This is a genomic window from Bartonella mastomydis (assembly GCF_900185775.1).
Taxonomy (GTDB): domain Bacteria; phylum Pseudomonadota; class Alphaproteobacteria; order Rhizobiales; family Rhizobiaceae; genus Bartonella; species Bartonella elizabethae.
In genome coordinates this window covers 462,437-520,107 of sequence record NZ_LT883138.1, presented here as the reverse complement: position 1 = coordinate 520,107, position 57,671 = coordinate 462,437, and the positions used below count along the sequence as shown (strand labels likewise).

General features: G+C 37.6%; 44 protein-coding genes and 2 pseudogenes (2 of these 46 running past the window's edge). 12 read left to right on the top strand and 34 right to left on the bottom strand.

Annotation, left to right across the window (positions count from 1 at the left end; genetic code table 11):
- The 13 genes from lpdA to tpiA all read right to left on the bottom strand — a co-directional run.
- Positions 1 to 483 carry the 5' portion of a dihydrolipoyl dehydrogenase gene (lpdA, locus tag FJG96_RS05350; protein ID WP_139413078.1) on the bottom strand. It extends 978 nt beyond the left edge of the window, so 483 of the gene's 1,461 nt are visible here — the first part of the coding sequence; it begins with the start codon at positions 481 to 483; its stop codon lies beyond the left edge, outside the window.
- A gap of 215 nt (positions 484 to 698) precedes the next feature.
- A complete protein-coding gene (locus FJG96_RS05345; protein ID WP_139413077.1) occupies positions 699 to 2,042 on the bottom strand; it encodes a pyruvate dehydrogenase complex dihydrolipoamide acetyltransferase in 1,344 nt (447 codons plus the stop codon).
- 14 nt (positions 2,043 to 2,056) lie between these two features.
- Positions 2,057 to 3,421, bottom strand: coding sequence for a pyruvate dehydrogenase complex E1 component subunit beta (locus FJG96_RS05340; protein ID WP_139413076.1), 1,365 nt, complete (start codon positions 3,419 to 3,421; stop codon positions 2,057 to 2,059).
- Positions 3,422 to 3,437: 16 nt separating this feature from the next.
- Positions 3,438 to 4,478: a pyruvate dehydrogenase (acetyl-transferring) E1 component subunit alpha gene (gene pdhA, locus FJG96_RS05335; protein WP_139413075.1), complete on the bottom strand. Its 1,041-nt coding sequence runs from the start codon at positions 4,476 to 4,478 to the stop codon at positions 3,438 to 3,440.
- A 135-nt stretch (positions 4,479 to 4,613) separates the two neighbouring features.
- The gene (locus FJG96_RS05330) at positions 4,614 to 4,925 is read right to left on the bottom strand and encodes an FtsB family cell division protein (RefSeq protein ID WP_139413074.1); all 312 of its coding nucleotides are present in this window, start codon (positions 4,923 to 4,925) and stop codon (positions 4,614 to 4,616) included.
- 187 nt (positions 4,926 to 5,112) lie between these two features.
- Positions 5,113 to 5,553 carry a TM2 domain-containing protein gene (locus tag FJG96_RS05325; RefSeq protein WP_139413073.1) on the bottom strand — a complete coding sequence of 147 codons (441 nt, stop codon included), beginning with the start codon at positions 5,551 to 5,553 and terminating at the stop codon, positions 5,113 to 5,115.
- Positions 5,554 to 5,937: 384 nt separating this feature from the next.
- A complete protein-coding gene (locus tag FJG96_RS05320; RefSeq protein ID WP_139413072.1) occupies positions 5,938 to 6,348 on the bottom strand; it encodes a TM2 domain-containing protein in 411 nt (136 codons plus the stop codon).
- A 360-nt stretch (positions 6,349 to 6,708) separates the two neighbouring features.
- The gene (locus tag FJG96_RS05315; protein ID WP_139413071.1) at positions 6,709 to 7,116 is read right to left on the bottom strand and encodes a TM2 domain-containing protein; all 408 of its coding nucleotides are present in this window, start codon (positions 7,114 to 7,116) and stop codon (positions 6,709 to 6,711) included.
- 114 nt (positions 7,117 to 7,230) lie between these two features.
- On the bottom strand, positions 7,231 to 8,499 hold the full coding sequence (gene eno / locus FJG96_RS05310; RefSeq protein ID WP_139413070.1) for a phosphopyruvate hydratase: 1,269 nt from the start codon (positions 8,497 to 8,499) through the stop codon (positions 7,231 to 7,233).
- Positions 8,500 to 8,570: 71 nt separating this feature from the next.
- Entirely contained in the window at positions 8,571 to 9,407 is an 837-nt protein-coding gene (kdsA, locus tag FJG96_RS05305) for a 3-deoxy-8-phosphooctulonate synthase (protein ID WP_139413069.1), read from the bottom strand.
- Positions 9,408 to 9,434: 27 nt separating this feature from the next.
- Positions 9,435 to 11,063 carry a CTP synthase gene (locus FJG96_RS05300; RefSeq protein WP_139413068.1) on the bottom strand — a complete coding sequence of 543 codons (1,629 nt, stop codon included), beginning with the start codon at positions 11,061 to 11,063 and terminating at the stop codon, positions 9,435 to 9,437.
- 139 nt (positions 11,064 to 11,202) lie between these two features.
- Positions 11,203 to 11,655, bottom strand: a complete 453-nt coding sequence (gene secG / locus FJG96_RS05295) for a preprotein translocase subunit SecG (RefSeq protein WP_139413067.1) — start codon at positions 11,653 to 11,655, stop codon at positions 11,203 to 11,205.
- Positions 11,656 to 11,737: 82 nt separating this feature from the next.
- Complete coding sequence (gene tpiA, locus FJG96_RS05290) at positions 11,738 to 12,502, bottom strand: triose-phosphate isomerase (RefSeq protein ID WP_139413066.1); 765 nt, start codon at positions 12,500 to 12,502, stop codon at positions 11,738 to 11,740.
- A 154-nt stretch (positions 12,503 to 12,656) separates the two neighbouring features.
- Between tpiA and FJG96_RS05285 the strand changes: the two genes are divergently transcribed.
- Positions 12,657 to 14,546: a peptidyl-prolyl cis-trans isomerase gene (locus tag FJG96_RS05285; RefSeq protein WP_139413065.1), complete on the top strand. Its 1,890-nt coding sequence runs from the start codon at positions 12,657 to 12,659 to the stop codon at positions 14,544 to 14,546.
- A gap of 1,142 nt (positions 14,547 to 15,688) precedes the next feature.
- Here FJG96_RS05285 and FJG96_RS05280 read toward each other — a convergent pair.
- The 3 genes from FJG96_RS05280 to yajC form a co-directional block, all read right to left on the bottom strand.
- On the bottom strand, positions 15,689 to 16,549 hold the full coding sequence (locus tag FJG96_RS05280; RefSeq protein ID WP_139413064.1) for a phytoene/squalene synthase family protein: 861 nt from the start codon (positions 16,547 to 16,549) through the stop codon (positions 15,689 to 15,691).
- 855 nt (positions 16,550 to 17,404) lie between these two features.
- Positions 17,405 to 17,791 carry an Mth938-like domain-containing protein gene (locus FJG96_RS05275; protein WP_139413063.1) on the bottom strand — a complete coding sequence of 129 codons (387 nt, stop codon included), beginning with the start codon at positions 17,789 to 17,791 and terminating at the stop codon, positions 17,405 to 17,407.
- Positions 17,792 to 18,232: 441 nt separating this feature from the next.
- On the bottom strand, positions 18,233 to 18,694 hold the full coding sequence (yajC, locus tag FJG96_RS05270; protein ID WP_139413062.1) for a preprotein translocase subunit YajC: 462 nt from the start codon (positions 18,692 to 18,694) through the stop codon (positions 18,233 to 18,235).
- 710 nt (positions 18,695 to 19,404) lie between these two features.
- On the opposite strand from yajC, the pseudogene FJG96_RS09315 reads away from it, so the two are divergent.
- Positions 19,405 to 19,534: pseudogene (locus FJG96_RS09315) on the top strand (antA/AntB antirepressor family protein); the annotation flags it as partial.
- An 88-nt stretch (positions 19,535 to 19,622) separates the two neighbouring features.
- On the opposite strand, the gene FJG96_RS05260 reads toward FJG96_RS09315, so the two are convergent.
- The 6 genes from FJG96_RS05260 to tatA all read right to left on the bottom strand — a co-directional run bounded on the left by FJG96_RS05260 (position 19,623) and on the right by tatA (position 24,671).
- A complete protein-coding gene (locus tag FJG96_RS05260) occupies positions 19,623 to 20,771 on the bottom strand; it encodes a M23 family metallopeptidase (protein ID WP_139413061.1) in 1,149 nt (382 codons plus the stop codon).
- A 162-nt stretch (positions 20,772 to 20,933) separates the two neighbouring features.
- Positions 20,934 to 21,593: a protein-L-isoaspartate(D-aspartate) O-methyltransferase gene (locus FJG96_RS05255; protein WP_139413060.1), complete on the bottom strand. Its 660-nt coding sequence runs from the start codon at positions 21,591 to 21,593 to the stop codon at positions 20,934 to 20,936.
- 132 nt (positions 21,594 to 21,725) lie between these two features.
- Positions 21,726 to 23,003, bottom strand: a complete 1,278-nt coding sequence (serS, locus tag FJG96_RS05250) for a serine--tRNA ligase (protein WP_139413059.1) — start codon at positions 23,001 to 23,003, stop codon at positions 21,726 to 21,728.
- 77 nt (positions 23,004 to 23,080) lie between these two features.
- Positions 23,081 to 23,863, bottom strand: a complete 783-nt coding sequence (gene tatC, locus FJG96_RS05245; RefSeq protein ID WP_139413058.1) for a twin-arginine translocase subunit TatC — start codon at positions 23,861 to 23,863, stop codon at positions 23,081 to 23,083.
- Complete coding sequence (locus FJG96_RS05240; RefSeq protein WP_139413057.1) at positions 23,860 to 24,288, bottom strand: twin-arginine translocase TatA/TatE family subunit; 429 nt, start codon at positions 24,286 to 24,288, stop codon at positions 23,860 to 23,862. Before FJG96_RS05240 ends, tatC begins: the two co-directional genes overlap by 4 nt.
- A 71-nt stretch (positions 24,289 to 24,359) precedes the next feature.
- The gene (tatA, locus tag FJG96_RS05235; RefSeq protein ID WP_139413056.1) at positions 24,360 to 24,671 is read right to left on the bottom strand and encodes a twin-arginine translocase TatA/TatE family subunit; all 312 of its coding nucleotides are present in this window, start codon (positions 24,669 to 24,671) and stop codon (positions 24,360 to 24,362) included.
- A gap of 682 nt (positions 24,672 to 25,353) precedes the next feature.
- Between tatA and FJG96_RS05230 the strand changes: the two genes are divergently transcribed.
- The 3 genes from FJG96_RS05230 (at position 25,354) to pgsA (ending at position 29,462) form a co-directional block, all read left to right on the top strand.
- Positions 25,354 to 26,214 (top strand): 23S rRNA (adenine(2030)-N(6))-methyltransferase RlmJ, encoded by an 861-nt coding sequence (locus tag FJG96_RS05230; protein ID WP_139413055.1) that lies wholly within the window; start codon positions 25,354 to 25,356, stop codon positions 26,212 to 26,214.
- Between the two features lie 607 nt (positions 26,215 to 26,821).
- Positions 26,822 to 28,807, top strand: coding sequence for an excinuclease ABC subunit UvrC (gene uvrC, locus FJG96_RS05225; protein ID WP_139413054.1), 1,986 nt, complete (start codon positions 26,822 to 26,824; stop codon positions 28,805 to 28,807).
- 73 nt (positions 28,808 to 28,880) lie between these two features.
- Entirely contained in the window at positions 28,881 to 29,462 is a 582-nt protein-coding gene (gene pgsA / locus FJG96_RS05220) for a CDP-diacylglycerol--glycerol-3-phosphate 3-phosphatidyltransferase (protein ID WP_139413053.1), read from the top strand.
- A gap of 317 nt (positions 29,463 to 29,779) precedes the next feature.
- On the opposite strand, the gene ndk is transcribed toward pgsA, so the two are convergent.
- The 4 genes from ndk to bafA (FJG96_RS05195) all read right to left on the bottom strand — a co-directional run bounded on the left by ndk (position 29,780) and on the right by bafA (FJG96_RS05195) (position 42,454).
- Entirely contained in the window at positions 29,780 to 30,202 is a 423-nt protein-coding gene (gene ndk / locus FJG96_RS05215; protein ID WP_139413052.1) for a nucleoside-diphosphate kinase, read from the bottom strand.
- Positions 30,203 to 30,596: 394 nt separating this feature from the next.
- Positions 30,597 to 33,188, bottom strand: a complete 2,592-nt coding sequence (bafA, locus tag FJG96_RS05210; RefSeq protein ID WP_139413051.1) for a BafA family autotransporter — start codon at positions 33,186 to 33,188, stop codon at positions 30,597 to 30,599.
- A gap of 820 nt (positions 33,189 to 34,008) precedes the next feature.
- A complete protein-coding gene (gene bafA / locus FJG96_RS05200) occupies positions 34,009 to 36,570 on the bottom strand; it encodes a BafA family autotransporter (RefSeq protein WP_139413050.1) in 2,562 nt (853 codons plus the stop codon).
- A gap of 349 nt (positions 36,571 to 36,919) precedes the next feature.
- Positions 36,920 to 42,454, bottom strand: coding sequence for a BafA family autotransporter (gene bafA / locus FJG96_RS05195; protein ID WP_139413049.1), 5,535 nt, complete (start codon positions 42,452 to 42,454; stop codon positions 36,920 to 36,922).
- 571 nt (positions 42,455 to 43,025) lie between these two features.
- Here bafA (FJG96_RS05195) and FJG96_RS05190 point away from each other — a divergent pair.
- Entirely contained in the window at positions 43,026 to 44,315 is a 1,290-nt protein-coding gene (locus FJG96_RS05190; RefSeq protein ID WP_139413048.1) for an MFS transporter, read from the top strand.
- On the opposite strand, the gene FJG96_RS05185 is transcribed toward FJG96_RS05190, so the two are convergent.
- The 3 genes from FJG96_RS05185 to FJG96_RS05175 are packed head-to-tail and all read right to left on the bottom strand — an operon-like array spanning position 44,312 to position 45,190.
- Positions 44,312 to 44,575 (bottom strand): hypothetical protein, encoded by a 264-nt coding sequence (locus FJG96_RS05185; protein ID WP_139413623.1) that lies wholly within the window; start codon positions 44,573 to 44,575, stop codon positions 44,312 to 44,314. The genes FJG96_RS05190 and FJG96_RS05185 overlap by 4 nt on opposite strands.
- Positions 44,565 to 44,744, bottom strand: a complete 180-nt coding sequence (locus FJG96_RS05180; protein WP_139413047.1) for a hypothetical protein — start codon at positions 44,742 to 44,744, stop codon at positions 44,565 to 44,567. Before FJG96_RS05180 ends, FJG96_RS05185 begins: the two co-directional genes overlap by 11 nt.
- Entirely contained in the window at positions 44,744 to 45,190 is a 447-nt protein-coding gene (locus tag FJG96_RS05175) for a DNA polymerase III subunit chi (protein ID WP_139413046.1), read from the bottom strand. Before FJG96_RS05175 ends, FJG96_RS05180 begins: the two co-directional genes overlap by 1 nt.
- Before the next feature lie 398 nt (positions 45,191 to 45,588).
- Here FJG96_RS05175 and lptF point away from each other — a divergent pair, with 398 nt between their 5' ends.
- The 6 genes from lptF to rsmA all read left to right on the top strand — a co-directional run bounded on the left by lptF (position 45,589) and on the right by rsmA (position 53,123).
- Positions 45,589 to 46,779: an LPS export ABC transporter permease LptF gene (lptF, locus tag FJG96_RS05170; protein WP_139413045.1), complete on the top strand. Its 1,191-nt coding sequence runs from the start codon at positions 45,589 to 45,591 to the stop codon at positions 46,777 to 46,779.
- Positions 46,776 to 47,867 carry an LPS export ABC transporter permease LptG gene (gene lptG / locus FJG96_RS05165; RefSeq protein WP_139413044.1) on the top strand — a complete coding sequence of 364 codons (1,092 nt, stop codon included), beginning with the start codon at positions 46,776 to 46,778 and terminating at the stop codon, positions 47,865 to 47,867. The genes lptF and lptG overlap by 4 nt, the downstream gene beginning before the upstream one ends.
- Positions 47,868 to 50,222, top strand: a complete 2,355-nt coding sequence (locus tag FJG96_RS05160; RefSeq protein WP_139413043.1) for an LPS-assembly protein LptD — start codon at positions 47,868 to 47,870, stop codon at positions 50,220 to 50,222.
- A 116-nt stretch (positions 50,223 to 50,338) separates the two neighbouring features.
- On the top strand, positions 50,339 to 51,289 hold the full coding sequence (locus tag FJG96_RS05155) for a SurA N-terminal domain-containing protein (RefSeq protein WP_139413042.1): 951 nt from the start codon (positions 50,339 to 50,341) through the stop codon (positions 51,287 to 51,289).
- A complete protein-coding gene (pdxA, locus tag FJG96_RS05150; RefSeq protein WP_139413041.1) occupies positions 51,289 to 52,302 on the top strand; it encodes a 4-hydroxythreonine-4-phosphate dehydrogenase PdxA in 1,014 nt (337 codons plus the stop codon). Before FJG96_RS05155 ends, pdxA begins: the two co-directional genes overlap by 1 nt.
- Positions 52,293 to 53,123 (top strand): 16S rRNA (adenine(1518)-N(6)/adenine(1519)-N(6))-dimethyltransferase RsmA, encoded by an 831-nt coding sequence (gene rsmA / locus FJG96_RS05145; protein ID WP_139413040.1) that lies wholly within the window; start codon positions 52,293 to 52,295, stop codon positions 53,121 to 53,123. The genes pdxA and rsmA overlap by 10 nt, the downstream gene beginning before the upstream one ends.
- Before the next feature lie 32 nt (positions 53,124 to 53,155).
- Here rsmA and gmk read toward each other — a convergent pair whose 3' ends face one another.
- The 5 genes and pseudogenes from gmk to fabG form a co-directional block, all read right to left on the bottom strand.
- Positions 53,156 to 53,821 carry a guanylate kinase gene (gmk, locus tag FJG96_RS05140; RefSeq protein WP_139413039.1) on the bottom strand — a complete coding sequence of 222 codons (666 nt, stop codon included), beginning with the start codon at positions 53,819 to 53,821 and terminating at the stop codon, positions 53,156 to 53,158.
- Between the two features lie 298 nt (positions 53,822 to 54,119).
- Positions 54,120 to 55,229: pseudogene (gene mltG / locus FJG96_RS05135) on the bottom strand (endolytic transglycosylase MltG).
- Between the two features lie 96 nt (positions 55,230 to 55,325).
- On the bottom strand, positions 55,326 to 56,588 hold the full coding sequence (gene fabF / locus FJG96_RS05130; RefSeq protein ID WP_139413037.1) for a beta-ketoacyl-ACP synthase II: 1,263 nt from the start codon (positions 56,586 to 56,588) through the stop codon (positions 55,326 to 55,328).
- Between the two features lie 100 nt (positions 56,589 to 56,688).
- The gene (locus FJG96_RS05125) at positions 56,689 to 56,925 is read right to left on the bottom strand and encodes an acyl carrier protein (RefSeq protein ID WP_004860281.1); all 237 of its coding nucleotides are present in this window, start codon (positions 56,923 to 56,925) and stop codon (positions 56,689 to 56,691) included.
- Between the two features lie 261 nt (positions 56,926 to 57,186).
- A protein-coding gene (fabG, locus tag FJG96_RS05120; protein WP_139413036.1) for a 3-oxoacyl-[acyl-carrier-protein] reductase crosses the window boundary here: on the bottom strand, positions 57,187 to 57,671 show its 3' portion. The gene runs 253 nt beyond the window's last position; 485 of the gene's 738 nt are visible here — the last part of the coding sequence; the start codon falls outside the window, past its right edge — the gene reads right to left on this strand; its stop codon occupies positions 57,187 to 57,189.

The window sequence follows — 57,671 nt, the reverse complement described above, 5'->3', positions numbered from 1 at the left end:
AATGATATGCTTTGCTTGATAAGTCCCCTTCCCTAATGTTCCTTTAGGAATTGGATTTTGCGGTTGCATAACCGGTTTGGAGGATGAAGAAACTATAATTTCCGCAGGTTGGTTTGCCTTCGCTTCTTTCGTAAGCTTTGCTTCACCCCAAATAATGTCAATCTTGTTTTTTTTCATTAAAAAACCAACACCAGCATTTAAACGAGCTGAAACGCCGCGTGAACGTGTCACAACATCTTTGATATTTGCTTCAATTGAACCATTAATTTTGAGTCCATACTCTTTCGCATGTTCAGCAAAATGTTTCATTTCTGCCGAACGTAAAAGAGCCTTTGTTGGAATACACCCCCAATTTAAACAAATCCCTCCCAAGTGTTCACGCTCAACAATTGCAGTCTTAAAGCCACATTGTGCTGCACGAATTGCGGTTACATATCCGCCTGGACCTGATCCAATTACAATTACATCATAAAGATTTGTCACAGTCATTCCTCCATGGATATATATAAAATGGATATGCACTTTTGAACTTAAGATTGAAAATCAACATCATAAAATCGGCTTATGTTTTTTATTCTACGCTTCACATCAATGCTTTATCCAAACCAGAAACAGCAATAGCATTGCTCTTCAAACTTTTTAAATTTGCTTCCACTCTCTTAACATACCCTTTCATAATTTACGTAAAGAGCGGTCATTCAAACCAACATTGCTAATGGATTTTCAATTATCTTCTTAAAGGTCCGCGCAAGCTCTGCCGCTAAAGCACCATCGACAGCGCGATGATCAACAGAAAGTGTAACCGACATAACTGTCGCAACAGCTAATGCACCATTTTTAACAACAGCGCGTTGCTCTCCTGCACCAATCGCAAAAATCGTCGCATGGGGTGGATTAAGGATCGCAGAAAAACTTTTCACACCATACATCCCCATATTTGATACAGCTGTTGTTCCCCCTTGATATTCTTCCATTTTCAATTTGCGCTCACGCGCACGCTTTGCAAAATCCTTCATCTCTTTGGAAATAAGCGATAACGGCTTTTCCTCTGCATGGCGAATAATCGGCGTAATTAATCCATTGGGAATAGAAACAGCAACCCCAACATCACAATGTTTATGATGAAGCATTCCACCTTCAAGCCAAGAGACATTCGCATCAGGAACCGCTTTCAAAGAAAGTGCAACCGCTTTGATCACCATATCATTAACAGAAAGCTTATAAGTAGGCTTAGCTTCTTCCAGTGTCTTAACCATTGGTGCTGCAGCATTCAATTGTGTCCGCAACGCTAATAGCGCATCAAGTTCACAATCTACGGTCACATAGAAATGTGGAACTTTTTGCTTTGATTCCACCAAACGTGTGGCGATCGTTTTACGCATATTATCATGGGGTGTGAAGAGATATTCATTCTCTTTGAAGAGTTGCAATATCTGTTTGTCAGAATCACCTGCTGCAATCAGCTCGCCGATTGATGACGAATAAGAAGCTTGAGAGATATCCCCGCTCATAGCTTTTTCTACATCGCGCTTGATAATACGTCCATGGGGACCACTTCCAGAAATAAGGGATAAGTCAAGACCCGCCTGAGAAGCTAACCGCCGCGCTAAGGGAGAGGCAAAAAGACGAGCTCCCTCTTTATCTTGCTGTATTAATTGCTGAGCGGATGATTCATGAGACATTTTTATCCCCTTTGTGTCCGTCTGCTTCAAAGAATCTGCTTGTTTTTCGCCCTCTGATTCTTGTTTTATAGAAGAAGAAGTCTCTTCTGCAACTTTTGCAGCTTCAGCTAAGTCTTCACCCTCTTCTGCTAAAACAACAATCAAAGAATTCACTTTAACACCTTGTGTTCCGGCAGAAACAACAATTTTAGCAACTGTCCCCTCATCGACGGCCTCGACCTCCATCGTCGCTTTATCCGTCTCAATTTCAGCAATAACATCCCCAGAGGAAACCTTATCGCCTTCCTTAATATTCCATTTTGTTAAATTTCCCTCTTCCATCGTAGGGGAAAGCGCTGGCATTGTAATTTTAATGGGCATTGTGCTTTCCTCCGTTATGCTCTGTATGTCACAGCCTTAACGGCCTCAATAATTTCAGCAGTATCAGGCAAAGCCAACTTCTCAAGATTAGCCGCATAAGGCATTGGAACATCTTTGCCGGAAATCGTCGCAATTGGTGCATCAAGATAATCAAAAGCCTGTTGCATAACACGCGTTGCTATTTCAGTTCCTACAGATGACTGAGGAAAACCCTCTTCAATTGTTACCAAACGGCCCGTCTTTTTAACGGAAGAAAGAATTGTCGGAAGATCCATCGGACGAATGGTTCGTAAATCAATTAACTCAACGTCAATACCAAGTTTTTCAATTTCTGGTAATGCTTGAACAGCGTAATGCATACCAATCCCACAGGCAACAATCGTCACATCTTGTCCAGACTTATGAAGTCGTGCCCGCCCAATAGGCAAAATAAAATCATCAAGTTGAGGGACCTCAAATTGATGCCCGTACAAAATTTCATTTTCAAGGAAAATAACAGGGTTATCATCACGAATAGCCGCTTTTAGCAAACCTTTTGCATCTGCAGCACTATAAGGCATGACAACTTTCAACCCTGGAATATGACTATACCAAGCAGCATAACATTGAGAATGTTGAGCACCAACACGAGCAGCCGCGCCATTGGGACCACGGAAAACCATAGGAGCCGTCATTTGTCCACCAGACATATAACGTGTTTTTGCTGCTGAGTTAATAATTTGATCCATTGCCTGCATGGCAAAATTAAATGTCATAAACTCGACAATGGGACGTAGCCCTCCAAAAGCAGCTCCAACAGCCAGTCCAGCAAAACCATGTTCTGTAATTGGCGTATCAATAACGCGCCGTTCCCCGAATTCTTCCAACAAACCTTGGCTAACCTTATAGGCTCCTTGATATTGCGCAACTTCTTCCCCCATGAGAAAAACCTTTTCATCACGCCGCATTTCTTCCGCCAAAGCCTGATTAAGCGCTTCACGAACTGTCATTGTCACCATTTCTGTTCCCGCTGGAATATCAAAATCAGGAGGCGGTGCAAAAGTAAGAGATTGCGGAACTGATGAAGGAAGAGAAGGAGAGGATACTTCAGTTTTTTGTGCTGTATTAGTAGGATGCGAAATATCTTCAGCACGCTCACCTTCTTCTAACAAAACTGCAATAACACTATTAACCTTTACACCCTCAGAACCTTCAGACACAAAAATTTTTCCAAGCGTGCCTTCATCAACAGCCTCTACTTCCATTGTCGCTTTATCCGTTTCAATTTCAGCAATAACATCGCCAGAGCTAACCTTATCACCTTCTTTCTTGAGCCATTTAGACAGTTTACCTTCTTCCATGGTTGGTGAAAGCGCCGGCATCAAAATATCAATAGACATACTTGCTTCCCTCGCATCAAACTAAAATATCCGTATAGAGCTCAGAAGCATCTGGCTCTTGATCACTTTGTGCAAAATCTGCCGCATCAGCAACAATTGTACGGACTTCTTTCTCAATAGACTTTAAATCATCTTCACTCGCCCAATTTTGTTTAAGAATCCGACTTTTTACTTGATCAATCGGATCGTGTTCCTCTTTTATTTTTTGAACTTCTTCTTTAGAGCGATATTTTGCTGGATCAGACATGGAATGACCACGATAGCGATAGGTCTGCATATCAAGAATGATGGGCCCTTTCCCCGAACGTGCCCAAGAAACTGCTTCATCAGCAGCTCCTTTTACGGAGCGAACATCCATACCATCAACAACAATACCTGGAATTTCAAAAGAAAGACCGCGGCGAGAAAAATCAGTTTCTGCAGATGCCCGTGAAACGGATGTTCCCATAGCATACTGATTGTTTTCAATAATATAAACAACGGGCAACTTCCAAAGTGAAGCCATATTAAAACTTTCGTAAACCTGCCCCTGATTTGCAGCGCCATCACCAAAATAAACCAATGTCACATTATCTTTACCAAGATATTGATTCGAAAATGCCAAACCTGAACCTATGGGAACCTGCGCACCAACAATACCATGGCCACCATAAAAATTCTTTTCTTTAGAGAACATATGCATCGAGCCACCTTTGCCTTTGGAAAATCCCCCTTGGCGTCCCGTTAATTCTGCCATGACGCCCCGCGGACTCATCCCAACAGCTAACATATGGCCATGATCACGGTAAGATGTAATAACTTGATCACCTTCTTTTGTTGCCTTTAATGTTCCAATAACAACAGCTTCCTGTCCAATATAAAGATGACAAAATCCCCCAATAAGCCCCATACCATAAAGTTGTCCTGCTTTTTCTTCAAAACGGCGAATTAAAAGCATTTCACGATAGGCATCAAGTTCTTCCTCTTTTGTAAAATCTGCTATTGGTGCTTTCTTTGTGGTGCTTGATAATGCAGTGCGCGCCACCGACGCAGAATTTTTTTTAAGTCGTTCTGCCATATTAAACTCCCTTTTATGATTATTTAGGAATAACCTTTACGAACAAAAGTTACAAGCCTTATCAATCGGCTTAAACAATATCATTGCTGATTGTCGTTTAAATTAAGCGATTTTTCATTTACCTTTGGTATCATTTTAAGGCATTAAGATTGTTAATTCATTTGGCTTAGAAAAATTTAAATTCTTTCGGACATATTCATCCAACATATCCTTTTCAATATGCCCATTGCGTAAAAGAGAAATACGCTTTTCAATGAACTCACGCTCAGCTTCTATTTTATGAAGCTCCTTTTCTAATTCGCTAATCTGCTGATTAACTTCACTGCGTGAATATAATCCATACTCACCATGATAAATATGGTAACTGAAATAGCTTAAAACGCCCACCGTCATAAGAGGTAGTACAAAACGCACTTTGATTGATCGACGTTTCTGCTTTGTCCACATAAAATAGCACAGTCTCTACAGCAAAAATTTCTTCATATTCTGCCTAACTATGCACGATTTTGATTAACACCTCATTACTCAATCTACACACGCAAACAATTTGTTATCACCAATTTATCCCCCCCTTGAACACAATCAAAGTAAGCTGAATGACTCACTTTTTATATGTCAAATATTGGATATCTCACTAATTTGTGATTTTATGCCCATCTTTGTCCTTAAAATTTCCTGTTAAAATGACTATAAAATCAATCAATACCCAAGGTGTAACTATTAAAAAAAGCCCTAGAAGCCCTACAAAAAATGGTATAGTTATCCAACTTATTATATTTATAAGAAGCAGTGCGATGCCCGTTCCAACTTTGCCCACCATAAAACGATGAATTCCTAGTCCACCTAGAAAAAAACAAACGACCGCTAACGTCACTTTTGATTGTTGTGACTGACCTTCAGTCAAGACAGGGAAAATAGATTTAACGGTATCCCCTTCACACACAAAATCAACAACATCACCAACCTTCGGCGGCTTTTTTCCTGACCAATCCCAATTCGCAAACTGATAGCGCTTACCATCAGCCCCTGAAATGAAATAATCTCCTTGATCCTCACCGATAATCTTACCTTTCATCTTCACCACCTATAAAATTGCTATTCATAAAGAAGTTTTTCTTCTAATATGATAATATGTTAGATAAACCTCACCGCATGAGTACGATCTGCACTCACCGTGATATATGACAATTTAAAAAGCTTAAAATCCCCCAACAACTTAAAATTCCCGCAATTATAAGTGGCAATACAAAGCACGCTGTTCGATTTGCACTTTTACTTTTTTCATATGAAATAGTACAGTATTTTTCAATAGTTTTATTTAAATATTTATCATTTTCTTTAATATTTCACATTTAAAGACATAGATTAAAATAATTTACATTATGAAATTTAATATATTAAAAACATTAAAAGTAAAGAAAGTCCCTCACTCTTTACATTTTATATTATTCTAAAATTTCTACCAATTTATAATTTTATCCCCATTTTCATCCCTAAAGTATCCGGATAAAATAACTATAAAATCAATAAATGCCCATGGTATAGTGATCAACAGTCCTATACCTGTTATAGTCATGAGAAACATCACAATACCCGTTCCAACTTTACCTGCCATAAAGCGATGAATCCCCAACCATCCAAAAAACCAACAAACAAGTGCTATCGCCAATCTTGATTTTTCTGACTGAGATTCACTCAAAAGAGGGAAAACAGATTTAACAACATCATCTTCATATACAAAATCAACAGTATCCCCTACCTTTGGTGTTTTTTTCCCTAACCAATTCCAACTCGCAAATTGATAACGCTTACCATCAGCCCCTGAAACGAAATAATCTTCTTGATTTTGACCAATAATCTTACCCTTCATCTTTGATCACCTATAAAGCTGCTCCTCATGTGTTATTCATAAAGAGATTATTTCTAATTTGATAATATATCGATTAACCTCACGGCGTAAATAAAATTTGTAGCAACCGTAATAAACGTGAAATTAAAATCGTTCAGAGCCCCCCAATAACCTAACGCTTTCTGCTGCTATGAGCAGTAATACAAAACACACCTTAGTTGTTTTACCCATATAAAATAGCACAGTCTTTATTCAATACTTTATTTAACTGTGCATATTTTTCTTAATATCTCACATTAAAGAGCTAGAGTAAAATGATTCGGTATGATGAACTTAATATGTTTATAAAAATAAAAAGCGACCTCAATTATCTGCTCTTTATTATAGATCTGTAATCTGATTCCCATTTTTATCCGTAAATTTTCCAGCAAGAATGAGTATGAAATCAACAATTGCCCAAATACCAGTAATCATCAATCCAACAACCGATAAAGATAAAACAAGCATTAACACACCCGTCCGAACTCTCCCAACCATAAAACGATGGACACCAAAAATACCTGCACACCAACAAAGGAGTGCAAACATTATCCTTGAGTTCTCTGTACCTGATCTCAACAATGGAAAAACAGAACTGACTACACCTCCTTCACAGACGAAATCAACGGTATCACCAATCCTCGGTGATTTCTTTCCCAACCAATCCCAAGTCGCAAACTGATAACGCTTACCATCATCACCCGAAACGAGATACGTTCCTTGATCTTGACTAATAATTATACCTCTCATCTTAATCCCTATAAATTTAAATGCCTATAAAATAATTGCTCTATGCCTTTGATAAGACAGCTCAATTTCATAATCTAAATGATCTTATACTTTCATATTTTGTGCTCACAACAATCAACGATATACATCACCAGCATAACGGGCTTGGCCCCCTAGTATTTCTTCAATACGAATAAGTTGATTGTATTTTGCTAATCTATCCGAACGTGCAAGAGAACCTGTTTTAATTTGTCCACAATTTGTTGCAACCGCAAGATCGGCAATGAAAGAATCCTCTGTTTCGCCTGAGCGATGAGATATAATGGCACGATAACCCGCTTTATGTGCTGTTTCTACAGCATCAAGTGTTTCACTCAATGTCCCAATTTGATTAACTTTTATGAGAATAGAATTGCCTACTCCCATCTTGATACCCTCACGCAAACGCGCTGAATTGGTTACAAATAAATCATCGCCCACAAGCTGACATTTTTCTCCAATTGTATCAGTAAGAAGCTTCCAACCTTCCCAATCATCCTCTGCCATTCCATCTTCAATGGTAACAATAGGATAACTTTTCACAAGGTGCGCCAAATAATCGACTTGTTCTTGGATGTCGCGACATTTTCCCTCACCTTTATAAAAATATGAACCATTTTTATAAAACTCAGTAGAAGCACAGTCTAAACCAATGGCAATTTGCTCACCTGGTTTATAACCACATGTTATGATGGATTCCATAATAAAATCAATTGCTTGGTCTGCACTTTTAAATTGAGGTGCAAAGCCACCTTCATCACCAACATTGGTATTATATCCCGCATCTTTTAAACGCTTTTTCAACGTATGGAAAACTTCAGCACCATAACGGATGGCCTCTCTCACGGTAGGGGCTCCTACTGGAATAATCATAAATTCTTGAAAATCAATCGAGTTATCAGCATGAACCCCACCATTAATAATATTCATCATAGGTGTTGGAAGAATATGCGCTTGCGGTCCACCAATATAACGATACAAGGGTAAATTTAATGAGTTTGCGGCGGCTCTTGCAACAGCCAATGAAACACCAAGAAGTGCATTAGCACCAAGACGAGCTTTGTTTGGCGTTCCATCCAAAGTAATCATGGCTTGATCAATAGCGATTTGGTCTCTTGCATCCCGCCCACCAAGTTCTTCAAGAATTTCGCCATTGACTGCAGCAACCGCTTTTTCAACACCTTTCCCTTGATAACGCGGACCACCATCACGAAGCTCTACAGCCTCATGTGCCCCCGTTGAAGCTCCTGAGGGAACCAGCGCGCGACCAAAAGCGCCATTTTCCAAATGAACATCAACTTCTACCGTCGGATTACCACGGCTATCAAGAACCTCACGCCCCATGATATCGACAATGATCGTCATCTATGTTTCCTTATCCAATAAAAGTCGCGATTCATTTCTAATGTCCTATTTGCGAAATATTTTTTCTCTTCTTAATTCAACTTCTTTGACAAATGATCAAATTCCATTAAAGTCTCAAGCAGTCTTTGTAAATCATCAATTTTAACCATATTGGGGCCATCAGAAGGGGCATGGTCTGGATCTTGATGTGTTTCTAAAAAAATACCGGCAACCCCAACAGAAACAGCCGCACGCGCTAATACTTCAACAAATTGACGCTGTCCACCAGATGAAGCCCCTTGCCCTCCAGGTTCTTGAACAGAGTGTGTTGCATCAAAAATAACAGGCGCCCCAAATGAACGTAAAATAGGCAACGAACGCATATCCGAAATAAGTCGGTTATAGCCAAATGATGTACCGCGCTCACAAAGCATAACATTGGGATTACCACTGTGAACAACCTTTTTTAAAACATTCTCCATATCCCACGGTGCTAAAAACTGCCCTTTTTTAATATTAATAACACACCCTGTTTTGGCGGCAGCAATCAAAAGATCTGTTTGACGACATAAAAAAGCGGGTATTTGTAAAATATCAACCGTAGAAGAAACAATGCTACATTGCTCTTCGGTATGCACATCAGTCAATATGGGACAATCAAACTCTTTTTTTAAATCAGAGAAAATGACCATTGCTTTTTCAAGACCAATACCCCGTGCTGCACTCAAAGAGGTACGGTTGGCTTTATCATAACTTGATTTATAAACAAACCCGATACCAAGCTGATCGGCAATTGTTTTAATACGACCAGCCATTTCAAAAGCATGATCACGACTTTCCATCTGACACGGCCCTGCAATTAATGAAAGAGGCATTTCATTTGAAAAAATAACATTTCCAACTTTTACTTGGGCATTTGGTTTTGTCATTTTATCCCTCAAAAGAAAAATTATACCTTAAACTAATCGACTTTGTTCTACAGCAGCTTCAATAAAAGAAGCAAAAAGTGGATGGGGTTCGAAAGGGCGTGATTTTAGTTCTGGATGATATTGAACACCAATAAACCACGGATGATCTGCATATTCTATTGTTTCCGGCAAAATGCCATCGGGAGACATACCAGAAAAAATCAAACCACACTGTTCTAGCCTGTCTTTATAATCAATATTGACCTCATAACGATGACGATGTCGTTCAACAATCTTTGTCATCCCATAAATTTGAGCAATATGACTTTCTTCTTTTAATTCAGCAGCAAAAGCACCAAGGCGCATGGATCCACCGAGATCACCATTTCTTGTTCGTTTTTCAAGAATATCGCCTTTGACCCATTCTGTCATTAAACCTACAATTGGATTTTCTGTTTCGCAAAACTCACTTGATGATGCATTCTCAATCTGCGCAATATTGCGTGCAGCTTCTATACAAGCCAATTGCATGCCAAAACAAATCCCTAAAAACGGAACTTTACGCTCTCGTGCAAATTGAATTGCTCGAATCTTCCCTTCTGCCCCTCGAGCACCAAAAGCCCCAGGAACCAAAATTCCATGCGCTTTTTGTAAAGTTGAAATGGAATCTTCTTTTTCAAGAAGTTGCGAATCAATCCACTCAATATTAACTTTCACTTTATTCGCTAAACCACCATGCGCAATCGCTTCGATAAGAGATTTATAAGCATCCTTTAAGCCCGTATATTTTCCTACAATAGCAATCGTAACTTCTCCTTCAGGGTGGTGAATGCGATGTGTAATATCTTCCCACCGATCCATCTGAGGAGGGGGAGCCGAATCGATTCCAAAAGCGCAAAGAACTTCAGAGTCTAAACCCTCTTTATGATAAGCCATGGGAACATCATAAATTGTTGGCATATCTAATGCTTGGATGACCGCTTTGGCGCGAACATTGCAAAAAAGTGATAATTTGCACCGCTCTGTTTCTGGAATAGACCGATCTGCACGCACAAGCAAAATATCAGGAGATATACCAATTGATTGCAATTCTTTGACAGAATGTTGTGTTGGCTTCGTTTTTAATTCACCTGCCGAGGGGATATAAGGCATTAATGTAAGATGGACATAAACAACATTTTGTCGGGAGAGCTCATTACCAAGCTGTCGAATCGCTTCAAGAAAAGGCATGGCTTCAATATCACCAACTGTTCCACCTATTTCACATAAAACAAAATCAAATTCTTCATTTCCCGTTGTAATGAACCGCTTAATTTCATCTGTAACATGCGGAATAACTTGGACTGTTGCCCCTAAATAATCACCTCGCCGCTCTCGTTCAATGATATTGCGATAAATACGCCCTGTTGTAATATTATCTTGGCTATTTGCAGAACGCCCCGTAAAGCGCTCATAATGACCAAGATCAAGATCCGTTTCCGCACCATCATCGGTCACGAATACCTCACCATGTTGATAAGGCGACATCGTCCCTGGATCAACATTTAAATAGGGATCAAGTTTGCGAAGGCGTACACGATAGCCACGAGCCTGTAATAACGCTGCTAACGCCGCCGCTGCGATGCCTTTTCCAAGGGAAGAAACCACACCACCAGTAATAAAAACATAACGTGCCATGGGCTTATGGTGATAAGCAATTTATAATGATTTTTCCAGCAAAAAATGCAAAAAGGAACAGTTTTTCTTCTAAAATAAAATCTAAAATAAAAAAGGTGAAAAAATCACCTTTTTAAAAATCTATATTTTCTTTAAAGAACTATTTTGTATTATGATCCGGAACTGTGTTTTCAAGAACCGGCGGAACTGGGGTTTCCGCTTCAGGATTTTTAAGCGATTTTTGTTCCTGCGGAGAATCGGAAGGACCTCCTAGCTGTTCAAGAATAGAAGGGGAAGACTTATCATCTGATGATGGGATTGATTCTGAACCTTTATTGGTAGAATTCTGCTCTGAATTAACCGGTATACGCTTTAAAATATCAGAGCTCGAATTTGATATACTTCCCACAACAGTAAGTCCAATGGACACAACAAAAAAGCAACAGGCTAAAATAGCTGTCAACCGTGTTAAAGGATTTCGAGATCCACGGGTTTTCATCAGCCCTGAGCTATTACTCACACCGAGCCCACCGCCTTCTGAAGGCTGGATTAAGATAACTCCAACCAAAGTAATCACAATCAATAAATGAATAACAATAAGTACTGTTTGCATAAACCCTGCTCTTCCAATAACTCTTTTATAGCTATTTACACATAAATAACACACAATCCAAGAGGGAACTCAAATTTCTCTGCTATAATTTACGACAAACATCGCAAATCGTTAAGAAATCAATGGCTTTTAAGCTAGCTCCACCGATCAAAGCCCCATTAACATGAGGAATGCTTAAAAGCTCAAAAGCATTGGATGGCTTTACGGATCCACCATAAAGCAAACGTATCTTATTGCCTTCATCACCAAAACGAGAGCGCATCTCATCACGAATAAAATGATGCACTTTTGCAATATCTTCTGAAGTTGCCGTATTGCCAGTACCTATCGCCCAAACAGGTTCATAAGCGATAATGGTATTCTCTGCTGTTGTATCATCTGGTAAAGATCCTTCAAGCTGTTGCGTAAGGACATTTAGGACTTCATTATTGTTGCGTTCCTCCAATGTTTCACCAATACACACAAGCGTCACAAGACCTGCGCGCCACGCTGCTCGCACTTTAGCACAGACAATTGAATCATTTTCCTGATACGCTGTACGACGTTCCGAATGCCCAAGAATAACATGACTTGCTCCAGCTTCTTTAAGCATAAAAGCTGAAATATCTCCCGTATAAGGACCATGATCATCAAAGTGACAATCTTGCCCTCCTAAAAGGAGATTTGCACCATCCAGCGTATCAGAAGCAGGCGATAAAAGCGTTGCTGGAAGACAAATAAGCGCTTCAAATAGATGATTGAGATCAGAGCTAACGCCTGTAGCAATAGCACGTAACTCTCCAAGCGATTCTCTCGTTCCATTCATTTTCCAATTTCCAGCAAGAAAAGGCCGAATATTTGGAGACATATTTTTACCTCAAGAGCTCTTATAATACTTTGTTTATCTGTAGTATCAAATTATAAAACGAAAGCAAGTCTTTAAAAGCTTGCATCTTTCGTCTCTTTATTGCAAATTCCATGACTGCTTTGATAGTAACTTATATTAAAAATGGGATTGAACAATGCTTGACGTCATAAGAAGTGCTACAAATTCTTGGATTTGCAGAGTTTTTCTTGCTATTTTACTCTTATGCTTCGTTCTTTTATGGGGGATACCACGGTTACACACAAAAAGCGAAAGAGATCTTATTACTTCTGGAAAGTCCATCGTAACGATCGATGATTATCGTCTCGCACTTGCCGATCAAAGCGCACGTTTAGCACAAGCAGCTCATCTTGGGCGAATGTTTACCCCAAATGAAATGCAGCAATACCAAATTCCTGCTTTTGTGTTTAATCAATTGCAACAAAATGTACTGCTTGATGAACAAGTCCGTAAAATGAAAATAAGTCTTTCAAAAGATACAATCGCCCGTACGATTGGTTCTGATAAGATGTTCCAGATAAATGGTATATTTGATAAAAATTTATTTTATAACTATCTTCAGCATTTACGTATCAGTGAAAGTGCTTTTCTTAATTATTATACCAAACAAGAAAAGCGTAACCAACTTATTGCAGCTTTACTCTCTGACATGAAAGCACCCGATCTCTTTTATAAAGCACTTGCTCTTTATCAAGGAGAAATGCGGAATGCTGATTATCTCGTTATTGATCTAAAAGGAAAGCAAACGATTGCTGATCCTGATCACGAAACACTACAAAAATGGTTTGAAACACATCAAAGTGAATTTCGCGCTCCGGAATACCGTACTGTCTCTTTGCTATCGATGGAACTTAATGATTTCGTAAAACCCAATGATATCTCAATAGATGAGGCGAAAGCCTATTATACCCAAAATGCTTCACGTTTTGTAACGCCTGAAAAGCGCATATTCGAAGAACTGCGCTTCCCCACCCGCGAAGAAGCCGATAAAGCGGCAAAAAAAATAGCCGATGGATTGAGTTTTGATGAACTGGTAAAAACTGAAAAAAAGACTCTTAAGGACATAAAAAAAGGGCCTCTTGCAGAAAATGAACTTCCTCCTCATCTCGCATCTGAAATTTTTGAACTCCAACAAGGGCAAGTCAGTTCTGTAATAAATGACTTACAGGGACCTGTTCTCATTCGCGTCACACATATTGAACCTACAAGCTCACTTCCTTTTGAAAAGGTAGAAGAAAATATTCGTCAAACACTTGCTAAAAATCGCGCTGCTGATGAAATCCGTAACAATTATGTATCCATTGAAAATGCTCGTTTTGAAGGCGCTTCTTTTAAAGAGCTTGCGGACCAATACAAATTAACTCTGCGCACAATTACCCTTGATAAAACAGGCAAAACGCTTGAAGGTACAGTCCTCACCGATTTGCCTCAAAAAGATACTTTACTAAATGCCATCTATCAATCAAATGAAGGCGCCGATCTTGATCCTCTCTCTTTTCAAAATGGTGGATATCTCTGGTATAAGGTCGATAAAATTATTCCTGCCCGCGATAAAACACTAGAAGAAGCTAAGATAGATGTTCTTTCTCAATGGAAAAATGAGGAGATCCAACGCCTTCTTGATGAAAAAGCCCAAAATGCTCTCAAACAGCTTATGGAAGGAAAAAGTTTTGTTGCCCTTGCTCAGGCACTTGGTGTTACAAAACAAACAACGCCCCTCCTCCGGCGTCAAGATCCCTCTGAAATCCTTGGTGTTGAAGGAATTAAAACATTATTTTCTGGTCCCCAAGGTCATTATGGCATCATAAAAGGTCCGGTTGCAACAAACCGTATCGTTTATCAAATAAAGTCTGTAACGATGCCTAAAGACATCACGCCTCATACTCTTCCACCTGAGGTTCGGACCAATATAGACTTAATGGTAAGCGAAGATCTCAAGCTAGAAATGCTACAAAGTGCTAATCAAGAACATCCTTTAGAGATTAATAGCAAAAATTATAATCAGATCTTTAACGCTCTCCAATAAAAAGGATGTACATAATTTAAAAAAACTTATTTGATAGAGTTTCTATCAGCGCTCCATCTATCGTTGAAAAAAAATAAGGCCGATCTCTTGTTTGCTTTTAGCTTAAGATCGGCATTATAATTAATGCTCTCGCAAGTCAGTGCATTTATGGATTTGCGAGAAAATAGTCAATGGGTATGGGGAGTCCGTTTTTTTCAACGCGGTAAGCAATATTATCTATCTAAAAGCTGTAAAGGTTGTCGCCAATTCCGCTATAAATGTCATCCCTCTTGTCATTACATTTACAGCTTGTCATATTGCCACTCTTAGCATTCAATTCATAAGGTGTGTATTGCTTCTTCCTTCCATGATTTTCATTGACACACCCAACTTATGATATGAAAAAACTATTTTAACATTCATTATAAACGTGATTTAAAATGAGAAAATCTTTATTTATTCAACGCTCTCATTCAATATGGAAAAAATAAACTCTCATGATAAATTAATATTTCTCCATATCATAGCAATCATCAATTACAGATTCATAACTTTAATTTTTCAAAAATGAGCGTTTTTCTATAGCCTTAATAGGCGGCTAAAGTAATTCCTCTCGTAATAAAAGAGAAATTATATTTCATTTGAAAATAAAATACGACCAATACATTTAGAGTCCCCAATACCAAAATTCTTTATCAAATGAACCAATGTATTAGGCTTTATCTTATATTTTTGTATAATATATTGATTTATAATAATAATATAGTATTATTTATATTGAATAAAAATCCTAAATACCATAAGATTCTTTTATTCTGAACTCATTCCGTATTGAATCAATCAAAACCTCTCACTTACACGTTACAAACGGAATGAGCGTTTGGATAATAAACATTAAAGAAAGAACATACCTCTTATGAAGAATTCCAAGGGCTGTCGCAATATTGGGAGTTGGACGCCTATGTAACAATGGTGCCGGCTTGTGCCTCTCCAACCACCCAATACATTGTATTTTCAAGGTCTTAAAATTTCTTATTCTTTTGCGTTCATAGAAAAAATTATCTCAATGTTTTCCATAACAACGAAATGATTTGGAATTCTAATATCTCTTTTTATCTTCAACATAAAAAAAATCAGTCTAACTCTAACGTTGTCATATTCTTTTACAATATCTTTGGAAAATGACCGCTTAGTGCTGTTCTTGTTATCAACCAATAGCGATGTATCAATGGCAAAGTTGCACTTTCTTGAAAAATTGCAGCCCCTAGCTGTAGAGCCTTTTGAAGAGAAGCCGGTATAATGACCAATGGAAGAAAGGCTGGCTTAAGAGCTCTAGGTAAAGTATGAGAAGACGCATAAAACTTGGTATAATGGTCACGTGATAATGCGACCATAGCTTCAACAATATGGTCCTTTTGTTGATCACTGAGACGATGAGAATCCAAATCCTTCCTATTTACCCCTACAGCCTGCAGCATATTAGTAGGTAAATAATAGTAATAGCGTGATTGCATGAAGGATAAAAGGCGCAATACACCGCTTAATCCTTGAGCAATTCCTCCATGTTTATAGGTATCTGTAAAATCTTGTGCGGCATCAGGATCTAATATCTGACAAGAAAGCTGTAAAATTATACTTGCTGTTTCACCACAATAATGCTCGAGATCATGAAAGGTTTCTAGTGGGTTGTGGTAAAGGTCTAAAATTTGTGCATCACAATACCGTAAAAAAGCTGTTTTAGGTAAATTAAAAAGAGTTATTGCTGTCAATAAATCACTTAAAATCGGATTACTGCCACTCGTTTGCATTTCACCATGCGCGATAGAATCATACCACCAGCGTAATCGTATTTCGCCGATGAGTGGATCATGAACACTTTCACGAATACGAGAAATCTCAGCATTAAATGCGTAGAGAGCAGCCAATGCTTTGCGCTTTTTTTTAGGTGCAAATAAAACCGATATATAGCGATCACGATCTATGGTACGTAAAATATCAAGACAATAAGGAAGAGAACCTATCATTCTATGAACCTATTAATGTCCCTTTTTTAGCCATTCAATTAATATTCTCTTTTTATTCATATTAAAAAATGAGAGATAAGAAAATACAGTTCAAAAAATAAGATTTTTAAATGTATTTCTTCCTGTCTGATGAATGAAAGTTTCTTTTTTAGTGACTTTTCTTTTCTGAAAGGAAATTTTTTAAAATTAAAAATTAAATCAATCATTTTTTTGATAAAATTTATCTTATAAGTTGAAACTTTCATTTATCGTAAAAGCAGCTAAAAATGAACCGTAGCATGCGTAATGAAACTTATGACAACAGACAACGCAAAACTCTTGTTAACTGAATAGATGACAATGCACTTTTATAGAAAATGCACTGATTATAAAAACTTCATCAAATGATTGACCTCTTCTCTTTTCTAAGAAGCAAAGATTTCTCTCCGCACCAGTCTGGCAAAAATCCAATTATTTTTGATAAGTTGCTATTGCTCATAACGAATTAGTTGATAACAATACTTTATCGTTTTGTCTGTTGAATTAGAAACCCTAAGGTCATATCATTCTCTCATTTCAAACCTATTCCCTTTCACGTGACACACAGAGCGGATGTGTGGATATTTTTTGAATAATCCCTCTTATAAATCGCCTCAGCTGCCTGAGGCTTATCACTTATGTGATATACGAGTCCCTATAAGCGAAGACCTGCTCTGAATACTTGCTGCTGTATTTAAAATACACTTAATGTAGGAAGTTATGTATATTTTACGTTCCTTATATCACCGCCTTAAACGACTGTATTTTGAAACACAGCACAATAATCACACGCATCTTTTATGCTAGACTAAGGTATTTATTTTATTAAACAATGCTTTATTCTACCGCAAATAATAATGCCGCAACAGCGCGATCTTCAGCCAATAAAACATTAAATGTACGCACCGCTGCTCCTGTACTCATTGTATCTGATGAAATACGCTTTTCCCATAAAAGAACTCGTAACTCTTCGGGTAATCGTAATAATTCAGTTCCAGTCCCTATTAATAAAACTTCAATCTCATTTGCCTCTTCTAAAACACGAGATAGATCCTCTTGAGCGGGAAGAGGCTCAGCCATATCAATGCCATAAATTCCTGATGGGACACAAATAATAGAACCTCTATGTGACATATCAGCAAAGCGAAATCCACCATTTCCATAAGCATCAATAGGTGCACGACTTGGGAAATGTGCTTCACGAATTTGAATGGCATCGGACATAAATAAGCACCTTTTATTTTTAAAAACCCTCTTGTCTTTTACTTCTCACCATAAAAGTTAACGGCAATACAAATAGTGATAGGTTAACCCTAGCTCTTCAGAATATTGAGGTAGAGATTTTACTATAAAATTTTGATCGGATCATACAACAAATATATGAAAATTTAGCAATAAACTGCGATTAAATGCTATACTTATATACCTTTTAAAAATTTTTCTGATTAGTTAACACAAAGATAAGAAACTTCTCTTTGATGGAAATAGGTACATTGTTTAAAAGACAGGAAAACTTGTCGTAATATCCCATAAATAAAACAACAATTTTAATAGTCTACAGAAAACAAAGACACTACTTTCTGTCGTGACTATAAAAACATTCCTCCTAATGAAATTGCCTTTATATTTCGATATTTTTTATAAAAATGCTTTTGCACTTACACTTTAAGATGCATTTTCCTTATTTTCCTTTGATACAGTTTTTTCCTCTTTAGAGATACTCACATCTCCCCTCACAGTCTTTTTAGACTTAGACTTTTGTGGTGTTTTTGTTTTAGCATTAAGTTTTGATTTTTTTTCTGTAATCGGCTGACCTTTAACACGTACATCCGCTAATGTTGAACGAACAACACGAATATTCATATTCTCACCAATTTCAACCTCTAGTTCACCACTCTCGTCGTGAACCTTCGTAACCTTGCCGATAATACCACCACCCGTTATAACTGTATCACCACGACGTACTGCATTAAGCATCTCCTGCCGTTTTTTCATTTGGGCGCGCTGTGGACGAATGGCAAAAAAATACATAATTGCAAAAATTAAAATGAATGGGATAGCGTTAACAAATGAAATTCCACTGGAAACATCGCCTGCACTTTGAGCATAAGCGTTCGTAATAGACATTTTTATCTCCTATAGTTAAACTTCAGGTATTTCCCACTCTCTTAAAACAAAACTCCGATTCAGAAAAAATTCCTAAAGAATTTATTATAAAAAGTGATAATGATATAACGTAATCTTGGTTTTATGAAAATGCAATAAATCCTTAAGAGACAGAATACAATAAGAAAAAAATTTAAAAAACAGATTTATTTTTCTCTATTATATATCCTCCACTAGAAGCCTTTTTTCTTACTCGATAAACGATACAAAACAATTTTTCTAATAGAAAAACATTAATTTATAGAGATAACTCATTATTTTTTAATGTCGAATAATAGAGCTCAATACCAAAAAACGCTCTCATTTCAAACCCTTTGAATTCATCAAAAAAAATTTCTTGCCCATCACGCCTGTGAAATGAACATAAAGATAAAAACTCTTTATGATAAGAAGTCAAATATCTTTTCTCATGCCCCTCTCAAATGCAAGAGTATTGCGAATGCTGGGTGTTGGCAAATCGTATGATGCTCTTTGTCTTATGCTTCATAAACATAAATATGATAATTTCTAATGCTCCCCAACAAACTACTCTTCTAAATCAATGATTTTTTGCTGACTTATTACGTTAGACATGTGCTAATATCTTTCGATGATAGAGCGTAATGATAAATCCATGAAACACGTCAATACTTTATCAAATGAGATCGGCTTTGAAAAAAGAAGTAACATAACAGATTGATTATTCGACTCCTCAAACATTGCTTAGTGTCTTGAATCATCTACAAGAGCAAATTGAACAGAAATATCATGATTGCAGAATTAGCACCGAAAGTAGAAGCTTTAGAAAATTTAAACGGTTCTTATGAGTGCTATTGATTTAAGAAAATAAATTGTTTTCATGAAATTTCCATAAACTATAAGCGCATTGAAATTTAATGTCATCAATCCCTTAGTTTTCCAAATATTTAAGAGGATCAACGGGTAACGAATTTTTACGCATCTCAAAATAAACACGTGGCGTTTTAACATTTCCTGAAACACCCGACTTCGCAATCTCATCACCGCGTCTTATCCTTTGGCCTTTGTTAACAACAAGCTGACTATTACATCCATAAATAGTGATAATATTATTTTCATGTCGAATCATAACAACATTACCCAGCTCTTTTAATCCATCTCCCGCATAAATAACGACACCATTTTCCGCCGCCTTTACCGATGATCCTTCAGGTACAGCAATGTCTATTCCTCGATTCATTATGGTTCCTTTTTTTTGACCAAACTGGCTTAATAAACGCCCTCGTACCGGCCAGCGCATCTTAGAAATCCCTGTGGCTTGCGGCGTCTTAATATTATCTGTACGTGTAACGGTACTTGATAAATCAGATTCATGGTTTAATTGCATCATCTGTTTAGAAGAATTTTTTTCAGGATTTGACCTGTTCACCTGTGCAGAAAGTGGCGTTGTTACAGGAGCTTTATATATAGGAGAAGCTTTCTTATTCTTTATAGAAGACGTCACCTGAGGTTGGAATGAAGATTTTGCTGTTGAAGTTGCTAACGTACGTCTGCTTGGAAGCACAAGAACCTGACCGATATAAATGGAATTGCTGTTTATACCATTTGCTGATTTTAATGCCTCCACACTAACCCCTACTTGTCGTGCAATACTGAGTAGTGTATCTCCACTCTGGACAATATAAGAGTTCTGCCGGAAAATAGGAGAGTTATTCATTTGTGAACGGGAAAGTGTTCCAAGGTTACGTGGAGGTGCCCCCATAACACGATCATCAGAAGAAACTCCCCTACCTTGCTGTGAAGAATTATAGGGAGGATTGTCATCGATCCACGAATCATCACTTGGCTCCACAGGAGGCAACTCAGTGCTTTGTATCATTTCCCCGCCGTACGATAGCATTCTCGGATCTGTAGACATAGAGTTCACTATATCTGATTGAGATGGTTCCCTATGATGAGAAGCAATATTGGAAAAACGTTGTGAACCAGAACTACAACCAGCAACAATAGTTACCACCGCTAAAAAAGTTATTCTCTGAAAATTATACTGAAAAATATTATCCAAAGCTTTTAGACACATCGTTTTGCTCACTCATCAATACTCAACTTACTCCATTAAAGCTTTTTTAAATTACCGAAGTGTTAAAATGAAATGTTTTATTCATAAATATCTTTAATTAAGATCAAAGTGAATTTAATAGAGAAAGTAAAATAATTTGTACTATTTCTTAAATTTTAAAAATTAGAGTCTCTCCGCAATACCTTTAATAAAAGGTTGATAACGCACTTGAAACAGTTCTAAACACTCAAATCGACTCCCAATTTTTGTATAGCGCGTCACCGTTTGTACCCCTTCATCAGGTCCTATCGCCTGAATGAGAATTCCATTTTCAGCTAAAAGTTCTAAAAACTCCTTAGGTTCATCAGAACGTGATGGCCAAATAAGAATGCGATCAAATGATCCCAAACCTACAACATTATGACTTCCATCACACTGGCGTATAACAATATTTTCAATACCCAAAGTTTGGAATTTTTGGCGTGCTAAATCAACAAGCGTTTTATAACGATCAACCGTTGTCACACGGTCACTTAAGCATGCCATAAGAGCCGTACAAAAGCCAGAGCCTGTACCAATTTCTAAGACACGATGCTTTTTTTTCAATGATAGTGCCGAAAGAATTAAGAGTTGTTCTTCCAAACGTTCCATATATTCCCCACACTCAAGGGGAATAACTTTATTATCATAAGCACTATTAAACCACGGAGCAGAAACAAATTGTTGACGTGGAATTTTCTCTAATGTCGAAAAAAAGCGCATGTCATCAATGCCTTTGCTACGCATTTTCAGGACAAGAGCAGCCAACTCCTCACGAAATTGCAAAATACCCTTTTGCTCCATAGTATCATTCACTCTCTAATGGAGATGCACCTTTATTATCCCTACAAACCGCTTCTTTTAAAATGGCAAAACCTTGCGTTTGCACAGCATTACCTCTTTGCAATAAACGCATAGTGTCTCTCCTTTCGAAAATTAAGCAGTAATATAACGCATGCCTCCCATATAGGGTTGTAAAACATCCGGAACAATAATTGACCCATCAGCCTGTTGATAATTTTCAAGCACAGCAATAAGACAACGGCCAACAGCTGTACCAGAACCATTAAGACTATGAATAAAATGTAATTTTTTATCGCCTTCTTTACGATAGCGAGCGTTCATACGACGACCTTGAAAGTCTCCACAAACAGAACAACTAGAAATTTCACGATAACATTCTTGTCCGGGAAGCCAAACCTCAATGTCATAAGTTTTACGTGCTGCAAACCCCATATCTCCCGTAGAAAGAACTACTGTGCGAAAAGGCAAATCGAGTCGTTTTAAGATATCTTCTGCACATTCTGTCATACGTTCCAATTCAATGAGAGACTGCTCTTCACTGGTAATCGAGACCATTTCTACCTTCCAAAACTGGTGCTGACGCAACATACCGCGTGTATCACGACCAGCCGCTCCCGCCTCTGAACGAAAACAGGGAGATAAAGAAGAAAATCGCAGTGGCAAATCTGATATTTCAAGAATTTCATCGTTGACCAAGTTCGTTAATGGCACTTCTGCTGTGGAAATAAGCCATCGGCCATCTGTTGTTTGAAAGAGATCTTCAGCAAACTTCGGCAATTGAGCTGCTCCATAAACAATCTCATCACGAACAAGAAGAGGAACAGAAACTTCTGTATAACCATGCTCATTGACATGCACATCAAGCATAAATTGTCCCAATGCTCGTTCTAGCCGCGCTAACGCCCCTGAAAGCACTGTAAAACGTGTTCCAGATAAACGACTAGCTCGCTCAAAATTCATCTGCTTGAGATCTTGACCAAGATCAAAATGCTCCTTTGGTGTAAAATTAAAGGTTGGAGGTGTCCCAAAATGTCGAATGACAACATTATCACTTTCATCTTTACCTTCCGGAACATCATCCAATGGAATATTGGGAAGAGCTGAAAGAATTTTTTCAAGATTTTCCGAAAGCTTTCTTTCTTCCACTGTTGCAGAAGAAAGAAAGACTTTAATCTCTTCAACTTCAGCTCTAAGACGTTCAGCCATTTGCTCATCAGATACAGCTAAAGCTTGTCCTATTTCCTTTGAAATCGCATTGCGACGTTCCTGTGCTAATTGTACCTTAGCAACATAGGACCGGCGTGCAAGATCAAGTTGTATTAACCTTTCAGCTTGTGGCTCAAGGCCTCTCCTTACGAGTGCTTTATCTAATTCTTCTGGATTTTCGCGAATCCACTTAATATCAAGCATTAAAATTCCTCATTTATATTGTTTTTATTCTATATCGTTTTTATTCATTTCTCATCACGTAAAATCATACACTTTTCTTAAGCGGATTTTCTTCTCTTTTCTATACCGTAAGCAATTAAAATTGAGATCTCATAAAGCGCTATCGTTGGTAAAGCTACTGCAAACATCGTAAAAAAATCCGATGGCGTTATCATTGCCGCAATAATAAAAGAGAGCAGAATAGCCCATTTTCGTTTAGAAACCAAATCATGAGACGTTAAAAATCTAACTTTTGTTAAAAGACTGATGACAAGAGGCAATTGAAAAATCAAACCAAAAATGAGGATAAACGACGTCATAAAGCCCAAATAATCAGAAATACGTACGACAAACTCTATCTTTAATTGAGCATCTGGAAGAAATTGTTGAGAAAGGCTAAACCATAGTATTATTGGCGCCAATAGAGCATAAACAAATGCTCCTCCAATACAAAATAAAATAGGGCCACCAATGAGAAAGGGCAAAAAAGCTCTGCGCTCATTTTTATAAAGCCCTGGTGCAATAAAACTATAGAACTGAAAAGCCATATAAGGAAACGATAAAATAATTCCCCCAAAAGCAGCAAGTTTCATCTTTGTTAAAAAAGTTTCCCATACCTGCGTTGATTGCAAACGAATACTCTCAGGATTCCCTCCTGCTATTTTCATCGCCCATTGATACGGCCATAGTAAAAAATTCAAGATATAATCTTTAACAAGAAAACACATCATAAAAGCGATCATAAATGCAACCAAAACCCAAATAATTCTCTGACGAAGTTCAATTAAATGTTCTAAAAGTGGTACCATATTGGCATCAACTTCATCTTTTTTTACATTCATGACACATCTTTTTTATCTTTAGAAGCAATAGAAACGCTTTCAGGGTGATGAGAAGCACGAGAGACTGTCCTATCTTTCTTGATTGCCTTTTGATCACATGCCAACAGTTCTTTTTCTGATTTATAGTGAATTGCCTTAATACCCAAATTATCGTGAATACCCTCCACTGTATTTTGAATGGAATCAAAAGTTTCTGTCAACTTCTCGCTTGAATCGTTCATATCCGAACATGTTTTTTGCAAATCATCGCTCTCAATTTGTTTTATTACATCATCAAACTGGTGACGAAGTTCATTTGCTGTTGAATGCATATAAGCTCTTACCCTTGCGATTGTCTTGAGTATTTTAGGCAAATCTTTCGGTCCAACGACAATGATGAGAACAAGTAAGATCACGACAAGCTCTGGTCCATCAATCCCAAACATCGCTTATACTCGACTTCCTCATAAAAAATAATGCACAATGATGATGACGTTTTTGTTATTTAATAGGTTTATTATTTGACACGCTGTTTTTTAGCAACAGACATCTTGCCTCCTTTAGAGTGAGAGGAAGCCTTTCTGCGTGTTGCTACATGTTTTACCGATATCGGCTGAGATGGTTGAGATTCTCCATCAATGATTTGGGAAGAAGCAGCCATTTCAACGTTATCCTCAATGCCTCCCTCTTCTTCCTTCATATTCTTTTTAAAGGCTTTAATTCCCTTAGCAACATCGCCCATTAATTCAGAAATTTTACCACGTCCGAAAAGCAAAAAAATAAGCAATAAAATTATAATTAAATGTGTTGGTGAAAAAATATTACCCATTAATCTCTACTCTATGCTTTTTATCTGACTTATTCATGCTACCTCTGAAGAATGTATCAAATATTGTATCCTATTTATATATTTTTTTCTCAACTTAAAAGAAATCACACGCTTTTTAATGGAAGAAGAGTGATCGTCGTCAATTAATCAGCCAATTTTTTAAAAGATGCAACCTCACATTTTTCTGAGTGTTTAAGTGTAATATCGTAATATAGACTCACTCAAAATGTGTATGAGACAATATTTGTAGGCGTGATCATATCTGAGAATATGTCTTATTATTAACGCGTAAAATAATACATTAATTTATAAGAATTATTCATTTGCACATTACAAGCAAGGTTAGCATAGAGAGATAAAAACTCTTAAATGCTCTTCTAGACCAGCTTAATTATCCAAGGCCTAGAAAATAAGTCGCAATATATAAGGATATGATGATGCTCGCTTTCATCTTTATTCAATAAAGAGCTTCCATTGAAATGTTTTCCCTCTTCTTGTTCAACTTTCATAGAAAAGGTTTAAAATCCCAATGAAATAAGGCTCCCGTGACATTCATATTTTATGTGTATCATTTTTTGATGAGAGGCTTATTTAATTTCCACAAAAAAATTTTTATGGATATCAATTCTATTATTCTATGCTAATAACCTGATACAGTTATCCATATGATAGAGTTTTTCCCATGAACTATCGGCATATTTACCATGCTGGCAATTTTGCTGATGTTTTTAAACACATTATTGTCATGCGTATTGTAGAGTATCTCAAACGCAAAGAAAAAGCTTTTCGCGTTATAGATACGCATGCTGGTATCGGTATTTATGACCTCTCTTCTTTAGAAGCCCATAAAACAGGAGAGTGGCGCGAAGGTGTGCAACGAATTTTTTCAACGCCAATCCCTGAAGATTTGAGAGCTCTCCTTTATCCATGGTGTGATATCATTGATGCCCTTAATAAAGGAGAAGAAGAAATTGTATTTTATCCTGGATCTCCTGTTCTTATTCGTCAATTATTACGCAAACAAGATCGCCTTACCGCAATAGAATTGCACAATGAAGATTATCATATTTTAGCAAAAAATTTTGCTGGCGATTATCAAACAAAAGTTCTGCATTTGGATGGTTGGCTTTCCTTAAATGCTCATTTACCCCCCAAAGAAAAACGCGGGTTTATCCTTGTGGACCCTCCCTTTGAAAAAACTGGAGAATTTTCCCGCCTTATTGAGGGATTAATGAAAGCCTATCGCCGTTTTTCTGGAGGAATCTATGCTTTATGGTATCCTGTTAAACATGACAAAGAAATTGAAAGTTTTCTTGATGCGCTTTATCAAACAGGGATTCCTAAAATTTTACAGCTTGAAATGCGTATCCGAAAAAATTCAAGTCCACCGATAATGAATGGAAGTGGAATGATTATTATCAACCCTCCCTATCTTTTGGAAAACGAAATTAAAAAGCTCAGCCCCTTTCTTATCAACCGTCTTGGACAAGATGAAAATGCTCAAATAACGTACAAATGGCTTCAAAGAGAACATCTAAATTAGACTTTGCTCTTACGTTTTCCCTAAAAAATACCCTTTTGTAAGATACAAAGGTGGTAAGACTCTATTATTTTTTTAAATAATATCAATATATAATATAATAATGATAAGCTTATAATGATAACGTGAATTATAGAACAATAAAGCTATTGAGCACCACCATTCTTACGCCTCATAAAAGGGATGTTTAGTTCTTTCTTGTATAGCTTCACTCCACGCGGCTCTCCCCATTTGTAACGTGCAAAAGATATCGGTTTTAAGTGAAAAAATCTTACACTTTTCAGGCGTTTAATTCAATGTCAATAATGATAAATTATTTTTATAAATCAATATTTTACTTCTTTGTTATTTTTTCTTTTAGAAAATGTCTCCTCTTATCATTATGAGTTTCCTCTTCTAATCATGTTTAATGAAACAATTGGCGCGTTCATAAAGCTGTCTTAAATAAACAACTCTCATATTTTTTATGAAAGATAGGCACTCTAAAATCACACTTTTATGCTATAACATGTTATTGATGAGCAAAAATTATTAAAGACATAAATAACCATTATTTAATGAAATAAGAATATTTCATACGTTAAACAAAAAGCATTTCTTGATAAACGAAATGATCCTAAAAAATAATACAAATTATCTGCAAAATGAACGAGAAAAGCTTTCTTTTCTCTCTAACCTTACATGGAACAATGCCAATCAAAGCAATGAGAAAAATCAATTCCAAGGTGTTAAATTCATACAAGAATTTGTTAAACACCTTCCGCATAAGCCAGGAGTTTACAGAATGATTGGTGAAAATGGTGATATTCTCTACGTTGGAAAAGCTCGTAATCTTAAAAAACGTGTTTCAAACTATGCACGTGAAAAAGGACACAATAATCGCATTACCCGTATGATTCGTGCAACATATCATATGGAATTTATCGTTACCCATACAGAAACAGAAGCACTCCTTTTAGAAGCCAATCTTATCAAAAGATTGCATCCACATTTTAATGTATTGCTCCGTGATGATAAAAGCTTCCCTTATATCATGATTACAAATGATCATCGAGCACCTGCACTTTACAAACATCGTGGTGCCCGAACACAAAAAGCTGATTATTTTGGGCCTTTTGCTTCTGCTGGTGCAGTGACACAAACAATTCATGTTTTGCAACGCGCTTTTTTATTACGAACCTGTACCGATGCAATTTTTGAAAACCGTACGCGCCCCTGTTTGCTTTATCAAATTAAGCGATGTTCTGCACCTTGTACTTATGAAATTAGTGAGAGCAATTATAAAGAACTGGTGAGAGACGCAAAAGCGTTTCTTTCGGGAAAAGATCAATCAGTTAAAAATGATATGGTTCAAGCTATGCATAAAGCTGCAGAAAATCTTGATTTTGAACAAGCCGCTTCTTATCGTGATCGCTTATCAGCCCTTTCTCACATACAAAGCCATCAAGGTATTAATCCTCAAACGATAAAAGAAGCAGATGTCTTTGCAATTGCTCAAAAGGAAGGAATGACTTGTATTCAAGTGTTCTTTTTTCGCATGGGGCAAAATTGGGGAAACCGAGCCTATTTTCCTAAAGCAGATCCCTCTTTTTCCCGTAATGAAATTTTAGCAAGTTTTCTTGCCCAATTTTACGATGATAAACCCCTTCCCAAAAGCATCCTTTTATCTGAAGAAATTGAAGAAAAGACACTTCTTACAGAAGCATTAAGCCTCAAAGCAAATCACAAAGTGTCTCTCTCTTTACCCAAGCAAGGTGAACGGAAAACGCTTGTTAACCATGCCTCTCTCAATGCTCATGAAGCGCTTGAACATAAGCTCGCCGAAACAGCAACCCATACAAAATTGCTTCAGGGGCTTGCTGAAACATTCCAGCTCCCTTTTCCTCCGCGCCGTATAGAAGTCTATGACAATTCTCATATTATGGGAACAAATTCTGTAGGGGCTATGGTTGTTGCTGGTCAAATGGGATTTGTTAAAAATCAATATCGCAAATTCAACATTCGCTCAACAGATATCACGCCTGGCGATGATTTTGGCATGATGAAAGAAGTGATTAAACGAAGATTTTCACGCCTTATCAAAGAACATGATTTGCCAAATAAAAATCATGATATAAAAGATCAAGAGGATGATCTTTTTCCCATTTGGCCTGATCTTATCTTAATCGATGGTGGTGAAGGACAAATCAACACTGTGCATACAATACTTGCTGAATTACAATTAAATAACCTGATTACAGTTATTGGAATCGCCAAAGGTGTTGACCGTCATGCGGGACGTGAACGATTTTTTATAAAAGGTACTCCTCCTTTTACACTTCCCCCCCGTGATCCTATTCTTTATTTTTTGCAACGTCTGCGTGATGAAGCACACCGTTTTGCCATTGGCGCGCATAGAATAAAACGAAAAAAAGCAACATTCAAAAATCCACTTGATGAAATCGAAAATATCGGTCCGTCAAGAAAACGAGCGTTGCTTCATCATTTTGGAAGTGCCAAAGCTGTTGCTGGTGCCTCACTTGAAGATTTGAAAAAAGTGACAGGAATATCTCTTGCAACCGCACAAAAAATTCATAACCATTTTCATGAAAAATAGGCTTGTTTCATTACTTTAGCCTTGTTACGTTTAGCAAATATATTTCCCTTTCACAAGAATTGAAAATAGCTCTATGAAAAATCATACTTTTTCTTTTCCGAATCTCTTAACTTATGCACGAATTGTTGCAGTCCCCATGGTTGTTGCGTGCTTTTTTTTAGAAGGACGCCTCCAATCAAGTGATATTGCGCGCTGGATTGCCGTGTCTATTTTTGTCATTGCATCTATTACTGATTTTCTTGATGGTTATCTTGCCCGTATTTGGGAACAAACATCCAATATTGGTCGTATGTTAGATCCAATTGCTGATAAACTTCTCGTCTCAGCTTGTTTGCTCTTGCTTGCCGCAGACAGTACCATCGCTGGATGGACTTTATGGGCAGCCATTATCATTCTTTGCCGAGAAATTCTTGTATCAGGATTACGTGAATATTTAGCTGAATTAAAAGTGAGTGTTCCAGTCTCTCGTCTTGCAAAGTGGAAAACTTTTGTTCAAATGATCGCTATTATCTTTCTTTTAGCAGGACCAGCAGGTAATAAAGTTTTTCCTTACACGGTGGAATTTGGCATTACTATGTTGTGGATTGCCGCCCTTCTTACATTGTGGACAGGGTGGGATTATTTTCGCGCAGGTTTAAAACATGTCATCTCATAAAATTGTCTTCTGATTTATAATGATAATCTATCTTTATGCACCTTGAACAAGAAAAGATACCCATAAATCTACTTATTTTAAATCTATTGATGATCAATCAATTGAAACATTTCTTTTACCCATCACAAACAAAGTTGGTGTCCAGATAAAAGGCATTCAAGAAAAAAATTAATAGGCTTTATCTCTCCATAAAAACAGTTGCAATATTAAAAGCAAAAAAATGATACATCTACATATCTATCAAAGAGATCTATAATCTTGTAAGCAAAAACCCGAGACATTATGTTTTGGGTTTTTGCTTCTTATTTATGCTTTTATTAACCAACAATTTCTATCTCAGAAAACCAAAAAGCGATTTCTGTTTTTGCCGTTTCAGCACTATCGGATCCATGAACAGAATTTTCACCAATCGACAAAGCATGAACCTTACGAATTGTCCCTTCTTCTGCGTCACTAGGATTTGTAGCCCCCATCACTTCACGGTTTTTAGCTATTGCATTTTCTCCTTCCAAAACCTGTACAATTGTTGGAGCAGAAGACATAAATTCAACCAATTCGCTAAAAAAAGGGCGTTCTTTATGAACAGCATAAAAATTTTCAGCCTCACGCTTGCTCATCCACACACGTTTAGATGCAATAACACGCAAGCCCGCATCCTCAAGCATTTTGGTAATTGCGCCTGTCAAATTACGACGCGTTGCATCTGGTTTAATCATCGAAAAAGTACGCTCTAAAGCCATTAACTCACCTTTATTTTATTGATAACATTCTCTGACTGTTTCTATAGCGAGCAGGCAGTCCTTTGCCAAGTGACTTTGCAACAATCTACACAAATTCTCAAAAATATAGAATGGATTGTAAAGAAGACTTCAATAAAATAGATACAGCTATAATTGCCCCTCCCATCATAAGATCACACCCGCCTCTCAGTAAATGTTGAACTCCTTATTATATTTCTAAACGCTTCCCATCAAAACTACCATTTAAACAATAACAATTATAAAAAAAACAACACGTAAAAATACATAACTTTTATGAAAATCTTTTTCTTTAAAAGGAGACGGTTCTAAACACTTCAAACCTAGGTTTTAAAATTCCCTCTCTCACTGAAATCAATTAAAAAATTCTCTATCATTAGAAATGATAGCGTACCCCTATAATTCCCTGAAGAGATTGTTTTGTTTTACGCCCTTTAACATAATGAGCCTCACCATATAACTTCAACTTCTCACTCACAAAACTGCTCAAACCTATCCCTAATTTACCCGCATTACCCGATAAATCGCTCGTAAATGCATGGCGTTCATTAATCACCGTTTGATTGTCATCTTTATTCTCACGCAACCATGCTGCTGTAATATATGCCTGTGAGGAAGAAGCCATGCCAGAGCCAAATTCATACCCTAAAGACAGCCCAATCTCACTGCGCAATGAAGTGAAGGGACGCATGTCACCTCTCATGTCATTCGATAACTTGATTTCTTTTCCTTCAACTTGCAACCATGTAAATTGTCCATAAGGCTGCAACCAACTACTCTTGGACGTCTGAAGTCGATAACCTGCTTCAAAGGAGGCTCCAACCGCCCATTGCTTATAACTGCCCTCAATCCCTAAACCATTCGTGGAAACCGCCTTCAGCGTATTTTGATAATGATTATATTTTAAAATACCATCGAGATACCATCCACTATAATCCAGATAAGTGATATAAGCGCCAATGCCATAACTATTGATACCGCTGGTACCTCCCCGAGCATGCACAATGCGTGCGTGGTCATAACTGCCAAAACCACCTACATAAAACCCTCCATTTTCCCACTCACTTAAGCCATTGATCCCTAAAACAATCCCCGTCTGATCGAGCTTAAAATCTATATGCTCTGTTGCTATGCTCTCTTTCGATTTAATCGCATAGCTCCATAAAGCCGTATTCTTTTTACTGTGATCTAGAATTCCTCTTCCCGAACGCACGCTTTGCATTTCATTGTGGAACACCATCGCTGGAGCCACAGACATCGACAATACCGCATCTGTAGAAGGTGTTGTTAAAAACTGAGAACCTGAAAATGTCTCACCCAATTGTGGAGAAGGTTGCTTCTGATTGCTTGGACGCAAAGTCATTTGATCGGCTAAAACTTGAGAAGAGGCTGAAACAGCCATCTGTTGTTTGTCACCCAAAAAAGGATGTGGATCTGATGGCGGCGACACGACACGAGTCTGATTTTCTTGAGAAGAAGATACTGAAATACTCGAGACTCTTTGTACTTCTCTTAAATGACGTGGAGGCCGTTTCTTAGGTGTCTGTTTTTTAGGAGACCTTGGAGCACGGGTATTTTCACCTCCAGAAGAACCACCTTGTTTAGACTGTGTACCCACATCAGGAGATAATACAACAGGATCCTTCGTTTTCTTGTTTACACATTGTACTTCAGCACTAGAACGCTCTGAATTTTCAGAGGCTTTACTTAGATACCAAATTGTAGCAGTTCCACTAGAACTAGCACATCTTTCTCTCTTCAGCAATTGATACTGATAGGTTCCACCATCAACAGCTGTAATGTCTTTCCCCGAAAGATCTGCCAAGGTAAAATTAGCTCCTTCACCTTGGCTTCTATCGGTAATTAACGGAAGCTCAGTAACAAAACTATTCCTTTGTAAGAGAGAACCTGTAATCTCCCGACCAGAATCTGTAACGCTTATTTTGTGATTCCCTATGCCCTCACCAATCAACAAATAATCACTCACATCCCATGTCGCACTAATATTAAATCGAAAATGTAAACTTCCTGAAAGTCTATCAACATGAAGTGAAATATGACGTGGATCATACTGAATAGAACTAAAAATAACGGTTCCATCTTGTCCCCCTAAATCTTCAATTTTAATCTGTGGTTTATGCTTAGTCTCCCGCTCACCAACAAAAAATAGTGTTTCATCAACTCTTCCCCGTATAGAAAGCTTTTCTTTTGTAATATGGTTTGTCCCATCACCCGCAAATAAATAAAGTTCTCCCTGGCCATTGACTCTTACTTTTCCAACGACATCTTTCGCATTAACATGGAGCCACGATTTGGCATGATCCGTAATTGTTAAAGTATTCACGAGCCCTCTAGGATAGACAACTTGAATAGCTCTTTCACTTAAGGTAGTTCCTACAGACTCTCCTAATGCTAAAACATGTTGCCTGCCATTTCCAAAAACCGAAGTTTTAACTGACTTTCCCCCCTCTTTTCTTTCTCCCGCATAAAGATTTTGTTCTCCATCATTACCCACTTTCGTATTTTCAGCCTGTGCTCCATCATATACATCCTGCTGTCCTATTCCTCCACCACCGCCAGTAACTGTGGCCCCATATGCAATGCTTCGGCTCAACACACTTGCGAGATCAACATCTCTATCTTCAAAAACTAATTGTTTCCCTCCAAGGATTTTAGTTAGCATTGCCTTTCCTGCGCGTGTAACGATTTGCATCCCACCTTTTTGAATAGTGGATTCTAGAGAAACTGCTCCATTTTCAACAAGCTCAATGCTGTCATCCCCGATTTTAATATTATTACTAAGAAACGCACTTGTAATCAGTACTGAACCTTTTGGCACCGTCCCTCCACTTCTCACCTGTGTTACTCTCGTTAGCTCTCCATTTCTACTCTCAACTGCACTTGCAGATTGCACAAGAAAACTACTAATCATCAATGCTGAAAAACTTAACTTGTATTTATATCGCATTATCCACACTCCACTCTCAATTATTTAGAAAAATACCCCGCGGCTACGCAGGTAGTACGTTTTAGATTGTATCATAATGTGTTTTATTTATGTCTAAATGCAATTTTTTAGTGTATTTTTTAAAAATTAAACAACTAAAAGTTGTTATTTTATCAACCACTAAAAACGCTAACTCAAGGTAGAAAAACTGAATAAAATTCAAATTGTTTACTTGAATTCAAGGAATAATTTGCGTATTTGTATTTGAAATTATGGAGGGAAAATGTACATGCCCTTTAACGAGGTTCCAACCCCCATGTAAAACAAAGCGCCCTTGGATTGCATATACACGGGTCTGTTTTAAAGAGACATCTCTCAATATGCCGTGAATCTATTTCCTCACGTCGATAATGAATAATATAATAAACCCATTAAAGACTTCCATCTTTACGCTTATGGTAAAGCAAGTTGACTCTATCACACACTTTACCAGCTCTAAAATGTTGCGATAATCCTTAGCACTTGAAGTGATTCATCAGAAGCATTTTGAGTGCTTTCGTGCACAATTTTATTCTACACGGCTCTCCCCCTTGTGACGTGCAAGCAAATGGTTTTGATTGATTCAACATGGAACAGATTTAAAATGAAAGAATCCTACGATGTTCAAAACTTTCATTCAATATACAAGACAATGAACACTCTATAATAAATTAATACCTTGTCTTAAAAGAGAGTATAAAAGCATCCTTACTGTTTGAAAAGGGCTCTATACTCTCAAAAAGACGTAGTGAAGCGTTATCTGTTTAAAGTTATAAAATTAATCAGCCGTGTAAAGGTGTACTTAGAAATTATAGCGTAATCCTAAAATACCTTGAAGAGCATTTTTAATCTTATGTCCTTTTAGATAATATGCTTCCGCATAAAGTGTGAGTTTATCATTGACCGAACTGTTTAAACCAATTCCTAATTTACCCGCACTACCCGATAAGTCTGTGATAAATTTATGCTGGTTATTAATTATCGCATGATTATCATTTATATTCTCACGCAACCAAGCTGCCATTATATAAGCTGTCAATGAAGTTTCTGAATTCACAAAGAATTCATGCCCTGCCGTTAGTCCAACTTCACTACGGAATGAAATCAATGGACTTAAATCACCGACCATTCCATTGGAAAGTTTTATTTTTTTACCTTCAACCTGCAGACCTGTTAGTTTGATATAAGGCTGCATCCAAGTATTTTGCGCTGGTTCAAAATAACAACCAATTTCAAATGATCCACCGATTGCCCATTGATTGTAATGACTTTGAATCGCTAAACCATTCGTTGAGATGGCTTTCAAATTATCTTTATAATAATTATATTTCAAAACACCATCCATATACCATCCACGGTGATCAAAATAAGTTGCGTAAGTTCCAATGCTATAAGAGCTTAAATCACTGTCCCCCCCTCGCGCATGGGAAACACGTGCTTGATCATAACTAGCAAAACCTCCAACATATAATTCTCCATGCCTTAATTCATTCAGCTGATCAGCACCAAAGACTAAACCTGTCTGCCCAAGCTTAAAGTGTGTATGGCCTGTCGCAATGCGTTCTCTGCTCTTAATCCCATAAGTCCATAGCTCGATATCTTTTCTATTTCTGTTCCAAATTTTTCTACCATTCCGTACACTTTGCAATTCATTGTTAAAAATAAGTCCAGGAACGACGGACAACGTTAACACTGCATCCGTAGAAGGAGTGGTTAATGTTCCCCCAGGAACAAACGGATTTGTAGGATCTGGAATAGAGTTTTCCGGTCCACTGAGGCGGTCTGCAGATAAAAACCAAACTTTTCCATTTTCATCCTTTCTTTCTTTCAGACCATACATATAAGTTCCACCATCAAGGGCATTAATATTTTCACCCTTAAGATCTGTCAGCGTAAAATGCGCTCCACCACTTTGATCCGTAATTAAATCACGTTTATGTGAAAAAGGATCCGTGATTTCAACACCAGAATCAGCAACAGTTATCGTATGATTCCCTGCGCCTTTCTCAACGAAGAGATAATCTCCACGGTCTTGGGCAATTGTGGTATTGAATGCGAAATGTAAACTTCCTGAAAGATTATTCACATGAAGCTGAGAATAATAGGGATCAGAACCCGTAAATGCAAAAATAACACTCCCCTCACCACTTAATTTTTGTATCAAAGAGCTTTTTCCATCAGACTCATCCGCAAGTGAATACAGTTTTGTCTCTTTTCCATTTAAAAGAATATCTTCTACTGTGGTGCGATGTTCATCATTCCCAGCATAAAGATGAAGCTGTCCAGAATGATTTACTTGTGTCTTGCCTTCTAATGTCGCTCCAGCATGTACCCATGATTTTGTTTCATCATTCATTGTTAGATTTTTTACAGATCCATCCGTATATATTTCCTGAATAGCGTTCTCATTTAAAGTGACTCCAATAGCCTGACCGCCTTTTAAGATACGCTGTTTACCACCAGCAAAAACTTCTGTATCAAATGCAAAACCACCATTTTTTGCATCTTCAGACTTTGTTCCAACCTCTTGGATGCCCCCTCGCATAACTTTTGTATTCCAAACTTTACCCCCATCATATACTTTTTGTTGACCGAATGTTTCCTCTTGACCATAAATGACTGTATGAGAAGCGCTACTCCCTTTAAGCTCTCCTCCAACATCCCCCTCCCCAAAAACAAGCTGCTCCCCACCATAAATTTTAGTCTCCTCTACTTTTCCTCCATTTCCAACACTTTGCTGTCCGCCTTCTTTAACGACAGCATTTTTCGAAAAGCCTTGTTTTCCCTTTAAAGCCTGAACATTCTCAATTCCACCATGTTCAATTTTACTATTCTCACTGAGACCTCCTGCATACACATAAAGCTCCGCACCATTCTTTACCGTATTATCGATAGACCGCCCTGGACTATCAATTTCACCATCATTTGAAATGTATGCTTTACCTTCATGATCAAGGACATAATTTTCGAGCAGTGCCCCATCTTTAATGAAGATAAGCTCAGGTTTTTTAAGAAACGCAGTATTTTGTGCTCGCACATTATCTCCAACATTGTCACGATGATTACTCTCAAGCTCCTGCTGGCTTGCAATTCTAGCACCCTTAACAAGGGTAAAATCGCTAGGCTTTTTTAAAAAGCCTAATTCATTGTGTCTTCTTACAATGAAATCATTCGATGCTCCAAGGATGCATCTTCCTGTTTTCATATCTTCATGATATTGATCGTGAAATACTTGATCATTTTCATAACTCGAAGATTGACAGAAAAGAGGTATTCTCCCCTCATTTGCGGCAGCTGCCTGTACAAAACAGCTGCTCAACAAGAGTACCCAAAAATTGCGTTTCCATTTGTATTGTGTAGCCATATCCTCCCCCCTCTTTACGCCTGCATAGACACCAAACGTAACTAGCTCTACAAAATATATTTTCAACCTTAGATTGTAACAATTCTTCTGAGTAGCCTCATTACTTCACTCAAAGAACTGTTCTTTACCATCTCTTCAATGCGTTTTTGACCAAAAATATAAGGAAATTCCTACATTTTTTCAAAGTTTTTTCATCAAAGAAAAAAGTAACACATCATAAACTATAATATAAAAGAGAGTGTACAATCTGTCATGAAAAGCGAGTCTGTAGGCTCTGAAAAGTTATTTACGCTTTATTAAAAACTTTCAAAAACAATTATAGATTTGAAAGATAATTATACTCTTATCATTAGAAATGATAGCGTACCCCTATAATTCCCTGAAGAGATTGTTTTGTTTTACGCCCTTTAACATAATGAGCCTCACCATATAACTTCAACTTCTCACTCACAAAACTGCTCAAACCTATCCCTAATTTACCCGCATTACCCGATAAATCGCTCGTAAATGCATGGCGTTCATTAATCACCGTTTGATTGTCATCTTTATTCTCACGCAACCATGCTGCTGTAATATATGCCTGTGAGGAAGAAGCCATGCCAGAGCCAAATTCATACCCTAAAGACAGCCCAATCTCACTGCGCAATGAAGTGAAGGGACGCATGTCACCTCTCATGTCATTCGATAACTTGATTTCTTTTCCTTCAACTTGCAACCATGTAAATTGTCCATAAGGCTGCAGCCAACTACTCTTGGACGTCTGAAGTCGATAACCTGCTTCAAAGGAGGCTCCAACCGCCCATTGCTTATAATTGCCTTCAATCCCTAAACCATTCGTGGAAACCGCCTTCAGCGTATTTTGATAATGATTATATTTTAAAATACCATCGAGATACCATCCACTATAATCCAGATAAGTGATATAAGCGCCAATGCCATAACTATTGATACCGCTGGTACCTCCCCGAGCATGCGCAATGCGTGCGTGGTCATAACTGCCAAAACCACCTATATAAAATTCTCCATTTTCCCACTCACTTAAGCCATTGATCCCTAAAACAATCCCCGTCTGATCAAGCTTAAAATCTATATGCTCTGTCGCAATGCTCTCTTTCGATTTAATCGCATAGCTCCATAAAGCCGTATTCTTTTTACTGTAATCTAGAATTCCTCTTCCCGAACGCACGCTTTGCATTTCATTGTGGAACACCATCGCTGGAGCTGCAGACATGGACAATACCGCATCTGTAGAAGGTGTTGTTAAAAACTGAGAACCTGAAAGTGTCTCACCCAATTGTGGAGAAGATTGCTTCTGATTGCTTGGACGCAAAGTCATCTGATCGGCTAAAACTTGAGAAGAGGCTGAAACAGCCATCTGTTGTTTGTCACCAGAAAAAGGATGTGAAACTGATGGAACTGCTCCTTTAATCATTTGATTTCCTAGATTTGAAACAATTGAAGAAACAGAAATTAGAGATTTTTGACTCACGTTGTGGCGGTTTTCTCTTTGACGAGGTAATTTAATCGCATGCTCCTGTGTATTTGTAAGCGTTGAAAGAGAAGAAACTGGTTGATTTTGACTTAAATGCCGCGCAGATCTGCTTCTACGCTGCGGAAAATTGTTAAGAAATGGAAAATTATCAATAAAAACTGCAGATAAATACCAAACTTTTTCACCCCCATCCTCCCTAATTTTTTGTTTTAAACCATACATGTAGGTTCCACCATCAACCATTCCAATTTTTGCACCAGAAAAACTTTGTAGAGTAAAAGAAGCGCCTCCACTTTGATCCAAAATTAAATCAAGTTCTGTTGAAGAAGGATCAACAATTTCAATACCAGAATCAACCACACTTATTGTGTGAGAGCCATGACCATTTTTGATAAAAAGATAATCCCCTTCTCCTTCTGCAAGGCTGACATTAAAACTGAAATGAAGACTCCCCGAAAGATCATCAACAGAAAGCTTAGAGTAATACAAATCATCTTCAGAAGAGGTAAAAACAACTTTTCCTACACCGCTTAACTGCTGAACATGTGTACTTTTGTCGTCAAATTCATGAGCAATGAAGTATAATTGAGCCTTTTCTCCATTTAGATTGATATTTTCTGCTTTAGTTTGTTGATGATCATTTCCAGCATAAAGGTGGAGTCGTCCCAAATCCTGAACCTCTATTTTTCCTTCTAACATCGCACCAGCAAAGACCCATGAATTGGCTCCCTCTTCAATTGTTAGATTTTTTACAATACCCCCAGCGTGAACTTCTTGAGCACCACCAGTACGTAAAATTACTGTATTTGCTTCACCCCCTGCTAATACTCTCTGTACACCATCCGCAAAAACCTCAGTATTCACCGCTAAGCCACCGGTTTTTTCTGCAAAGTTATCATCATCAGGGAACCATTTAGCAAGAGTTTGTATTCCACCACTCATTACTTTTGTTCCCACTGCCATTCCATCATCATATACATTCTGCTGTCCTAGCATATCCCCTTGACCATAAATTATCGTATCATAAGCACTGCTCCCAACAATCCCACCGTTCACGTAACTATCTCCCCAAATCAGTTGATCACCACCGTAAATTGTGGTCTGCAATGCTGTTCCTCCTCCTTCTACCTTTTGTTGCCCGCCTTGGTAAATAATCGTAGACTCCGAGATTCCCTGTTCCCCTACAATCTCAGAACCACCATTTGCAATTGTTGTATTCTTAACAAAACCACCAGACTCAACATAAAGTCTTCCAGATCCCTCAACTGTAACGTTAATGGATTGCTTAGGAGCACCTTGCTCTCCATCATCAGAGATATGAACTGTGCGATCACCATCGAGCAAAAAGTTTTGTAGAATTCCTCCTCCCTCACGAATACTGAAATTAATGACATTAGAATATGGATCAAAATTAATATTAACATCTTGCGACGACGTCATATTTTCTTCTTTTTCAGGAAGCTTATCTATAGGCAACTCGGTATGAGATGGAGGAACGATAGGAGTAAAAATTTCTTCCGCTGTCGATAATGTCGATAAAGACCAAATCTTTCCACCGTTATGATCTTTCGTCTTTAGAGCATACATGTATACTCCATTGTCAACAGTAGCTACCTCCTCACCAGAAAAATCTATCAGAGTAAAGTTTGCATTGCCGCTTTGGTCATGAATTAAATCAAGCTCTAAAACTAAATTCTGATTTAGGAGAGAAGAATCGGCAATTTCAACACCAGAATCGATAACGCTGATGGTGTGATCTCCTTCCCCCTTTTTGATAAGAAGATAATCACCACGCTGCTCCTCAAAATTGGTATTAAAACTAAAATGTAATTTCCCAGAAAGATTACCGACCTCAAGTTTAGAGTAATGTGGATTAAATACGGTAGAAGTAAAAATAACTCGACCATTACCACTTAAGTTCTCAATTAAAGAACTTTCATTGTCCATATCAGAAGCAATAGCGTACAATTTTGTATCTTCGCCATTTAAAATAATTTTTTCTACTTCAGTACGAGATCGCTCAGGGCCAGCATAAAGATAAATTCGCCCAGAATCATGAATCATGGTGCTTCCCTCTAATGTTGCACCAGGATGTAACCATGATTGTGCTTGATCCTTAATGATTAAATCTTTTACATAGCCCCCTAAATCTATTTTCTGAAAAGCACTCCCTTGTAAAGTAACGCCAACGGCTATTCCCCCCGCTAAAACATATTGCTCTCCACCAGAAAAAACCTCTGTATTAGATGCAAAACTTCTATAATCGTCGAGATCCCCTTCTACATAAAGATTTTGTACCCCTCCTTCCATGATCTTTGTACGAAAAACCTCTCCATCATCATACACATTCTGATATCCTCGCACCCCGTTTTCACCAGAAATGACGGTGTCATAGGTGCTGCTCCTTACCACCGCACCCTTGATAACAGACTTTCCTGAAACAAACTGCTCACCACCATAAATTTTAGCCCCTTCAGCTTTTCCCCCCTCTTCAATCCTTTGTTGTCCACCTCTCTTGACTATACTATCTTGTGAAATACCTTGCCTTTTAATAAGCTCAATCCCGCCTCTTTGAATTGTCGTATACAAGCTAAAACCACCGCTATAAACAGAGAGCTTTCCACCATCTTTAACTGTATTACTAATTGAAGTTTCTCCATTACTCTTAACTTTTGTGCTGCTCATGTCAAAGCTAGGATCAGCAATCGTGACAGTCATTCCCTTTTCAATAGTCAATTCTGTAAGTTCATCCGGTAATGAAGAAGTAGATGACTGCAAGCTAAAATCAGTAAATAAAGAGATATTTGTCTCATCAAGAGCATAATTCGCATCTAAATACCAAATTTTACCGGTGCCTTTATCTTTTCTATGTTTCAAACGATACCGATAGGTTCCAGCATCAATCGTTTCGATTTTTTCACCAAAAGTGTTTGTCAGAGTAAAACGCGCATCTCCACTGTGATCAGAAATTAATTTAAGCTTTTTGTGAGAAGAATTTATAATTTCACGCCCAGAATCGATAACGCTTATTGTGTGGGAACCAGAGCTCCTTTCTTTAATGACAAGATAATCACTAAGGTGCTTGGCAAAGTTGACATTAAAATCGAAATGGAAAGAACCTGAAAGATCCTCAATATTAAGCTCAGAGTAATGCTTATGAGCCCCTGAAGAGGTAAAAATAACTCTCCCATTTCCTTTTAAATTCTGGATATTAACCTGAGGTTTTTTGCCGTTATTTTCAGAAGCAATAATGTATAGCTTGGTATCTTCTCCATTTAAATTAAGATTTTCTACTTCCGTAATAGCTTTACCATTCCCTGCATAAAGATAGAGGCTGCCAAAATCATAAATATTTGTCTCCTTATCTAATATCGCACCAGCAAGTAACCAAGATGTTGCTTGATGATTAATTGTTAAAGTATCCGCATATCCAGCATCATATATCTTCTGAGTCGCTCTATCGTATAAAGTAACTTCACTCGCATTCCCTCCCGCAAAAATATTCTGCATCCCATTTTTAAAAAGCTCGGTACTCAGTGCAAAAGCCCCCTCATTGATTGTAAAATCCTCATCTTCTGTATCGGCTGTATCAGCATCTTCTGAGAAGCCGTTATTAAAATTCCCTTGGCCATCAATATTCTGGATGCCTCCTTTCATAATCCTTGTATCAACAGCCATCCCCCCACTATAGACATTTTGTATTCCTGGCATTCCATCTGCGGCCTGAATTTCAGTGCCATAAGCACTACTTGCCTTATCTTCAAGACCTGAACCATCTCCAAGGATCATCCCCTTACCAAAAATAATCTGCTCACCCCCAAGAATTTGAGCCCCTTCAGCATTTGCACCACTTTCAACAATTTGTTGCCCCCCTTTTTTAACCGTGGCATATTCTGAAGTACTTAGATTTTTGACAAGCTCAATCCCACCATGCTCAATTGACGTATCTCGACTAACACTTGCTGCATCAATATAGAGTTTTCCTCCCTGTTGAACCGTATTATTGATGGAATAGCCGGCATCTTCATAGTTAAAGCTATTTATTTCAGAAACTTCAGATTCACGGTTATTAATATAGATCGTAGCACCATCACTTATTATTGAATTTGTGAGAACTTCAAAGAACAAGTTGTCTGCCCCCTTCCTTTCCTCTTCTGAAGGCTTCCTTCCTTCTATCCTCTTTTCATGCACTATGATTTTTGCCCCCTCTTTTTTCTCTTTTAATCCCCTCACTTTTGAGAACAATTTTCTTGTCTCTTCTAGATGTTCATTGATGCCGACTGGTGTTAATAGCTTTTCTTTTAATGTCGCTACACCATCTGCATTCGCAACTTTCACAAAAAAACTACTGGTCATTAACGCATAAAAACTTAATTTCAATTTGCGTTGCATTATTCACACTCCATAATTCTAAATTCATCCCCCGTTTAGAAAAAAGTGCATAGACCAAAACAACATCTGTAATGGCTTAACCTCTTATTTTTTTAAAGATAATAAAGCATTCTATGATTAAGCTCTGGCAGATCAAATATACACCATGTGTTTTTAAAATGTATGCACAACTAAAAGTTTTAATTTTTAATACATACACTTAAAAAGTGTTATAATTATATTCATAAAAAATTTTTTTAATATTTTTGAAACACTAATCTGCGAAGCAGATTGATCCTCAATAAATAAAAATAGTTAAATTTTAAAGGAAACAGCACTATGCATGAGGAGGAACTTTTATGGCTCCATATTTTCATTTCTACAGCGTTTAAAATAGTTTCTTTACTCACTTCAATTTTGATAATCTAAAAAACACTTATTGATGTTCATCAGTCCATCATCGTTGTTCGAATATATTTTCGAATATATTAGAAACATCATAATATCGACTCGACACTGATTTGAAATTTTTATAATTATAGTCGATTAATTCATATTTGATTTGTCATATACTGAAAGGGACATTCTATTCATGTCTATAAACTTAGAAATGCAAGGTACAAGCAACAGAAATTCCCCTCGTCGCATTTTGTTTGCAAGCCTTATTGGCCCAACAATTGAATTCTTTGATTTCTATGTCTTTGCCACTGCCGCAGCTCTCATATTTCCTCATGTGTTTTTTCCAACGCAAAATGATCAAATTGCCATTTTACAATCTTTCCTGATCTTTGGGGCAGCCTTTTTTTCTCGGCCCTTTGGATCGATTATCTTTGGACATTTTGGGGATAAAATTGGAAGAAAAGCAACACTGATCGCCTCTCTTCTCACAATGGGGCTTTCAACAGTCATTATTGGTTTTCTTCCCACATATGAAACCGCTGGGTGGTTTGCCCCTTTCCTCTTAACCTTGTGCCGTATTGGACAAGGAATGGGATTAGGAGGAGAATGGGGAGGCGCTGTTTTGCTCGCAACAGAAAATGCCCCTCCAGAAAAACGAGGCTGGTATGCAATGTTTCCTCAATTGGGCGTTCCTATCGGTTTGTTTTTATCCATTGCTGTTTATTTAGGTCTGTTATACTTCCTTGATCATGATGCACTTGTCGCTTGGGGATGGCGCATCCCTTTCATTGCTTCAATTATTTTTATGATTATAGGATTATGGGTCCGTCTTTCAATCAATGAAACTGTTCAATTCAAAAAAAATCTTGAAAGTAAAGAACGTGTCAAAGTTCCTATCATTGATGTCTTTTTAAAATGTCCGCGAATCTTATTTCTTGGAATATTTTCTGGTATGGGAACATTTGTTTTGTTTTACTTGGTTACTGCATATTTGTTAAGCTATTCAACAAATCATTTGCAGTTATCATATTATCAAGCTCTCCAAGTCGAAATTGTCGGTGCTATTTTCTGTGGAATTTTTACTGTCATCACTGGAAGACTTGCTGATCGTATTAGACGGAGAACCTTGATGATTTGGATTACAATCATCACCGGTATCTATTCTTTCGCAATTCCTTATTTCTTAAACTCTGGAGTTATAGGAGTCCTTGCAATGTCTGTCATTGGTTTGTCTATCATGGGAATGATATACAGTCCTCTTGGTGCTGTTTTAGCGTCACCATATCCAACAGCCATTCGATACACAGGTTCTTCTATTACTTTCAACTTATCTGGTATCGTAGGAGCCTCTCTCGCACCTTATATTGCAGAATATTTGGTGCAACATTTTGATACGTCTTATATCGGCTATTATTTGCTTTTTGCTTCTTTTGTTTCACTGATTTGCTTTGTCGGATTTACAGATGATGAAATATCCAACTAAAATATAATAACGAAGAACCAAATAAAGGCTGGCAGAAAAAATGCTGCCAGTCTCATTTTTAAAGACATGGGTTGTGGTATACGCCACCACAATATTCCCGCAAATAAGGCACTCAAAAAGAAAAATAAAAAATCCGCAATATTGCTCATATCGGCAACAGCAAACATTCCTGATAGGATATGCGTTGTCCCTAACCACGAAACGCAAAAAAAAGCCAACATCACAGCCCATAAAACAAGCAAAATTCGATCAATAATCATCATCATGCCGTTTCATCTTTTTAATTATAGGCCATATTTTTAGCATACCTAAAAGAAAAATCACAACAAAGACCCAACGCCCTCCCCCTGATCCTTCCGCAATAAAAAGTGCTGGATTTACAATTCCTACCAACCCTATAAAAACCAGAATAAAAGATACGAGACGCATTAGAGCTGCTTTTCCCAACGACGATCTTCGCTCTGTTGCCAATACGTTAAATTATGATTTTCCATTTTATATTTTTTCCACTGTGCTCGAGCAAGATTCAACTGCTCATCATTTCTGCCATCAAATAACACAACAAGACGTTGATAAACATCAATATCCGAACAAACAGCTCCCTCTATGAGAAAACGAATCTTTGAATTATTGGGATTTTCTTGTCCTGTCGTCAGAAATACAGGCTGAAAATTTGAATATTGATCACACTCTGTTCCATGTCCAATAAATGATTCATCAGCATAAACCCATAAATGCATATCTATAGAATCACGTTGTTCTTTACTCACACATTGTATGGTTACCTTACCAAAACGAGCCAATGCCCGCTCCACAAGCGTTGGCAAAATATCTTTTAGCGTTGACTGCGTCAAATGATAGAATAGAATATCCAACCTCTCAAATCCTCATCACTTTTTACCAATAAAGCTAACATCTTTTTTAGAGAAACTTCTATACCCCTTATATAAAGGGAAAAGATTCAAGATATAAAACTCTTTTTCGATTGAGATGCATTATCTTTTTGGCTGTACCTTTAAAAGATAAAACTTTTTTATTTTCAACGTTAATAAAAAAGTTTTTTGAGTTATTTTCTAGATTCCTTGTAGACTATCGTGGAAAATAAAATATAATGTGTTGAAAAATTAAAGGGAATTTAACGAGCAATTTTATATGGTTTATTTGCTAAAAATACCCAATCCCTGAAAGGGTGTTTTTTGATTTTATTACATTTTAACCGAAAGCGGTAAAAGTATTTGTTATCGAATTAAAGACTGAGGGTGTTCTCCATTTTATGCGTATTATTGAGTTCTACATCCTGAGGCGTGTCTTTGTTTTGTTTAGTTCTGTCATGATTGCAGCAGTGGGCGTTAGTTGGACGGTGCAAATTCTTGCACGTATAAACTTTCTTACAACAAGTAAACAAACACTCCTCACAGTCTTGCAGTTTTCACTTTCATTAGTTCCTTCTGTTATTTTTCTTGTCATTCCATTTGCATTAGTCATCGCAGTTACAACCACCCTTTCAGCAATGAATCAAGACTCAGAACTTGCTGTCATCAATGCCTCTGGTTTTCCTAAAAGTACTGTTTGGAAGCCTATTCTCCTTCTTGCTATTGTTGCATCATGTATCTCCTTTTCTATTGCTAATTTTGTTGCTCCTCAAGCGCGTCTTCATATGCGACAAATGCTAGCAAATGCCCATTTTGATCTTATTAATCTGTTCATTAGTGAAGGAAGCTTTCAAAAACTTGCCAATAATCTTTACATAGAAATTGGCGAACGAAATCCCAATGGAACACTTGAACGTCTTTTTATTGCCGATCAGCGTGATCCTAAAACTGATCTTTTTTATTATGCAACAAAAGCCTCCATTATAAGTAATCAAAACGGTCGTTTTTTAATCCTCAATAACGGTGAAATAGAAAGGGTCAACCATCAAAATAACAGCGTTTCAATCGTTCAATTTAGCGCATATACCTTTAGCCTAGGGGAGTTTATTCCTAGTGATAAAAAACCTACTCTTTATCCAAAAGATCGGTCTCTTTCTTATTTACAAAATCCTGACCCAAAAGATCCCTACTATCAACGAAAACCGCTCCAATATAAAGCTGAGTTTCACCGCCGACTAACGCAATGGCTCTATCCAATTGTTTTTTCACTTATTGCATTAGCAGCGGCAGGAAATGTATGCTCTCATCGACAAGCACGCCATTTAGCAAATTTCTTAGCGATTGCTTTTTCTTTTCTGGTCTATTGGATAGGGTATTTTTTCGCCGAAAAAGCAAAGAACGATCTTGCATATATTCCTCTCCTTTATATTACGCCCATAGGAACAAGTATATTCGTCTTTTTTATGCTTTTAACGAATCATAAAATTGGACTCCCTGCAAAATTTAATGAGGTACTTCAAATCATTTTTCAAAAAGTAGTGAACAAATTTGAACATAAAAAACCTCAAGATTCTCCGGACAAAATATCATGATTGGATGGACACTTGGACGCTATTTTTTTACACGTTACCTTAAAATAACGTGTTATTTTTGGGGGGGGATTTTGGTCCTTGCTCTCTTAATCGATTTTACAGAAAATTCCGGTAGATTGCCTTCCCTTTCGCATTACACAGCAAAAGATGCATTTCTCCTCTCTGTTTTACGCATCCCTTTTATTATGCAACAACTTATCCCTTTTATTGCACTCTTTTCTGCAATGGCAACCCTTATTTCTCTTAATAAAAAGCTTGAACTTGTTGTGACTCGCTCCATCGGTGTTTCTGCATGGCAATTTCTTATGCCTGCTTGTTTTGGAGCTTTTCTTTTAGGATTATTTTCAATTTTTCTCATTAATCCACTTGCTGCATGGGGATTTTCTCAAGCAGAAAAAATGATGACTGAGTGGCGCAATAATAATGTCCTAACATCTCTTCATAATACGCGTACCCACTGGTTAACACAGCGTACAGATTTAGGCAGAACGACCATTGGTGCTAAATTTATTACTGATCAAGGACTTTCTCTTCTCGATGCAACCTTTGTACAATACAAAGATGACGCAACCGTCAAAAATTGGATTAACACCCCAAAAGCAACCTTGACCAATGGCGCTTGGTTCTTAACAAATGGTACAATCTATAAAATAGGGCATCCTCCTGAAGAATTTACCGAGTTGAAAATAAAAACCAATCTAAAACCTGAATTTTTAACGGAACGTTTAGTGAATCCCGTAACTATTCCATTTTACCAATTGCCTAAAAAAATTATGATTGCACGTTCATTTGGCTATTCTGCGAATAATTTTGATATGTATTTGCAATCTTTGATTGCCTTACCGGCATTGCTTGTGGCAATGACTCTCATTGCAGCAACTGTATCTTTAAATTTTACCCGTTTTGGACAATCTAGAACATTGATTCTTGGTGGCGTAATCGCTGGATTTATGCTTTATGTTATTTCTGTACTCGTTCAGGCTTTTGGTAATGCTGGGTATATTCCACCAATTATTGCCGCTTGGACACCTGTTGTTATTGCATTATTCTTGGGAATCTCTTTTTTACTTCATAAAGAGGATGGCTAAGTGAAAGCATTAACGCGTAAGAAAATCATTTTAACAAAATTAAGTGCTCTCGCTTTTAGAAGTGTTATGGCAGCTATTTTAGGGGGAGCATTGCCTTATTGTGCGTACGCGCAAAATCCTATGTCTCCTTCTCAAAGTCGCATTCAAAACTCGGAGCGCCCTCTTTTGCTCTCTGCAGATGAACTCATCTACAATCGTGATGAAAACACTGTTTCTGCACAAGGAAATGTCCAAGTTGAATATGACGGCAATAAAGTTGTGGCTCAAAAAATCATTTACAACCAAAAAACAGGGCGGCTTATTGCAAAAGGAAACGTTGAAATTACTCAAAAAGATGGGAATAAAATTTATTCTAATCAAATTGATATGACTAAAGATCTTGGCGAGGGATTTGTAAACGCTTTGCGTATTGATACAGCCAACAATGTGCACTTTGCCGCTCAAAATGCTATACGCCAAAACAATCAGGTAACAATCTTTGAAAATGCAACCTATACAGCCTGTGAACCTTGCTCTTATAAACCAAATAGAAAGGTCCTGTGGAAAATTAAAGCCAGAAAGATTATATGGAATAATAGCGTAAAAAAAATTCGGTTTGAAAATAGCAGTTTTGAAGTTTTTGGTGTCCCAATTATAAAATTTCCAAATTTTGAGCTCTATGATCCAACTGTCAGGCGTGCTAGCGGTCTCCTTACGCCTCATTTTTTCTATACTGATTATCTTGGTATGGGGATAAAGAATTCTTATTTCTGGAATCTCGCTCCCCATTATGATTTTACGCTTTCTTCTACGGTTTATACTCAACAAGGGCTTTTAACCGAAGGGGAATGGCGTCAGCGTTTTAAAATGGGCCGTTATAATATTCGCTTTGCTCATATATATCAAATGAAACCGCATAAATTTGACAGTGATACGATTGATGCACAGCATAAAAACCGTTATATGCTAGCGACAAAGGGGGACTTTCGTATTAATTCATACTGGACTTATGGATGGGATATTCTTGCACAATCCGATCGGCATTTTAGTCGTGCCTACAAGCTTGAAAACTATAGCAATCCTACACAACTTTCTCAGATCTATCTGAATGGTCTTGCAGGAAAAAACTATTTTGACATGCGTTTTTATCATTTTAAAATTCAAGATTCGATATTGAACGATCCCCATTATGAACGTCACTTTCAACAAGCATGGGTTCTACCACGCATCGATTATTCTTTTACACCAGGTGAACCCATTTATAATGGAGAGCTTACCTTCCATAGCAATATACAATCAGTTTACCGTCGTCATGCCGACTTCAGTTCACCCGACTGGAACAAAAATCCTCTCAATACTGTACGACTTTCCGGTATGGCTGGAAATAGTTTGCGTTTAACAAATGAGCTTGAGTGGAAAAAGCGCTTTAACATGCACAATGGCCTCATATTAACCCCCCTTCTCTCTCTACGGGCTGATATCCTTACAATCAATGGACAAGAAAATTATGCTGCTTCTGGAGAAAACAATGCCTTATCCGCAATTCGCGGCTCAAAAATTCGTGGCATGGCAACAGCAGGATTGGAAGCACGTTATCCCTTCCTTATTACAGCTGCTCATTCTACACATATTATAGAACCAACCGCACAAATTTTTATACGCAATAATGAACAATATATCGGACAACTTCCGAATGAAGATGCACAAAGCTTTGTCTTTGATGCAACCACTCTTTTTCAACGAAATAAATTTTCTGGTTATGATCGTGTAGAAGGTGGGACAAGAGCCAATATAGGTCTAAGATATTCTGGAAACTTTAATGACAATTGGTCTCTTTATGGTCTTATTGGACAATCCTTTCATCTGGCAGGAAGGAATTCTTTTGCAGAAAAGGACTTTGTTAACGCCGGTATTCATTCTAGCTTAGAAGAAAAACGTTCAGACTATGTTGCAATGTTTGGTGCGACCCATAAAAACGGATTTTCCTTAGAAACGCGTGGACGCTTTGACAAAAAAACAGGAAAAATCCGCCGTAGTGAAATTGAAGCATCACAAATGTGGAAAAATTTTTGGGCCTCTGTACAATATGCTTATATCGCAAGCCAACCGAATTACGAATATCCACAAGAGCGCCAAGAAATTTCTTTTCAAACAGGCTTAAAACTGGCAGACTATTGGTCCATTAATAGCAACGCCGGTTATGATCTCGTATCTCACACATTTATAAAACGAGGAATTAGCTTGAATTATACGGATGAATGTTTCGGGGTAACATTCGGTTATCAACAGGTAATGAATCCGGGAAGAAAAACACCTTTGCAGAACTTTAATTTCTCTCTTTCATTGCGTACAATCGCAGATATCGGAAAAAAATAGATTCAAATTTATAAAGAGAATGTATAAGTGATTTAACTTATTATTGTTTTTATGAAAGAAAGCGTATAGTTTAAGTTATTGATGAGAATTAATAAACAATGCGAAAGCTTATTTACATGAATAAATTGAAAAAGCGTGTTCTTGCTTTATTTTATATTACGTCTTTGAGCGTAAGTGGTCTGCTCATAAATGAATTTTTGATTCCGTCAGCCTTTGCGCAGACGGCTATTGTTGTTACAGTTAATGGCAATCCTATCACAAATTATGATATACAAAGGCGTGTTGCATTTCTCAGATTGCAACAAAAGCAAGGCAATTTAGTGGCACAAGCTAAAAAAGAGCTGATCGACGAAGAACTAAAAAATATTGAAATAAAACGTCGGAATGTTGAGGTCAGCAATGATGAGGTTGATAGAGCTTTTGAGAACTTTGCAACGCAAAATAATATGACCATTGATCAGCTCAATCAGATTCTGATCCAAAATGATATTACTGTGCAACATTTCAAAAATTATATTCGTGGACAAATAGGATGGGGACGTCTTGTTAGCGCACGCTATCAAGCTCAAATAGGTATGATTAGCGAACAAGAAGCTGTGCGCAGAATATTAAAAAATGGTGGTGTTAAACCTTCAACCAATGAATATACATTACAGCGCATTGTTTTTGTTATTCCTGCACATCGTCGTTCAGAAATCTTCGAAAGACGTCAAAGAGAAGCAAGCAATTTTCGCGCACATTTCCGTGGATGTGCAAATACCCACAATCAAGCAAGAGGTATTTTAGACGTTACAATCCGCCATTTAGGAAAGTTTCTGGAACCTCAACTTCCCAGTGCATGGGAGCAAGCTATTCTTGCAACACCTGCTGGAAAAATGACAAAATTACAAGAAACATCTGATGGAATCGAAGCAATTGCTGTTTGCAAAATCAAAAGGGTTTCTGATGATTATGTTGCTCGGCTGATATTTTCTCTTCAAGATAATAAAAACAGAAGCCCGAAAAAACTTGAAGAATTAAGCGAAAAATATTTAGAAGAATTGCGGCACGTAGCACGTATTCAATAATGACTGCTCTTGTTGTTAGCGGTGGTGATCCTGCCGGAATTGGTCCTGAAATAGCTCTAAAAGCGTGGGATTTGCGTGTTACCTGCCAAGTTCCACCTTTTGTGCTCATCGCTGATCCAGATGTTATTCGTTCGCGCGCTCGTTTTTTACAGATGGATGTTGAGGTGGAATCTGTTTTAATCACCAATCCTGTCAAAAATTTTCAAAACGCTCTCCCTATCATACCCTTAAAAAACAAACAAAGTGATCAATTAGCTTCTCCTTCTCCAAACAATGCTGCTGGAATCATTGAAGCTATTGAGCGCAGTGTTCAATTGATTCAAAATGGGCATGCTTCTGCATTGGTTACTTGTCCTATTGCCAAAAAGAATCTTTATGATGCCGGATTTGAATTTCCAGGTCATACAGAATTTTTAGCCGATTTGGCTCATAAAGCTTTTCATAAATCTTATCATCCCGTTATGATGTTAGCTGGGCCTCAATTAAAAACAGTCCCCATAACTGTTCATATTCCATTCAAAGATGTTCCTTCACAGCTGACTCGTCATTTAATCATTCAAACGGCTTTCATTACTGAATATGACTTAAAAACACGATTTAAAATAACGTCACCTCGGCTCGCTGTTGCTGGTCTTAATCCTCACGCTGGAGAAGAAGGCGCAATGGGAAAAGAAGAGTTTGAAGTGATCACGCCTGCTCTTGAATACCTTAAAAAGAAAGGACTTAATATTATAGGTCCGCTTCCTGCCGATACAATGTTCCATGAGCGCGCAAGAAAAACTTATGATGTTGCTCTTTGCATGTATCATGATCAAGCTCTTATCCCTGTTAAAACATTAGATTTCGATACCACCGTTAATGTCACCTTAGGTCTACCTTTCATTCGTACGTCTCCAGATCACGGAACCGCTTTTGATATTGCTGATAAAGGCATAGCTTCTCCTGAAAGCTTTATTGCCGCTCTTAAACTTGCAAATCAACTTGCAAAAAATAATTCGATACCATGCCAATAGATACTCTTCCTCCTCTGCGTGAGGTCATTAATACATATGGGTTACAAGCCCATAAATCTTTAGGGCAAAATTTCCTTTTTGACCTTAATTTAACCTCTAAAATTGCTCGTCAAGCAGGTAATATAGAAGGAAAACCTGTTCTTGAAATTGGTCCAGGTCCTGGAGGTCTCACTCGCGCCTTGCTGGCAAAAGGTGCCATTGTAACAGCAATAGAACGCGATGAGCGCTGTATACCAGCGCTCTTAGAAATAGAAAAATACTATCCGAACAAATTAAAAGTTATTTGTAATGATGCACTGAAACAAGATTTCTCAAAACTCTTTGAAACAATCCCAGAAAAACCACGCATTATTGCCAATCTTCCTTATAATATTGGAACGCAACTTTTTTTAAATTGGCTTTTGGTTGAACCATGGCCTCCTTTTTATGAATCCATGACATTGATGTTTCAACGTGAAGTCGCTCAAAGGATTACGGCTAAACCTCAGTCTTTTCATTATGGACGTCTTAGTGTTTTAACTGGCTGGCGGACTACAGCTAAAATTGCTTTTGATGTGCCTCCTCAAGCCTTCATACCAGCGCCTAAAGTAACGTCTTCCGTTGTTCATATCATTCCACGAACTCAACCTCTTGTCTGCTCTGCGGAAAAACTAAGCTTTGTTACAAAAACCGCTTTTGGACAAAGACGAAAAATGCTTCGTCAAAATCTCAAAACACTTGGAGGTGAAATGCTTTTAAAAAAAGCAGGAATTGATGAAACACGCCGCGCTGAAACACTTTCAATTTCTGAATTTATAACTTTAGCGAATTTGATAACCTAAAAAGTATAACTTTTTCAAAATAATAAAAAATATTAATCAATCTTTTCAGAAATAAGTTCATCGATAAAAGTTTCAAGAAAAGCGCATCTCTCGCGTTTCACTGTTTCAGCTAAATAAATCGATTTAATAAATGATAAAGATCGATCTAAATCCTCATTAATCACAATATAATCGTAAGAACGCCAATGTTTTAGTTCCGTTCGTGCATTTTCCAATCGTAAATTGATGATATCTTGACTATCTTCTGCTCGACGATGTAAACGTGAAACAAGCTCTTTCATCGATGGTGGAAGAATAAAAACAGATATGGTATCTCTTGGCATCTTTTTTTGCATTTGCTTCGTGCCTTGATAATCAATATCAAATAACATATCACGACCAGTACTCAATGCATTTTCAACAGTTTCACGTAACGTGCCGTAATAATTCCCATGTACTTCTGCCCATTCAATAAATTCATCTCTATCACGTTTATATTCAAATTCTTCCTTTGAAATAAAGTGATAGTGGAGTCCATCTACTTCACTGGGACGCTTTTTCCTTGTGGTCACACTGACAGAAAGCTCTAATTGTTGATCTTTGAGAAGTAACCGAGAAATTGTTGACTTACCAGCCCCTGAAGGTGAAGAGAGAATAAATAAAAAACCACGGCGTTGATTTGTTTTTAGAGTATTCAATTCACTTTCAATGACTGTCATTATATCACTCTACTTTGTTTATAAATTTTCTTCAAAATTTGAACGGTACATTATCTCAACCTTTTCTCTAATCAATTATTTTTTTAGCAGTTATCCATGCTATTTTTCACTTTCATTGAAATAATTTATCATAAAATATATTAATTTCTTTCTTAAATATTTTGTATCTATACGTTCATCTCACTTGTAACATACAAGAAAATAATTTTTTATTATTCTCATCAAAAGTTTAAGGTGAAAATCTTACTCTATTTGGAGCTCGCATTTACGAAGCAAAAAAGTATCATATCATTATAAATCAATGTTTTGCCTTCAATTCTCGCCACTTGCGAACATTCATATTATGTTCCTCTAAGGTTCGAGAGAAAACATGTCCTCCTGAACCATCAGCAACAAAATAAAGCGCATCACTGCTTGGTGGATGTGCCACCGCCTTCAATGAATCGCGACCTGGATTTGCAATAGCGGTTGGAGGCAACCCATTAATTTTATAAGTATTATAGGGTGTTTCCTTCTCAAGATCTGAACGGTAAATTGCACGACCTGATGGCTTTCCTTTTCCTCCAAAGAGACCATAAATGACCGTTGGATCTGATTGAAGACGCATATGTTTTGCAAGACGGTTATAAAATACCGCAGCAACCATTGGTCTCTCTGCTGCAACTCCGGTTTCTTTCTCAACAATTGAAGCCAATATGACAAATTCATCAATTGATTTAATAGGTAAATCAGGGGAACGCGTAGCCCATATCGCATGAATTAATTTTTTCTGTCCTTCGCGCAATCTGTTTATAATTTCTTGACGGGTTGTCCCCCGAATAAAGCGAACAGTATCCGTCATCAAATAACCCTCTGGAGGCAAAACTTTTGGAAGGTCCCCAATCAAAATTTCATTTGCCGCTAATCGATCAAAAACTTGCTGGACCGTTAAACCTTCTGGTACTGTAAATGTATACTCAATGGATTTTCCTTTCACAAGAATATCCATAATATCATGCATTGAAGAATGGGCTGGAATTAAATATTCACCAGCCTTTAGGTGGCTTGTATTTTTGTGATAACCAACCCCATAAACAAAAATATCTGATGATCGAATGAAACCACGTTTTTCTAGCAATGAAGCAATTTCACGAATTCCTGTTCCCGGATGGATAAGAAAAACTTGTTCTTCCTCAATTTTTCCCTTTTCTTCAAAAATACTTTTTCCAATATAAAGAGGAATACTGATGCCGAAAAGAATAAGCACAATCAGCATGAGAAAAAAATGACCAAGGATAACCAAAGGATTACGAACGGTAGACGACTTCTTTTGTTTTTTATGTGTTAACATGCCACAACTATCTGCTCAATGATTCGAAGAGGAATCGTTCACGTCCTTTAATGGCGTTCTATTTTTTACACCGGACATAACCCCTCAATAGCGATTAAGGACAATATTGTAACTTCTCATTCACCTTATAATAAAGGTGAAAATTAAAAAGCAGAAATTAAATAAAAATACTTATTATCCCCTAAAACGTCGCATCACCAACGATGCATTTGTCCCTCCAAATCCAAAAGAATTGGAAAGAATCGTATCAATCTTTCGTTCACGTGGCTTATGCGGAACAAGATCGATTTTTGTTTCAATCGATGGATTGTCAAGATTAAGCGTCGCTGGCGCTATATTATCTCGTATAGCTAAAACACAAAAAATAGCCTCAGCAGCACCAGCTGCACCAAGTAAATGCCCAATAGAAGATTTCGTTGATGACATAGAAACTTGTGGTGCATAATTCCCTAAAACACGCTCAACAGCTGCTAGCTCTATGGAATCAGCCATCGTTGATGTCCCATGAGCGTTAATATAATCAAGTTCACTCACATTCACTTGTGCACGCTTAAGAGCGGCCATCATACTCCGCTGAGCCCCTTCACCACTTTCTGCAGGCGCTGTAATGTGGTAAGCGTCACCCGATAAACCATAACCGATAACCTCAGCATAAATACGCGCTCCTCGCCTTTTGGCATGTTCCAGCTCTTCTAAAACAACAACCGCCGCTCCCTCCCCCATCACAAAACCATCACGATCAGCATCATAAGGACGTGAGGCCCGTTCAGGTTCATCATTGCGACAAGTAGAAAGAGCTCTACAAGCAGAAAAGCCCGCAAGAGATATCCGATTTATCGGAGATTCGGTCCCCCCTGCCACCATGACATCTGCATCACCGAACATAATCAAACGCGCCGCATCACCGATCGCATGTGCTCCTGTCGAACAGGCTGTCACAACCGAATGATTAGGTCCTCGTAAACCATATTGAATAGACACATAACCAGAAGCAAGATTAATCAAACGACCTGGAATAAAAAAAGGAGAAACACGGCGCGGACCTTTATCACGAAGCGTATAACCAGCTTCAACAATGCCCTCAATCCCTCCAATCCCCGAACCGATTAATACCCCTGTACAAATCTGATCTTCATCACTCTTAGGAAACCATTCAGCATCTGTAAGTGCTTGATTAGCAGCAGCCATTGCATAAACAATAAATGCATCAACTTTCCGTTGCTCTTTAGGTTCCATATATAAATCAGCATTATAAGTCCCCTCTGTTCCATCGCCTAAGGGGATACGCGCTGCAATCTGGCATGGCAAATCGGACACATCAAATTCAGTAATACGCCGAACACCACTTCTCCCTTCAAGAAGTCGTTTCCAACTATATTCAATATTACCAGCCAGTGGAGATACCAATCCTAAACCAGTAACAACAACACGTCTCATAACTTCTAACCTTGAACTAAACTTTAGCTCTCAAAGCTCTCTTTTCAAAAGAACTCCGAAGAATACAGGCAAAAGCAATAATGCTTTTGCCCTTTAATTATCATGCAGAAGCTTTATCAATGAACTTGACGGCATCACCAACTGTGAAAATCGTTTCAGCAGCTTCATCTGGAATTTCTACACCAAATTCTTCCTCAAAAGCCATAACGAGCTCAACCGTATCAAGGCTATCAGCCCCTAGATCATCGATAAAGCTCGCATTTTCTACGACTTTATCAGCATTAACCCCAAGATGTTCCACAATAATTTTCTTAACGCGCTCTACTGTATCACTCATGTTGAAATCCTCGAATTTATATTTTCCTATAATTTGGTTAACTATATCGGCTCATCTAATCAAGCAATAGATGCATTCCTTTAAAAGATTTTAGTAATGATCTAACACATCCTGTGGATATCCCCTACAAAATGAACCAATCTGACATTCCGACATCAATCGATCAACGACCATGTTAAAGAAATAGTGCATCTTTCCATTTCAATCGTTACTATCTAAAATAATACGGCTTATAAATCAATGTGGAATACAAGAAAATACTTAAATCATTGCCATTCCACCATTAACATGCAGTGTTTGACCTGTCATATAGGCTGCTTCATCGCTCGCTAGATAAACAGCAGCAGCGGCTATTTCTTGCCCGTTCCCCATACGCTTCATTGGAATCGCAGCCATAATGGCTTCTTTTTGCTTTTCATTAAGCTTATCTGTCATGGCAGATTTAATAAATCCTGGAGCAATACAATTGACCGTAATGTTTCGTGACGCAATTTCTTGTGCCAATGCTTTAGAAAAACCTATCAAGCCTGCTTTTGCAGCACAATAATTCGTTTGTCCAGGATTTCCAACAACACCAACAACAGATGTAATATTAATAATCCTTCCATAACGACGACGCATCATAGAATGTGTTAATTCACGCGTCAAAAGAGAAGCAGCTGTTAGGTTAACCTCTAAGACATCATCCCAGTCTTTATCTTGCATACGCACAAAAAGACCATCCCGAGTGATTCCCGCATTGTTAA

Excerpts from the sequence above, each read along its gene's own strand:
- FJG96_RS05345 (WP_139413077.1), bottom strand. The coding sequence starts at position 2,042 with ATGCCCATTAAAATTACAATGCCAGCGCTTTCCCCTACGATGGAAGAG.
- FJG96_RS05340 (WP_139413076.1), bottom strand. The coding sequence starts at position 3,421 with ATGTCTATTGATATTTTGATGCCGGCGCTTTCACCAACCATGGAAGAA.
- pdhA (WP_139413075.1), bottom strand. The coding sequence starts at position 4,478 with ATGGCAGAACGACTTAAAAAAAATTCTGCGTCGGTGGCGCGCACTGCA.
- FJG96_RS05330 (WP_139413074.1), bottom strand. The coding sequence starts at position 4,925 with ATGTGGACAAAGCAGAAACGTCGATCAATCAAAGTGCGTTTTGTACTA.
- FJG96_RS05325 (WP_139413073.1), bottom strand. The coding sequence starts at position 5,553 with ATGAAAGGTAAGATTATCGGTGAGGATCAAGGAGATTATTTCATTTCA.
- FJG96_RS05320 (WP_139413072.1), bottom strand. The coding sequence starts at position 6,348 with ATGAAGGGTAAGATTATTGGTCAAAATCAAGAAGATTATTTCGTTTCA.
- FJG96_RS05315 (WP_139413071.1), bottom strand. The coding sequence starts at position 7,116 with ATGAGAGGTATAATTATTAGTCAAGATCAAGGAACGTATCTCGTTTCG.
- eno (WP_139413070.1), bottom strand. The coding sequence starts at position 8,499 with ATGACGATCATTGTCGATATCATGGGGCGTGAGGTTCTTGATAGCCGT.
- kdsA (WP_139413069.1), bottom strand. The coding sequence starts at position 9,407 with ATGACAAAACCAAATGCCCAAGTAAAAGTTGGAAATGTTATTTTTTCA.
- FJG96_RS05300 (WP_139413068.1), bottom strand. The coding sequence starts at position 11,063 with ATGGCACGTTATGTTTTTATTACTGGTGGTGTGGTTTCTTCCCTTGGA.
- secG (WP_139413067.1), bottom strand. The coding sequence starts at position 11,655 with ATGCAAACAGTACTTATTGTTATTCATTTATTGATTGTGATTACTTTG.
- tpiA (WP_139413066.1), bottom strand. The coding sequence starts at position 12,502 with ATGTCTCCAAATATTCGGCCTTTTCTTGCTGGAAATTGGAAAATGAAT.
- FJG96_RS05285 (WP_139413065.1), top strand. The coding sequence starts at position 12,657 with ATGCTTGACGTCATAAGAAGTGCTACAAATTCTTGGATTTGCAGAGTT.
- FJG96_RS05280 (WP_139413064.1), bottom strand. The coding sequence starts at position 16,549 with ATGATAGGTTCTCTTCCTTATTGTCTTGATATTTTACGTACCATAGAT.
- FJG96_RS05275 (WP_139413063.1), bottom strand. The coding sequence starts at position 17,791 with ATGTCCGATGCCATTCAAATTCGTGAAGCACATTTCCCAAGTCGTGCA.
- yajC (WP_139413062.1), bottom strand. The coding sequence starts at position 18,694 with ATGTCTATTACGAACGCTTATGCTCAAAGTGCAGGCGATGTTTCCAGT.
- FJG96_RS05260 (WP_139413061.1), bottom strand. The coding sequence starts at position 20,771 with ATGTGTCTAAAAGCTTTGGATAATATTTTTCAGTATAATTTTCAGAGA.
- FJG96_RS05255 (WP_139413060.1), bottom strand. The coding sequence starts at position 21,593 with ATGGAGCAAAAGGGTATTTTGCAATTTCGTGAGGAGTTGGCTGCTCTT.
- serS (WP_139413059.1), bottom strand. The coding sequence starts at position 23,003 with ATGCTTGATATTAAGTGGATTCGCGAAAATCCAGAAGAATTAGATAAA.
- tatC (WP_139413058.1), bottom strand. The coding sequence starts at position 23,863 with ATGAATGTAAAAAAAGATGAAGTTGATGCCAATATGGTACCACTTTTA.
- FJG96_RS05240 (WP_139413057.1), bottom strand. The coding sequence starts at position 24,288 with ATGTTTGGGATTGATGGACCAGAGCTTGTCGTGATCTTACTTGTTCTC.
- tatA (WP_139413056.1), bottom strand. The coding sequence starts at position 24,671 with ATGGGTAATATTTTTTCACCAACACATTTAATTATAATTTTATTGCTT.
- FJG96_RS05230 (WP_139413055.1), top strand. The coding sequence starts at position 25,354 with ATGAACTATCGGCATATTTACCATGCTGGCAATTTTGCTGATGTTTTT.
- uvrC (WP_139413054.1), top strand. The coding sequence starts at position 26,822 with ATGATCCTAAAAAATAATACAAATTATCTGCAAAATGAACGAGAAAAG.
- pgsA (WP_139413053.1), top strand. The coding sequence starts at position 28,881 with ATGAAAAATCATACTTTTTCTTTTCCGAATCTCTTAACTTATGCACGA.
- ndk (WP_139413052.1), bottom strand. The coding sequence starts at position 30,202 with ATGGCTTTAGAGCGTACTTTTTCGATGATTAAACCAGATGCAACGCGT.
- bafA (WP_139413051.1), bottom strand. The coding sequence starts at position 33,188 with ATGCGATATAAATACAAGTTAAGTTTTTCAGCATTGATGATTAGTAGT.
- bafA (WP_139413050.1), bottom strand. The coding sequence starts at position 36,570 with ATGGCTACACAATACAAATGGAAACGCAATTTTTGGGTACTCTTGTTG.
- bafA (WP_139413049.1), bottom strand. The coding sequence starts at position 42,454 with ATGCAACGCAAATTGAAATTAAGTTTTTATGCGTTAATGACCAGTAGT.
- FJG96_RS05190 (WP_139413048.1), top strand. The coding sequence starts at position 43,026 with ATGTCTATAAACTTAGAAATGCAAGGTACAAGCAACAGAAATTCCCCT.
- FJG96_RS05185 (WP_139413623.1), bottom strand. The coding sequence starts at position 44,575 with ATGATTATTGATCGAATTTTGCTTGTTTTATGGGCTGTGATGTTGGCT.
- FJG96_RS05180 (WP_139413047.1), bottom strand. The coding sequence starts at position 44,744 with ATGCGTCTCGTATCTTTTATTCTGGTTTTTATAGGGTTGGTAGGAATT.
- lptF (WP_139413045.1), top strand. The coding sequence starts at position 45,589 with ATGCGTATTATTGAGTTCTACATCCTGAGGCGTGTCTTTGTTTTGTTT.
- lptG (WP_139413044.1), top strand. The coding sequence starts at position 46,776 with ATGATTGGATGGACACTTGGACGCTATTTTTTTACACGTTACCTTAAA.
- FJG96_RS05155 (WP_139413042.1), top strand. The coding sequence starts at position 50,339 with ATGAATAAATTGAAAAAGCGTGTTCTTGCTTTATTTTATATTACGTCT.
- pdxA (WP_139413041.1), top strand. The coding sequence starts at position 51,289 with ATGACTGCTCTTGTTGTTAGCGGTGGTGATCCTGCCGGAATTGGTCCT.
- rsmA (WP_139413040.1), top strand. The coding sequence starts at position 52,293 with ATGCCAATAGATACTCTTCCTCCTCTGCGTGAGGTCATTAATACATAT.
- gmk (WP_139413039.1), bottom strand. The coding sequence starts at position 53,821 with ATGACAGTCATTGAAAGTGAATTGAATACTCTAAAAACAAATCAACGC.
- fabF (WP_139413037.1), bottom strand. The coding sequence starts at position 56,588 with ATGAGACGTGTTGTTGTTACTGGTTTAGGATTGGTATCTCCACTGGCT.
- FJG96_RS05125 (WP_004860281.1), bottom strand. The coding sequence starts at position 56,925 with ATGAGTGATACAGTAGAGCGCGTTAAGAAAATTATTGTGGAACATCTT.